Raw genomic sequence first — 57,142 nt, forward strand, 5'->3', positions numbered from 1 at the left:
GCCCGCCACTCCACTCGGGGTTTGCCCCGGGGTGTGCTCCCCCTCCCGCCCGGGCGCGGGGGGCCGGGGGGGGGGTCTTCTTTTTATTCACGCCCGGGGCCTCACCTTTTCGCCGGGGGCCCCCAAACCCCCCCCCCCACCCCCATGATCTCCGGTCTTCGTCGGGTGATCGGATGCCTGCACCGGCCATTGCTGCTCTGTACCGCGGCAATGGCCGGTCTGGTGTTTATGCGCCCCGGGGTAGCCGGTCTTTTCGCAGCGAATCTGCTGGCCGCCGTAATCGTTTCGATACGGCCAGGTGCGGATCGCCCGACCGTCCGGGCTGTTCGCGGCCGACCGGACCCAGTCGGCGGGACACCGGTCCTTCGCGGCGGATTCAGCGCAACCGTTCGGCGTCCCGGGCGAGTTCCACGAGCACCGCACTGAGACGGGCGAGCTCGTCGTTACCGGCGCCCTCGTCGATGGCGGTCGCCACATCTTCGGCCGCGCAGCGCGCCGCGAACCAGCGGTCCGCGAGGGCGGTGGCCTCGGCGGCACTGAGCACCACCGAATCGGCGGGGATACCAGTGCCCTTCACATTGTTGCGGTGCTCATAGGCGCGCTGACGGCAGGACTGCCGGCAATACCGGCGCCGCCGTCCCGCTTCCGTATCAACGATTTCCCGACCACACCACAGACAGGACTGCAACCGGCGCGACATGACCCGACACCCTAATAGGCCTTCGCACAGCAGCACACACCGCACACCGCGCGGAGTTCCCGCGCGGACGCCGTACAATTACAAGGCTCTCCCGAACTGGGAACGGATCGACCCTCGCGAACGTTGACAAGAACAGGGCGCAAGGCCGCAACCGGCACGAACCGCGGTTCGTGTGTGAGGGAACGGCTCGCAGACGTGACCCGAACGGTCGGCGGAAGGCAACGGCCGGCGACACGCGAACTCACGAGGTTCGCGTCAGCACAACCACAGGGGTCAACCCACCGGTTCGCCCCGGGCGGGTTCCGGTGCACCGCAGCGGATACGCCGAGAGGTGTTTCCGATCCGGTGATCCGGGACCGAACATCCGGGAACCTGCGGACCTGCGCGCGGTAACGCGCCGACAACACAGAGAGGACCTGTACAGATGGCAGATCGCGTACTCCGGGGCAGCCGGCTCGGAGCGGTGAGCTACGAAACCGACCGCGACCATGATCTGGCTCCCCGCCGGATCGCCCGGTACCGGACCGACAATGGTGAAGAATTCGATGTCCCGTTCGCCGACGAGGCCGAGATCCCGCCGACCTGGCTGTGCAAGAACGGTCAGGAAGGTGTGCTCCTCGAAGGCACCTCGCAGGAGGCCAAGAAGGTGAAGCCGCCGCGCACGCATTGGGACATGCTGCTGGAGCGGCGCAGTAAGGAAGAGCTCGAGGAGCTGCTGAAGGAGCGCCTGGAGCTGCTCAAGACCCGCCGCCGGGGCTGAGTCACAGCTCTTCGGGAGTCTTGGTTCGGGCCCATATCCCGGACACCGGCTGATAAGGCCGTACCCACCGGATGATCCGGTGGGTACGGCCTTTGTCGTTTTCGGCGGCGGCAACGCCGCGTGGGTTCAGCGGCTGGCCACCCGGCGGTAGCGCAGCAGTGCCAGCGGCATCGCGATCAGCAGGATCACCACCGAGCAGATCACGGCGTATTCGACACAGTGTTCGGCGGGCCATCCGGTCGGTGCCTCGAAGGTCGGCGGCGCACTGTTCTCGAACAACTTCCGGCCGGTGGCCGCGACCGCGGTGATCGGGTTCCATTCGGCGATGGTGCGCAGCGGCCCGGGCAGGGTCTCCGCTGAGATGAAGGCCGAGGAGATGAACGACAGCGGGAACAGCCAGATCAAGCCGGCGCTCTGCGCAACCTCCACATTCGGGGCGAGCAGGCCGGTGAGTGCGCCCACCCACGACATGGCGAACGCGAACAACAGAATCACTCCGTAGGCCAGTGCGGCATCGGCCAGACTGCCCTCGATGCTCCAGCCGACGATGTATCCGCAGACGGTCATCACCAGCAGGCTCAGCACACTCACCACGAGATCCGACAGCGTCCGGCCCATCAGCACCGCCAGCCGCGACATGGGCAGCGCGCGCATCCGGTCGATGATGCCCTTCTCGAGGTCACCGGCGAGGCCGACGGTGGTGAACGCGGCACTGAACGCGACCGTCTGCGCCATGATCCCGGCGATCAGGAATTCCCGGTATTCACCGCCGCCGAGGGAGGCGCCGAATACGTAGGCGAACAGGAAGACGAACATCAGCGGCTGCACGGTGGCGGTGACCAGCAGTGTCGGCACCCGCATGATGGTGAGCAGGTTGCGGTGCGCGACGATCGCGCTGTCGCGAATGATCCGCATCCGGGGCTCGGCCGATTTCGGGATCCGGTGCGAGGCGGGCGCGTGTTCGGTATCCGCGGTGTCCTCCTCGGTCCGGGCGGTGGTTTCGGTTTTCTCGACCGCCACTTCTGCGGTACTCACGACATGATCTCCTCGGGTACATCGCTGGTTTCCGGCTCGGTGTCCGGGGTCGCCGGGGTGCCGGTGAGGGACAGGAAAACGTCGTCGAGGCTGGGCCGGTGCACGCGGGCATCGACGGCCAGCACATCTGCGTCGTCCAGGCGGCGCAGCGCTTCGACCATGGTGCGGGAACCGTCGGCGACCACCACCGACACCTCGTCGACACTCGCCTCGTGCGCGGGTTCGCCGAGGCCGACATCGGCGAGTACCCGCAGCGCGGGCGCCGGATCCTGTCCGGGTGCCAGGGTGACGGTGAGGCGGTCCCCGCCGATCGAGGATTTGAGTTCGTCGGCCGAACCGCGGGCGATGACGCGGCCTTTGTCGATCACCGTGATCTTGTCGGCCAGCCGGTCGGCTTCCTCCAGATACTGGGTGGTCAGCAGGACGGTGGTGCCGTCGCGGACGAGATCACCGATCACCCGCCACATATCGGTGCGGGCCCGCGGATCCAGGCCGGTGGTCGGTTCGTCGAGCACCACCACCGGCGGGCGGGCGATCAGCGCGCCGGCCAGATCGAGGCGGCGGGTCATACCGCCGGAATAGGTTCCGGCGCGACGGTCGGCGGCATCCTCGAGCCCGAACTGCGCCAGCAGTTCCCGGGCCCGTTCGGTGGCGCTTTCGCGGCTCATACCGTAGAGCCGGGCGACCATGCGCAGATTCTCGTAGCCGGTGAGGTTGGCGTCGACGGCCGCGTACTGACCGGACAACCCGATCAGGCGGCGGGCGGCGGCCGGATCGTGCAGCACATCGACCCCCGCGACCCGCACCGTTCCGGCGTTGGGCCGCAACAGCGTGGTCACGATACGGACGGTGGTGGTTTTACCGGCACCGTTGGGTCCGAGCAGACCCATCACGGTGCCGGTGGGTATTTCGAGATCGACATCGTCCAAAACGCGGACCCGGCCGTAGTTCTTCACCAGGCCGGTGATCTGTACCGCGGGCTTCACTGAGCGTTCTCCTTCGTTTCGGTACCGGGCTGGGGGCGCGAACTCCTGCCCGCACGGTCAGGTGTGCAGGCGCGCGCGGAGGTGTTCGCGCAGTACGGGTCCGATCACCGCGAGGGATTGCGCCGTGGTCATCTCCGCGTGTGTGCATTCGATTTCGTGGGCCGTCACCGTGCCGGTGACGAATTCTTTCCACGCGCCGGGGTGCCGGTCGGGGGTCGCGCGGTTGACCGGATCGGTGGCGGCGGCAAAGAACAGCAGGTCGCCGTCGAAGACGCCGGGCCGGAACCCGTTGGCCTGCACCGTGCCGTCGGCGTAGCCGGCGTAGAGCCGTTCCAGATGTTCGAGGGTGAGCGCCGCGAACGGTCCCGGCCGTGAGCGCAGCAGTTCGGCGGCCTCGGCCAGGGTCGGTTCCGCACCGTCGACGACCAGGTCACCGCCGAATTCGCCGAGGATCTCGGTAATGGTCGGCATCGCCTGTCCGGCCAGATCGTCGGAGAGGCGGTAGCTGTCCAGCATGGTCAGCGATTCGACTTCTTCGCCGTCGGCTTGCAGCCGCACGGCGATCTCGTGCGCGATGAGACCGCCCAGCGACCAGCCGAGCAACTGGTACGGCCCGTGCGGCTGTACCGACCGGATATGGGTCAGATAGTTCTCGGCGACCTCGGCGATCGAGGAGAACCCGGGCTCGCCCGCCGCCTGGGGTGCCTGCAGTCCGTATACCGGCTGATCGGCGGGTAGTTCGGCGAGCAGCCCGGCGTAACACCAGGACAGCCCGATCGCGGGGTGGACGCAGAACAGCGGGGCGCGGCCCGATCCGGAATCGGGTCGCAGCGGCAGCAGCGGGACGAGCGCGAGATCCATCGCGTCGCTCGCGGTGCCGTCGCCGAGCCGCGCGGCCAGGGCTGCCGGGGTGGATTCGCCGAACAGCAGTTGCATCGGCAGGTCGAATCCGGCCTCGCGTGCCTGCGCGACCACCTTCGTGGCGAGCAGGGAATTACCACCCAATTCGAAGAACCCGTCCGCGGTGCCGACCCGTTCGACTTCGAGGACCTCGGCGAAGATTTCGCACAGGGTGGCTTCGATGGGGTTGGCGGGCGCCCGGTATCCCTCGACGGCGGAGAACACCGGTTCGGGCAGGGCCGCACGGTCGAGTTTGCCCACCGGGGTCAGCGGCAGCCGGTCGATCAGCATGATCGACTGCGGGACCATGTAGTTGGGCACGTATTCGGACAGGTGTGCGGTCAGTTCGGCCGCGGTGGTGTCCGGCGCTGCCTTCACATACGACACCAGCGCGGTGGCGCCCGCCGGAGTGCGATGCCCGGCGGTATGCGAGAACTCCACCGCCGGATGCCGGCTCAGGGCCGCGTCGATCTCACCGAGTTCGATCCGGAATCCGCGGATCTTCACCTGGTGGTCGGTCCGGCCGACGTATTCGATATCGCCGGGGCCGCCGGCGGCACCTGTCCGGATCCGGACCAGATCGCCGGTGCGGTACATTCGTTCGCCCGGCTTCCCGTAGGGGTTGGCGACGAACCGCTGCGCGGTGAGACCGGGGCGGTCGTGGTAGCCGCGGGCCAGCGCGCCGCCCGCGAGATACAGCTCACCAGTCACGCCGAGCGGGGCCGGCCGCAGCCGGGAATCCAGCACCATCGCGGCCACTCCGCGGATCGGTTCCCCGATCGGGATCGGCCCTGCCGGGACCAGGGGCTGCGAAACCACGGTGACGATGGTGGTCTCGGTGGGGCCGTAGACATTGTGCAGGTTACGACCCGGCGCCCAGCGGGCCACGACCTCGGCGGGCAGCGCCTCACCGCCCACCAGCACATGCTGGAAATCGGTGATACCGGCCGGATCCACCGTGGCGAGGGCGGCGGTGGTGATGAACGCGTGGGTGATGCGTTCGGCGATCAGCACCCGGGCCAGTTCCGTGCCGCCGACCACACCGGGCGGAGTCAGCACAAGGGTGGCACCGCCGCCGAGCGCGAACAGCAGATCCAGCATGGCGGCGTCGAAACTCGGCGTCGCGAAATGCAGGATACGGCTGTCGGGCCGGACGTCGAACCGCTGCGCGGTTTCCGCCGCGAAGTTCGACAGGCCGCGATGGGTGACGACCACGCCCTTCGGTGTACCGGTGGATCCGGAGGTGTAGATGACGTAGGCCGGGTTGTCCATCCGCAGCGGGCCGTTTCGTTCCGCATCGGTGATCGGTGCGCTGGATGCGTCCAGCACTTCTTCCCGGAAATCGGGATCGTCGAGGGCCAGCCACTGGACCTCACCCACCAGTTGCGGCCGGTACTCGGCGAGCGTGAGCCCCAGTGCGGCAACGGAATCGGTGAGCATATGGCTGATCCGGGCGGCCGGATAGCCGGGGTCGACGGGAACGAAGGCCGCGCCGGTCTTGGTCACCGCCAGTACCGTCGCCACCGATTCCACCGTGCGCGGAATACCCAGCGCCACCAGGGTTTCCGGGCCGACACCGTATCCGATGAGGACCCGTGCGAGCCGGTTGCTCCAGCGGTCGAGCGCGTCGTAGGTGACCTCCACGCCCGCGGCGGCCAGAGCGACGGCTTGCCGGTCGGCCGATGCCGCCGCCGCGAATACCTCCGGCAGCGTAACCGGCTGGTCGGGGTCCGCGCGGCGCAGCGGGGCCAGCGCCGACCATTCCGCCGGTTCCAGCAATTCCAGATCGCCGATGATCACGGACGGGTCGGCTGCGATCGCGGCGAGCAGCCGGACCAGCCGGCGGCCGAGCCGGGCCGCGGTCGGCTCGTCGAACAGGTCCGCGCTGTAGTTCACCGCGACGGCGATACCGTCCGGCGACCGATCCTCGGCCCGGCATTCGGTGAGCGTGAACTGGAGGTCGAATTTCGCGATACCGGCATCGATATCCATCGCCTCGATACTCAACCCCGGCAATTCCAGTGCCCGTACCGGTTCGTCGCGGACCGACAGCATCACCTGGAACAGCGGATGATGCGATTGCGACCGCACCGGGTTCAGTACCTCGACGAGCCGTTCGAACGGCAACTCGGCGTGGGCGAAGGCGTCGAGATCGGCCTCCCGCACCGTCTCGAGCAGTTCGGTGAACTGCCGGCCGGAATCGACCGGTGTCCGCAGCACCAGGGTGTTGACGAACATCCCGATCATCCGGTCGAGCTCGGGATGGCCGCGCCCCGCGACCGGGGAACCGACGGCGATATCGCCGGATCCGGTGAGGCGGTGCAGCAGTACCGCCAGCGCGGCGTGCAGCACCATGAACACGCTCACGTTGTGGCGGGCCGCGAGATCGCGCAGATCCCGGTGCGCGCGGGCGTCGAGCCGTTCCTCCACGGTGCCGCCGCGGTAGGACGGGACCGGCGGACGGGGCCGGTCGGCGGGGACGGCGAGGAGTTCGGGCAATCCGTCGAGCGCGTTGCGCCAGTACCCGAGCTGCCCGCTGATCACCGAGTTCGGATCGTCCTCGTCGCCGAGCAGCTCCCGCTGCCACAGCGTGTAGTCGATGTACTGCAGCTGCTCGGTATCGGGGCGCGGCTCGGCACCGAGCCGCACCGTCCGGTACGCCTCGGCCACACCGGCGGCGAGCGGTTCCAGCGACCAGCCGTCCATCGCGATGTGATGGACCACGAGGACCAGGATGTGATCGTCCGGGGCGACGACGAACAACCCGGCCCGCAAGGGGATCTGGGTGGACAGATCGAATCCCGGTGCGATGAACCGCTCGATATCGGGACGCGGGTCGCCTTCGGTCACCGGGGTCTGCAGGGCGACCGCGGCGCCGGGCAGATCACGGACCACCTGGGTGGGTTCCCCGTCGATCTCCGGGAACACCGTGCGCAGGGTTTCGTGCTGCTCCTGGACCGTGTGCAGGGCGGTCGCCAGCGCTGTCCGGTCGAGCGGGCCGCGCAATCGCAGCACCACCGGAACGTTGTAGGCACCGGGGGTCGCCGCCGGATCGGCACCACCGAACCGGTTGAGGAACCACAGCCGCTGCTGAGCCGGGGACAGCGGAATCCGTGCGGGGCGTTCCCGGCGTTCCAGCGCGGGCCCGCCCGCACCGGAGTTCTCGCCGTCCAGCCGGGCGGCCAGTTCGGCGACGGTGGGCGCGGTGAAGACCGAACGCACCGCCAGCCGCACCCCGGTGGCCGCTTCCAGGCGCCCGACCAGCTGGGTCGCCAGCAGCGAGTTGCCGCCGATCTCGAAGAAGTTATCGCCGGTATCGGTCACCGGGGCATCCACCAGATCGCCCATCACCGACGCGACCAGGCGTTCGGTGGCGGTCTGCGGAGCCCGCCCGGCGGATCCGGTGGGCAGCGCCTGCGGTTCGGGAAGCGCGGCGATATCCAGTTTGCCGACCGGGGTCAGCGGGATCTCGTCCAGCAGCGTGAACGCGGTGGGCACCATATGCCGGGGCAGCCGCTGCGCCAGATACTCGCGCAACTCCTCGGGTTCGGGCCTGCGGTCGGCGTCGGCCGGCTGCACGTAGGCGACCAGCCGATCCACTCCGGCGACGCGGCGCACTTCGGTATGGGCGAAATGCACCGCGGGATGTGCGGTGAGCGCGCCGGTGATCTCCCCGAGTTCGATCCGGAACCCGCGCATTTTGACCTGGTTGTCGCTTCGGCCCAGATAGCGCAGATCACCCTCGGTGGTCCAGCGGACCACATCGCCGGTTCGGTACATCCGGGCACCGGCGGGACCGTACGGGTCGGCGACGAAACGTCCCGCGGTCAGGCCGAACCGCTCGTGATAGCCCTGGGCCAGCCCGGGTCCGCCGAGATACAGCTCGCCGGGAACACCGGTGGGAACAGGACGCAAGCGTTCGTCGAGGACCACCGCGCGCACCCCGCGGATCAGCGAGGCCAGACCGGCGGGGCGGTCCGGCGCCACCGGGGTGACCGACACCACGACGGTGGTTTCGGTGGGCCCGTAGGCGTTGAACATCCGCCGGCCCGGCGCCCAGCGCGCCACCAGTTCGGGGCCGACATGTTCGCCGCCCACCATCAGGCCGCGCAGCCGCGGCAGCGGCCACCGGTCCGGATCGATGGTGGCGAGGGCGGCCGGGGTGATGAAGGTGTGCGTCACCTCGCTGCGGGTCATGAGTTCGGCCAGTTCGTCGCCGCCGTACACCTCGGGCGGGACGATCACCATGGCGGCACCGGGACCGATGGCGAGCAGCAGGTCCAGCACCGCGGCATCGAAACTCGGCGACGAGAAATGCAGGGTCCGCGCACCGGGGGTGATGGCCAGCCGGTCGCGGAATTCGTCGGCGAGATCGGCCAGCGAACCGTGGGTGGCAGTGACGCCCTTAGGTTTACCTGTGGAACCGGAGGTGTAGATCAGGTACGCCGGATCGGTGACCCGCACCGGGCGGACCCGGTCGGCATCGGTGACCGGATCGGCCGGAACACCGGTTTCGCGCCGCCCGGCCGGAGTATCGAGCAGCAGCCAATCGATATGGTCACCACCGGCGGCGCGCAGCGTGTCCGCATGCCCGGCGCGGCTGATACCGACGGTGCACCCGGAATCGGCGAGCATATGCGCGACTCGTTCGACGGGATAGTTCGGATCCACCGGAACGAACGCGGCCCCGGATTTGGCGATGGCCAGCATGGCGGTGACCGAATCGGCGGAGCGGGTGAGCCCGAGCGCGACCCGGTCTCCCGCGCCCAGACCACGCCCGATCAGCGCCCGCGCCAGCCGGTTGGCCCGGCGATCCAGTTCGGCGTAGGTGAGGACGGTGTCCTCGGCGTAGAGCGCCGGGCGCGCGCTGTGCGCGAGGACGGTCGAGGCGAACAGACCCGCCAGGGTGCGCGGGATACCGGGAACCGGGCCGCGGGCGGGGCTGTAGGTAGCGCGTTCGGAATCGGTGCGTGTATCGATATCGCCCACCGCGATATCGGGTCGCGCGGCGACGGTGGCCAGGACGCGCAGAAACCGATCGGCCAGGGTGTGCACCGTGGCTTCGTCGAACAGTTCGTCGGCGTAGACGAATTCGAGTTCACCGGCGTCGAGGTCACCGGCCCGGAGTTCGAGATCGAACTTGGCGCGGGCGATATCGAGCGCGGCCGCATCCACCGCGAGACCGGGCAGTTCCAGCGTCGGCACCGGGGTGTCCTGCACGGTCAGCGCGACCTGGAACAGCGGATGCCGGCCGGTGGCGCGCGGATCGTTACCCAGGGCCGACACCACCTGTTCGAACGGGATATCGGCATGGGCCAGGGCGGCGAGTTCGGTATCCCGGTCGGCCCGCAGCAGATCGGTGAAAGACCGGGCCGGGTCGACGTCGGAACGCAGCACCAGGGTGTTGACGAACATACCGACCAGCTCATCGAGCCGCCGATCGGTACGCCCGGCGACCGGAGTGCCGATGGCGATATCGCGGCCGCCGGTCACCGAACGCAGCAGCACGGCGAGCGCCGACCGCAGCAGCATGAACGGGCTCACCCCCTGGGCGCGCGCCAGTTCCGCGAGCGCCGGCCGCATCGGCGCCGGGATCGTGTATCGCACGGTCCCCGCGGTCTGCTGCGGTTCGGCCGGACGGGGCCGGGTGTAGGGCAGGGGCAGTTCCTCGGGCAGTCCGGCGAGCTGTTCACGCCAGTAGCCGAGTTGCCGGGCGGCGAGACTGTCCGGGTCGGTGGCGGCGCCGAGATGTTCGCGCTGCCAGAGCCCGAAATCGGCGTACTGCACCTCGAGTGGGCTCCACTCGGGCGCGGAACCGGCACACCGGGCCTGGTAGGCGAGGGCGAGGTCGCGGGTGAGTGGTGCCAGCGACCAGCCGTCCGCGGCGATATGGTGCACCACCACACCGAGCCGGTACCGCCGCGCACCGGTGCGCAGCAGGATCGCGCGCAGCGGGGTGCCGGTGGTGAGATCGAAACCGGTCGTCGCCGCCTCGTGCAGCGCCGCGGCGGCACCGGCCGGATCGGTATCACGGACTTCCAGCGCGGGAAGCGCCCACGTGACGGGCAGGATCCGTTGCTGGGCACCGTTTCCGTCGTCGGGATAGGCGGTGCGCAGGACCTCGTGCCGTTCGACGATATCGCTCAGGGCCGAACGCAACGCCGCCACCTCGAGGTCGCCGTCGATATCGAGGACGAAAGCGATGTTGTAGGCGCTGGATTCGGGGGCGAAGCGGTTCAGGAACCACAACCGCTGCTGTGGCAGCGACAACGGGATGCGGTCGGGCCGCGGATCCCGGGCGGTCAGCGGCACCCGGACCGTCACCGGAGTGCGGGTGACGTGCTCGGCCAGCGCCGCCACCGTCGGTGCCTCGAATACGGTCCGCACCGGCAGGTCCACACCGAAACGGTCGTACAGACCGCCCACCAGCCGGGTGGCCAGCAGCGAATTACCGCCGAGATCGAAGAAACCGTCCTCCACGCCGGTGACCTCGCGGCCAAGCACCTCGGCGAACGCCTCGGCGACCCGCCGTTCGAGATCGGTGGCCGGCGGCCGGGAGTTCGCGGTCGCGCTTGCGAAGACCGGTTCCGGTAGCGCCTTGCGGTCGAGCTTGCCGGAGGGTGCGGTGGGGAATTCCGGCAGCACGGTGACGGCGTCGGGGACCATATAGCCGGGCAGCCGGCCGCGGACCGTGGCCCGCACCCCGGCCGGGTCGATACCGGCGTCGGCGACGATATAGGCGGCGAGACGTTGCCGCCCCTGCGGATCCGTATGCACCATGGTCAGCGCGCGGCGCACCCTGGGATGGGTGCGCAGGGCATGGTCGATCTCGGACAGTTCGATCCGGAAGCCACGCAGTTTCACCTGATCGTCCGCGCGCCCCAGGAACCGCAGCCGGCCGGACCGGTCGGCCACGACCAGATCACCGGTGCGGTACATGCGTTCGCCGCGGCGGCCGTACGGGTTGGCCGGGAACCGGGCGGCGGTGAGCGCGTGCCGCCCGTGATATCCGCGGGCCACGCCCGGCCCGGACAGGTACAGCTCGCCGGGCGTGCCCGGCGGTACCGGCCGCAACCGAGAGTCGAGAATGAAAAGCCGCATCCCCCGCACCGGATGGCCGAGCGGTACCGGCCGGCCGGGCCGCATGGGCCCGGACATGGTGGCGGCGACGGTGGCCTCGGACGGACCGTACATATTGTGCATGCGGTACCGGTCGGCCCAGGTGGCCACCAGTTCGGGCCCGCAGGCCTCACCGCCCACCATGACCGTTTGCAGCCGGTCCAGACCGGCCGGGTCGACGGTGGCCAGCGCGGCGGGCGTGACGAACGCGTGGGTGATGCGTTCGACCTGCAGGAAGGTGGCGAGTTCGCTGCCGCCGTAGATATGCGGGGGCGCGATCACGACCGTCGCCCCGCAGGAGAAGCCGAGCAGCAGTTCCAGTACCGACGCGTCGAAACTGGGCGAGGAGAAGTGCAGTGTGCGCGCGGCCGGGGTGACCCCGAACAGGTAGCACTGCTCCGCGGCGAACGAGGCCAGTCCGCCGTGGGTGACGACCACCGCCTTCGGGGTGCCGGTGGATCCGGAGGTGTAGATCAGATAGGCGGGGTGGATGGTGCGCACCGGCCGGATCCGGTCCGCGTCGGTCACCGGCGCGCAGGACATTGCCGCGCACGCGGATTCCAGCGCCGGATCACCGAGCACCAGCCACGGCCGGACAGCGCCGGGGCGCTCCGGCAGCACCTCGAGCTGATCCGGGCTCGTAACCCCCAGCAGCGCACCGGAATCGGTGAGCATATGCGCGATCCGGTCGCGCGGATATCCGGGATCGACCGGTACGTACGCTGCCCCGGTCTTGGCGACGGCCCAGATCGCGGTGATCGCGTCCAGACCGCGCGGCAGTGCGAGCGCGACCACGGCTTCCGGACCGGCCCCGTACGCGATCAGCAACCGGGCCAGGCGGTTCGCCCGCTCGTCCAGTTCCCGGTAGGTCGTATCGCGGCCCCGGAAACGCACCGCGATACCGTCCGGATCACGGACCGCGGACCGGCCGAGAAGTTCGGCCAGCGATACCGGCGGTTCGGCCGGACCACCCGCCAGCGGTACGAGATTGCCGTATTCGCGCCGGTCCAGCACATCGATATCGCCGACCGGGCGCCGCGGTGCGGCCACCGCGGCATCGAGGACCGCGACGAACCGCCGCGCGATCGACTGTACGGTCCGCTCGTCGAACACATCGGTGGCATAGCCGATTTCGGCGTGCAGTTCACCGCCGGAGTTGTCGTCGTGCACCTCGAGCTGGAGGTCGAACTTCGCGATCCCGGCATCCAGCGCCATGATCTCGGTCCGCACCCCGGGCAGGTTCAGGTCGATCTCACCGGCGTTGTCGTAGGACAGCATCACCTGAAACAGCGGATGGCGTGCACCCGAGCGTTCCGGATTCACCACCTCCACGAGCCGCTCGAACGGCACATCGGCGTTGGCGAAGGCATTGAGATCGGTTTCCCGCACGATATCGAGCATCCGGTCGAAATCACCGGACGGATCGACCTCGGTGCGCAGGACCAGGGTGTTGACGAACATCCCGACCAGCTCGTCCAGCGCGGGATCGCTGCGACCCGCGATCGGGGTGCCGATGACGATATCGGTACTGCCGCAGATCCGGGACAGCAGTGTCGCCAGTGCGGCATGCACCACCATGAACATGCTGGCACCGCGGCTGGCCGCCAGTTCCGCCGCCGCACCGCGGGTGCCGGCCGGGATGGTGAACGCGACCCGCCCGCCCTCGGTGGACCGGTGCGCGGGACGCGGCCGGTCGAGCGGGAGGTCGAGCTGATCCGGCAGGCCGGCGAGTTCGGCGCGCCAATGGGTGATCTGCCGGCTCAGCGCGCTGGCCGGATCGGATTCCTCACCGAGCAACTCCCGCTGCCACAACGCGAAATCGGCGTACTGCACGGGCAGCGGTGTCCACCCGGGCGCCATGCCCGCGGCCCGGGCGGTGACCGCGACGGTGAGGTCGCGGACCAGCGGCGCCACCGACCAGCCGTCGCCGCAGATATGGTGCAGCACCAGCACCAGCACATGGCAATCGGTGTCGACGGCGTACAGCGCGACCCGGAACGGGAATTCGGTACGCAGGTCGAACGGCCGCGTCACGAATTCGGCGGCGAGCTCGCGGACTCCGTCGGCCGCGACCTCCACCGGCTCGAGTGTCAGCGGTACCTCCGCGAGCGGATGCACCAACTGCTGCGGGCCCTCCCCCAGATCGGGGAAGGTGGTGCGCAGGCTTTCGTGCCGTTCGAGCACATCACGCAGACCGGCGCGCAGCACATCGATATCGAGGTTGCCGTCCAGCTGCACGGCCAGCGGCATGTTGTAGGCGGCGGCGTGTTCGGCGAACCGGTTGAGGATCCACAGCCGCTGCTGCGCCGGGGAGAGCGGAATCCGTTCGGGGCGTGCCACCGGAACGAGCCGCGGGGAAGTGAGATCCGGTTCGTGCACGGTGAACCGGTCGGTTAGCGCGGCGATACTTCCGGCTTCGAACAGGTCGCGGATCGTCAGGGCGGTCCCGAGCGCAGTGTTGATCCGCGCCACCGCCCGCGCGGCCACCAACGAGTTGCCACCCAATTCGAAGAAGCCGTCCTCGATACCGACCTCGGGCACACCGAGCAGTTCGGCGAAGATCGCGGCCAGTACCTCTTCGACCTCCGTGCGCGGCGCGGTCCGCACCCGGTCGCCGGTGGGTCCGGGCGCCGGCAGTGCGGACCGATCGATCTTGCCGTTGCTGTTGAGCGGTAGTTCGGGTAGCGCGGTCACCGTCGCGGGGACCATATAACCCGGAAGCGTGCGTGCCAGCCGGGCCCGCAGCTCAGCGGTATCGAGCTCCTCATCACCGCGGACCACCACATAGGCGGCCAGCTGGTCACCCGCCGGGGTCGCGTGCGCGATGCAGACTGCGCGCGCGATCCGCTCGTCGTCCAGCAGTGCCGCCTCGATTTCGCCGAGCTCGATCCGCAGCCCGCGGATCTTCACCTGGAAATCGGTGCGGCCCAGGTATTCCAGGACGCCGTGGCGCGTATCCCCCAGCTGCCAGCGCGCCAGATCGCCGGTCCGGTACATCCGCTCGCCGGTATGGAACGGGTCGGCGACGAACCGTTCGGCAGTCAACGGGGCCTGCCCGAGATATCCACGCGCCAGCTGCACGCCGGACAGATACAGCTCGCCCACCGCACCGGGAGCTACCGGGCGCAGCGCATGGTCGAGCACATAGGTCCGGGTGTTCCACACCGGTGCACCGATCGGCACGGTCACCGGATCCGGCGGGCACTCCCAATAGGTCACATCGACCGCGGCCTCGGTGGGGCCGTACAGGTTGTGCAGCTGCGGTACGGGCAGCGCCGCCCGGAAATCACGAACCGTGGCGGGCGGCAACGCTTCCCCGCTGCAGAAGACACGCCGCAGCGTGACACAGTCGCCCACCTCGGTATCGGTGACGAAGACCGAGAGCATGGACGGTACGAAATGTGCCGTGGTGACCTGTTCTTCGCGGATGAGCCGGGCCAGATAGGCCGGGTCACGATGGCCGTCGGGCCGGGCCACCACCAGCCGGGCTCCGGTCTGCAACGGCCAGAAGAATTCCCAGACCGAGACGTCGAAGGTCGCCGGGGTCTTCTGCAACACCGCGTCGGTGTGATCGAGCGGATATTCGTGCTGCATCCAGCTCAGCCGGTTCACGATCGCGCGGTGGGTGACGCCGACGCCTTTCGGGGTGCCGGTGGACCCGGAGGTGTAGAGCAGATACGCGAGGTGATCGCCGCGCAGCGGTACGGTCCGCTCGCTGTCGGTGATCGGCGCCGGGTCCCATTCGGACAGGTCGACCGTATCGACGGTGATCGCCGCGATGGTGCCGGGCAGGGCCAGACCGTCGCGGGCGGCGGCCAGCAGGGCGACGGGCCGGGCCCGATGGACGATCTGTTCCAGCCGCTGGACCGGATGTTCGGGATCCAGCGGCAGATAGGCGGCGCCCGACTTGATCACGGCGTACATCGCGACCACCAGATCGAGGCTGCGGCGCAGACACAGGGCCACTACCTGTTCCGGTCCTGCTCCTTGCGCGATCAGCAGGCGCGCCAGCCGGTTCGCGCGGGCGTCGAGTTCCCGGTAGGTGAGCGCCGTGCCCTCGAATCGCACGGCCTCGGCATCCGGGGTGCGCGCCGCGCGATCGGCGAAAATACTTGCCAGCGTGGCGGGTTCCACCTCGGCGGCGGTGTCGTTCCAGGTGTGCAGGACCTGCCGGTGCTCGGTCTCGGTGAGCGCGGTCAGCTCCCGCACGGGGGTGTCACGCGCACTACTGAGGAAGCGATCCAGGAAATCCAGGTAGCGCCGGCGATGGGCGGCGACTTCGGCCGCGCTGTAGAGCTGCGGATTGGCCTCGAAATCGAGATGGATGCCGTCACCGTCACTGTTGTAGAGGTTGACCGAAAGGTCCTCGACCGGCCCCGTCGCCAGAACATGCACGGAAACGTCGAGGTCGGCGAACCGCAGCGGCCGGGCGAAGAGCATGATGTTGATCATCGGACCGAAGAACCCGCGGGTATCACGGTCGTATCCGCAATCGCGGCGGATATCGTCGTGCCGGTAGCGCTGATGGCGTAGCGCCCCGGTGATCTGGCCACCCACGGCACGCACCACATCGTCGAGGGTGGTGGCGGGGCCGAACCGGATTCGCAGCGGCACCACATTCGATACGACGCCCGCCGAACGGCGCAGCGATACCGTGGTGCGCGCCGATACCGGCAGGCTCAGCACCACATCGTTCTGCCCGGTCATCGCCCGCACATAGCAGGCCATCGCGGCGGCGAACAGCACCGGATTCGAGGAATCGCGCTGTTCGGCGGCAGCGACGACCGCGGCCTCCGTATCCTCGCTCAGGACACCCGTTGCCAGCCGGCGGCCCGCGATCGCCGTGGCCGGCGCGTTGGTCACGGTGGACAGGCTGACGACTTCGCCGGCCCCGTCGAGCACCTCTTTCCAGTACGCGCCGTCGGCGGCGCGGCGCTGCGAGTTCCGGTAGTCGATCTCGCCGGCGTACAGCTCGGCCAGCGGCGTCGCCCGCGAAACCGCCGGTTCGCGGCCCTCCGCGTAGGCGGTGTAGATCTCGGAGGTGCGGATCAGCGCGTTCATCGCGCCGTAGCCGTCGAGCACGATGTGGTGGACGCGGGAGTACCAGATGTAATCGCGCTCCCCCGTACGCAGAACGGCGTTGAAGACCAGCGGATCGCGGTCGATATCGATCGGCGTGCGGGTATCGTCGTGCATCCAGCGCAACGCCGCGGCATGCGGGTCGGGCTCGTCACGCAGGTCCAGCCGGGCCCAGCCGGGCCGCGACGTGGGGTCGACCACCTGATGCGGTACACCGTCCACCTGCACGATGCGCTGCAGCCCCACTTCGGTTTCCACACCGAAGCGTTCGATCGCGTACAGCAGCAGGCCCGGGTCCAGATCACCGTGGAACTCCACATATTCGGCGATGATGAGAGGGATTTCCGGCTGAATCCGCTGGGCGTACCACATTGCGGTCTGTGCCGGTGTGAGCGGAAAGGGTGCGGCCGAAAGCTCTGCCGACGAACCGTTATCGACCCCGGTGGCCGACGATCTCATCAATCACTCCGTTCTACAGCTCGACACTCCCCGAACAGCCCACGGCCGGCCGATACCGGTCGTGGGTGTGATTCACGACTGGTTATTCGGAGCGTCACCTTGAATGGATTGGCAGTCGAAACCGAATGGTTACCTGGAGCCGGAACAGCCTTCGGACGACGATGTCCGAATTCCGGCGCAGTCCTACACTTCCAGGCGGAATTCCGCCTCACTTCTTACCCGGCGGCCCGGGCGTTGCCTAGATACTACGCACTGCGAGCGGGTCTGTTTACCCTCTGCCGACAAAAAATAAACCGGTCACTTGCGGTTACTGCATCGATGGTCGGCGAAGATCCGGCAAACCTGCCTTCGTGGGCGGCGAACAGGTCCATCGCTCAGGCGCGAACGGCGGTCTCCAGCCCGTTCACACTTCGCCGACCCACCCGCCGGCGGACCAGTTCGGCCACCACACCCGCCACTGTCACGAGCACAACGGCCAGTTCCGGCCACGGCCCGAGAGCTGTCGCCGGAGTGGTCGAGGTACGCAGCGGAACCTCCGCGACCAGCGCTTCCGGCACGAACAACGCGCTTTCCTGCCGAACGCTTCCGTCGGCGGCGATGATCGCACTGACGCCCGAGGTCGCCGCGACAACCAGGGACCGCCCGTGCTCCACCGCCCGCACCCTGGACATCGCAAGTTGCTGGTAGGTCATTTCACTGTCACCGAAAGTCGCATTATTCGTCGGCACTGCCAGCAATTGCGCGCCGGACTGCAGCGAATCCCGGAAAGCCCGGTCGAAAGCAACCTCGTAACAGGTTGCTATCCCGATTTCCGTACCTGAAGCCCGAATTGTTCCGTCACCGTGACCCGGCACGAAGTAACCGGCCCGGTCCGCATAGTCGGAAAAGAGCCGGAAGAAACCGCGCATCGGCAGGTATTCGCCGAAAGGCTGTACTATTTTTTTGTCGTGCCGCTCCCCCGGTCCGCCCTCTGCGGTCCAGACCATTACCGAATTCGTTGTGGTGCGGTCGCCGTTCACCAGTACCGCGCCCACCAAAATCGGCGCCGAGATGCGGCGCGCGGCTTCGGAGATCAGCGCGGCGGCGTCGGGATTGCGTAACGGGTCGATATCCGAGGAGTTTTCGGGCCACACGACCACATCCGGGGCCGGAAACCGACCGGCCGCCACCTCATCGGCGAGCTGTTCGGTCCGCCGGACGTGGTTGTCGAGGACCGCCCGGCGCTGGGCGTTGAAATCCAGGCCCAGGCGCGGCACGCTGCCCTGGATCGCCGCCACCGTCAGGGTGCTGTCCCCCGCCATCGGCGCCGGCAACGCCGCGCGCAGGCCGAGACCGGCCACGGGGAGCAGCAGGCAGCCCAGTGCGGCGGCGATCGGGGCCGCCCGGCGCCCGCGCGCCACCGCTTCGGAGGTTGCTTTCGGCTCATGGTCACCGAGGAGTTCGTGACGGACCGCCCACAGGACTGCCGCGGCGCACGTGCCGCTGAGCGCGACGGCGAAACTCACCAGCGGCGCCCCACCGAGCATCGCCAGCGGCAGAAACCATCCGTCGGCCTGACCGAATGCCAGGCGACCCCACGGGAACCCGCCGAACGGGAAACTCGACCTACCCCATTCCGTCGCGGTCCAGGCCAGCGCGACCCACACCGGCCAGCCGGGCAACCGGCCGAGCAGCCGGGCCAGTACCCCGAACAACCCCACATACACCGCGCACGCGGTCGACAGCGCGATCCACGGCACCGGGCCCACGTAGATACCGGTCCACGGCAGCAACGGGAGAAAGAACCCGAGACCGGCGAGGAAGCCGTAGCCGAAACCGGACCGCAACCCGGTCCCGCTCCGCAGCACCAGCGTCAGCACCGCGATCCCCACAGGTGCGAGGAACCACCACGGCCGCGGCGGGAAGCTGCCGAACAGCAGCAGTCCCGACACCACCGCGGCGAGCGAGCGCATCACCGCGGGATAGCGGCCGAGCCGGCCGGAGTACCTGCCCAGCCGCTCGGACCACCTGTTCGCTGTCCTGACACCCTGTTCCACACCTACATCCTGTCGTTTCCTCGATCCGGTGCCGTTCCCGCCCCACCACCGGGCGATCCACCGGGACGGCACCGCCGCTTGTCACCGTCACCGAGCGCTCCGCCGGAGATCATCCCGGCTCTGCTTGCGGACGGACCGCGGACATCGGTGACGAGCGGTAATGGGGGCGGGCCGCCGTGGTCCCCGGCCCGATTCGGCCGTGACCTCCTCGACCACCGCCAGCAGACCTCGGGCACATGCCAGCCGAGCGCCGCACCGATCCTGCCAATTATCCGGCAGCTGACAGGCGCCTCGGCGGCGGCCGGGTCCCGCGGCGAGCGTGCGGCCTCCTACTCCGCTGCTCGGAGGAGCCCTGCGGCAATCCGGTTTCGGCTCGTTCCGGGATGACACAGACAGTGGTGGAGCTCGTCGATCAGAGCGTGCCGGGCGTGAACAGAACGACGGCCGAGATACGCGGTGCGGCCACCAGCGCGTACAACCGGCGCCGACACGTCGGCCGGTGAAAGGCCGGCCGGATGAGCATTTGCGATGGGTGCGTCCTGACCGGCGGACCACGCAGCGACTACTCGCACACACCGCGATCAGCCGAACACGCCCCTGGGCCTCGGGTCACCCGGTGTAGATGGTCGTGCCCTCGTGCACGGTCCGCACGCAGCGGGGCAGGTCGGCGCCGGGGGTGAGCGGCGGCAGGCCCGGGACCCGGGAGCGGGGATCGGTGGACCAGCGCTGCACGGAATCCGCGGGTGCGGTGACCACGAGCTCGTCGGCTTCCCAGACCGCATACGAGGCGGGTGCACCCGGTACCAGCGTGCCGGCGACACCGTCACGGACTCCTCCTGCCCGCCATGCACCTCGGGTGGCCGCGGCGAAGGCAGCCCGGGGCGAGAGGCCGTGCCCGGGGGTGCGGTGATGCACGGCCGCCCGGATGGCGGCCCACGGGTCCAATGCCGTGACCGGGGCATCGGAGCCGATGGCCAGCGACACTCCGGCCGCGGCCATGGCGGCGAACGGGTTCAGCGCCGCCGCCCGGGTGACGCCCAGGCGTTCGGCGTACATACCGTCGGTCCCGCCCCATTCGCGGTCGAACACGGGTTGCACGCTGGCGATGACGCCCCAGCTGGAAAGGGCCTCGATCTGCGCACTGTCGAGCAGTTCGGCATGTTCGATGCGATGCCCGCGGGCCGCGACGGCGGGACCACCGAGGTCCGCGACGACCTGCCCGATTCCGGCGACGACCGCGTCCATGGCGGCATCACCGATCGCATGGAACCCGGCCTGCACACCGGCTTCGGTGCAGGCGCGCACATGGTCGGCGATCTGCGCGGCATCCAGGTAGGAGACGCCGGTTCCGGGCGCGTCCGAGTAGGGGTCGCGTAACCACGCGGTATGCGAGCCCAGCGAACCGTCGACGAAAAGGTCCCCGGCCAAACCGTGCGCGCCGAGATCGTGCAGCAGGTCCCGCGCCTCGCCGGCGGTGCGGACCGCCTGCCCCCAGTACGCCCGTACCTGGACGCCGTGCTCGAAGGCGAGCAGTTCGCGCAGATCGGTTTCTCCTTCTATATCGGGGCCGGCGCATTCGTGCACCGCGACCACCCCGCGTGCGGCCGCGATATCCAGCGCGGTCCGCCGCGCCGCATCCCGCTGCTCCCGGGTGAGCAGGGACCGGGCTGCCGCCCGGACCAGATGGTGGGCGTCCGCACGGACCGGTTCACCGGCCCGGTACCCGGCCGCGTCCCCCAGCCCCGGGACCGTATCGAGCAGCGCCGAGGAAGCCACTGCCGAATGACCGTCGATCCGCGCCAGATACACCGGGCGACCACGCGGCACGGCGGCATCTATATCGGCAACGGTCGGCGGGCGGCCTTCCGGCCAGCGCGTTTCATCCCAGCCGTCGGCCAGGATCACCCCGTCGGGCCGGGCCGCGGCGAACGCCGCCACCAGTTCCAGACACTGCGCCAGCGAGTTCGCTTCGGACAGGTCGAGCCCCGACCGCTGCAGTCCGTACGCGGTGGTGTGCAGGTGTGGCTCGACGAATGCCGGGGTCACCAGCGCGCCGTCGAGGTCGATCACCTCGGCCTCGGGGTGCAGGGCCCGCCCCACATGATCGGCGCCCAGCCACACCACCACCCCGTCGGTGACCGCGAGCGCCGTGGCATCGGGTGCGCTCGCACTGTAGATCCGACCTCCGACCAGCAGCTGCGTACTCACGGTGGACCAGTCTGCCGCACCCGCCCGCGCACACTGCGACCGGTCGTGCCCGGCGGCCGGCGGTCCGGCCAATTACCCTGCGTACATGACCAACACCCTCGGTGCGGTCGGCACCGCCGACTATGTTCTGCTCACCACCTTTCGCAAGGACGGCACTCCGGTACCGACCCCGCTGTGGGCAGTCGCCGAGGAAGGCAAGCTCTACGTCTGGACCGTCACCGATTCGTGGAAGGTCAAACGACTGCGCCGCAACGCCGAGGTCACGCTGCAGCCCTGTGATTACAAGGGGAAACCGCACGGCGAGGTGCTGCACGGCACCGGCCGCATCCTCGACGCGTCCGGCAGCGAGCATGTGCGCAAGTTGATCCGCCGCAAATACCGGTTCTCCGGTCCGCTGGTCGTGCTGGGCAGCACGCTGCGCCGCGGTAAGACGGGCACAGTCGGCATAGAGCTGACCGTGCGGGCTGATTCATCCACCGAGTAGCCGACCGGGACTCGGCTCATCGCCGGCCCGGGCCCGATCGGGCCGCCTTCTGTCACTGAAGCGGCCGCCGGGTCCGGGCCCCGGTCTTACAGTCGCACCACTTCAGTAGACGCGCCGACGATTATTTCGGCTGTGAATGCCGCAGCCGGTTGTCGTGAACGACTCGGCCCGGCGCCGCGAAGTCTCGACGACTTCGAAGCGACATGAGTGCAGGAGGGACCGGGGCGGTCGCCGTCCTTCCTTCCGGGCTCGCGACATTCACCGGCGTGCTCGGGCTCACCGGAGTGCAGCGCGGCGTCTGCCCAACGGAGCAATCACTTGTCCTATTCCGAAGGGCGCAGGTGTTCACCGCCCACAGGGCCCAGCCAGGCGGCGAGATCGTCGGCGGCGGCGAGTTCGGTGGCGAGTTCCGCTCGCTCGGATTCGGTCAGCGACAGTGCCGCCAGATCGGCGCGTCGCGCGTCGGCCTTTGCCGGGTTTTCCAGCGCCACAGCCAGTTCGGCGAGCGCCGCGTACGCCCGGGCCCGGTCGGTGCGGCTCGCGTCGGCCCCGTGGCGGCGCAGCCCGGCCTCGAGTGCCCGTTCCGCGGCTTTGTCGTCGTCCTTGAAATCCCGCAGGATACGGGCATTGTCGAGCACTTTCGCGAGTCCGGAAAGCTCGGCCGAGCCGCCGTATTCGACATCCTCCGCTCCGTCCACCTGAATGTAGGTGACCCAGTTGCCGTCCGGGTCGACCGTGCTGAACCGGGTCTGGCCCGGACGGAATCGGGTGATCCGCCCGGCCCCCTTGGCCGGCACCTTGCCGTATCGCTTCCGTAGTGCCGCGGTGAAATCGCGGTGCCGGCCCGCGACATCGTCGACCATGATCAGGCAGGTGGCGGTTTCCTGGGCCTGCCGTTCGTGCCCACTGGCCGGCGGCGCGTAGTAGTGGATCTCGCAGTCGTGCGCGCGCAATGCTCCATAGACATAGGGCTTGTGCTGTTCGTGCGTGACCGTGTACCCGAGCGTGCGCCAGAACTCGAGGGTGCGAGTCAGATCGTGGGTGGACAGTACGGGGACCGCGGTATCGCCCATGAGAACCCTCCAATACTCAATTTTGACTACCCAAAGTTAGTCGCAGCCACCCCGGTCGTCAAATTTGACTACCGTACTGTTCCGGTGATGGAAGGAGTCCGATGTCGGCGGTACGGCTACTGGTCCTCGGAGTGACACGGCGGCAACAGCCGACCCACGGTTACGCGGTCCGCCGCGAACTGCTGTCCTGGCGCGCGGACACCTGGACCAACGTGCAGCCCGGCTCCATCTATCACGCGGTCAAACAGCTCACCCAAGAAGGCAAACTCCGCACCCTCGGCACCGAAGGCGGCAGCCGCGGCCCGGGACGGACCCTGTTCGAGCTGACCCCCGAGGGCGAAACCGAATTCTTCGAACGCCTCGACACCGCGCTCACCAGTGTCGATATGGAGGAACTCGGCGCCGGCATCGCGTTCATGGATGCACTCCCTCGTGCCCAGGTGGTCGCCAAACTCGAAGAACAACGCACCCGCAGCGAAGCCGTCCGCAGAGACCTACTCGCCATGATCGCCGACTACCCCGGGCGCCACGAACCCCCGCACTTCCCCGACCTCTTGGAACTGTGGAGCGGAGTCTTCGACAATCTCACGGGCTGGACCTCGGGCGTCCTCGACCGTCTGGAACGCGGCGAGTATGTGCTGTCCGACGAGAAACCCCCACACACCGAGCCCTGAGCGGTCAGACCGGTCCGGGCGCGCGCTCCGGCGGGTACAGGAGGAATGGATTGAGCCCCGGCGGATACGAGGTAATTCCCGAGCCGGCAGCTGCGGCTATCGAGTCGACGATATTGACGAGTGGCATCTCGGACTACCTGCCGCTGATTCATCGCCTGCGGGAGGCCGAAGTACGGCATGAGGCCCCATGGGTACTGGATCTCCGGCCTCCGGGCCCACCTATCGCGTCGGTTCCTGTTCGCGACGGCCCACTACCGCTGGAAGCATCGGTGTTCTCGAACAGCGTCTATCGGGGGGACATACTGATTTGGGTGGCCGGCGGGCGTCTTTCGGGATTGGAATACGCCTGGATCACCGAAGCACCGCCGAGCCGCTGGCCGCAACCCCACGAGATCCGAATAACGCGCTGACGAGCCGGCCGACGGCCGGTCAGCTGCGCGGGCCGGGATCGACACCGTCGGCGGAGACCACGCGCTTCTCCAGCGCGATCGCCGAGCGCGGGGGTTCGTCGGTGTACCACTCGTCCACTACGACGCCGTCGACGATATCGGCGTCCACGACCGTCATCGACTGCCGCGGCATGGTCGCGGCGAGCTTGGCGACCCGGCGGGCGGCCAGGGCGGCGAGGACCGGACGGAACAGTGCTCGGGTGGGCGGGAGCAGCATGAGCAAACCCACCACCGAGCTGATCAGGCCGGGGACGAACATGAGAACACTGCCCAATGCCACCAGCGCACCGTCGGCGACCGCGGCGCCCGGGGTGATCTCCGCGCGGGAGGCGCGACGGAACTGTTCACCCACGCGCCGCCACTGGGAGCCGAGCAGCAGCATGCCCGCGGCGGAGCTGGCGATGAGCAGCAGGATCGCCGGGACCGCGCCGAGCCAGGAGACGGCGGCGGCGAAAACAGCGATCTCGACGACGAGATAGACGATGAAGCCGAGGGCAGGCAGGCGCGAGTCAGGCCCGGAGGCGGTAGCGGAGCGTGACCACGCAGGGCCCTCGCGCCTGCCGGATGGATACTGCATGGGCGAACCTTTCGGTCGGACTACTCGTACAACGCACGAGATGTCCGTTTTGCTCCCGGACCGGTCAACCGCCGGGCCGGACCAGCCCGGTTTCGTAGGCCAGCACAACCGCCTGGACGCGGTCACGCAGGTCGAGTTTGGTCAGCACCCGACCGACATGGGTTTTGACCGTCGCCTCGGAGAGGAACAACCGGCCCGCGATCTCGGCGTTCGATCGGCCCGCGGCGATTTCTTCCAGCACTTCCCGTTCCCGCGCGGTGAGGATATCCAGCACGGAAGGGTCGCGGGACGGGGCGGGCTGTTCGGCGATCAGGCGGTCGAGCAGGCGTTTGGTGACCTTCGGTGAAACCACCGCGTCCCCGGCCGCGACGCTGCGGATGGCGGAGATCAGGTCCTCGGGCGGGGTGTCCTTCAGCAGGAACCCGCTCGCCCCGGCGCGCAGCGCGCCCAACGCGTGTTCGTCGAGGTCGAAGGTCGTCATCACCAGCACCCGGGTGCCGTGCCCGGCCTCGAGGATCCGGCCGGTGGCGGTGACACCGTCGACCACCGGCATCCGGACATCCATCAGCACGATATCGGGTTTCAGTTCGGCGGCCTGGCTGATGGCGGTGGCGCCGTTCTCGGCCTCACCGACCACTTCCAGATCGGGGTGGGCGCCGAGCACCATCTTCAGGCCGACACGCATCAGTTCCTGGTCGTCGACGACGAGCACGGTAATCGGCACGGACACCAATGTAGTGGGGACAGCCCGTTATTCCGTATCCGGTGCGGGCAGCGGGATCCGGGCATACACCCGCCAGGCACCCTCCGGTGTCCGGCCAGCTTCCAGACTGCCGCCGAGCACCGCCATCCGTTCCCGCATACCTGCCAAACCCAGGCCGCTGCCCTGGATCCGGGTCTCCGGGTGCACCGGCACCCCACCGGAATCGGTGACCTCGATTTCGACGTCGCCGGTGTGCCGGTGCACCCGGACCCACGCCTTCGGATGGGCACCGGCGTGCCGGAGGGTGTTGGTCAGCGCTTCCTGCACGATGCGGTGCACACCCAGTCCGACCTCGGGAGCGAGATCGTCCAGTTCACCGGACAGTTCCAGTTCGACGGCCAGGCCCGCGTCGCGCATGAGCTGCGCCACTTTGGCCAGGCCCGCCGTGCCGTGCTGCGGTACCTGGTCGGATGCGTGTTCGGTGCGCAGCAACGCGACGGTGCGGCGCAGCTCACGCAGCGCCTCGCGCCCGGTGCCGGCAATGGTGACCAGGGCCTGTTCGGTGGTGTCCGGGGCGGTGCGCAGCGCATAGCGGGCACCGTCGGCCTGGACGATCATCACGCTCACCGCGTGCGCGACCACATCGTGCAGCTCGCGGGCGATCCGGGTGCGCTCGGCCGAGACCGCGTCGTGTGCGCGGCGCTCCCGCTCGGATTCGGCGACGGCGTGCCGGGCCGCCACTTCGGCGTCGTAGGCGCGCCGCGCCCCCGCGAACTCGGCCAGCACCCAGCAGAAGGCGAAGTAGATTACGACGAACGCCAGATCGCTGAGTTTGAACCCGGTCACCACCGCCATGCCGTAGGCGGTATCGGCGACCAGTGCCAGCGCGTACCAGAAACCTTCGCGGCGCCCCACATACGCCACGAGCGTGTACAGCATGATCCCGTGCCCGAGCAGCGCGGCGTGCAGGGTGGGGTCACCGACGATGAAGCCGATGGTGCTGGTGCAGAACGACAGCACCATGAAGGTCACCGCCATCGCCCGCGGATAGACCCGGCGCAGGGCGATCGGCAAAGGGAGCAGCACCGAGAACACCAGGAATGCCGCCGGATTCGCACTCTCGCGGGCGATCATCAGATCGAAGATCAGCAGGAGCAGTGCGAGTGCGGAATCGGCGACGACAGGTTTGTCTCGAAGCCACAAACTGAATCGGCGCACAAGCCCAGCCTAGAGCCGGGAAGCGGACAGGTTGCCGCAGCTACGTCCCGCACCTTGCCGGCCAGATCACCTGTTGCGCGATCGTGCCTGGCGATCTTGCGGCGCAGCTGCGTAGCTTCACGGTTGATCTGTGCCGAACTCACTACTGGAAGGCTTGATCATGAGTGCGATACTCGATTTCCTGGCCTGGTCGAACTGGCACATCTTCACGCTGTCGGCGTGGTAGCCCGGGGTAGCCTCGGCCCGGGCTGGTCCGCGCGCATTCCCGGTGACCCGGCTGTATATCCTCGCTTGTCGTGCACTCACCGTCTCCGCTGGTCGTAATCCTTTTTGCCGCCGATAGCCCGTTCGCATGACGGAGGTCACCGACTGGGTGGTGCTGTTGTCCGCGGCGACGGCGGCCGGCTGGGTCGATGCGGTGGTGGGTGGTGGGGGCCTGATCGTGCTGCCGATGTTGCTGCTGGTGGCGCCCGGGATCGCGCCGCAGACCGCGCTGGGGACCAACAAACTCGCCGCGGTGGCCGGTACGGCGACCGCGGCGGTCACCTTCGCACGGAAGGTTCCGCTGCAGTGGCGACTGCTGGTTCCGGCCGCGGCGCTGGCGGCGGTCACCGCGGCGGCGGGCGCGGCAGCGGTCTCCCTGATCGATCGCGATCTGTTCATTCCGATCGTGCTGGTGGTGCTGGTGGGGGTGGCGATTTTCGTCACGGCCCGGCCGTCGATCGGTATCACCTTGGCGACCCATCCGCCGTCTCGCCGCAAGGCGATACTGGTGATCGCGCTGGCCGCCGGCCTGATCGGCGCCTACGACGGCCTGCTCGGCCCGGGCACGGGCACCTTTCTCATCATCACGTTCGCGACCCTGCTGGGTACCGAGTTCGTGCGGGCCGCCGCGATGGCCAAGGTGATCAACTGCGGGTCGAATATCGGTGCCCTGCTCTTCTTCGGGTTCACCGGCCACGTGCTGTGGGCACTGGGTGCGGCCATGGCCGTGGCCAATATCGCGGGGGCGGTGGTGGGGTCGCGGATGGCGCTGGCCCGGGGTGCGGAATTCGTGCGGGTGGTGCTGCTGGTGGTCGTGGTGGCGATGGTGATCCGGCTGGGCTGGCAGCAGTTCGGCTGAGCCCCGCATTCCCGGCCGGTCATCCCGTCATACGGCGCCGCGGACCCCCTGGCCCGAAACGTCCTGATGCCCGTGGGATCCCGCCGCATCGGCGACCACCCCTGTCACCCGCTTCGCGATCCGGGCTACCAGGGTGCGCGGCCGCCGCGGCATCAGATGCGCGGCCGCGAAGTTCTGGCGGCCGAGAACGATATACCCCTTGTTACGCGCCAGCGCCCGCAACGAGGACTGCACGACTTCGGATGTCGTGCCCATCGAGCCGGTGACCGCAGCATCGCGGGTTGTTGACGAGCACGTCGATCGAGATACCTCGCGCGGCAAGTTCGGTCACGACCTGTTCGTCGGCCCCGGGTTCGGTCAGATCCTGGACCACCACCTCCACCGCGTCGCCGTGGCTGCCGCGCGACCACTGCGCGCCGATGCCGAACGCACCGTGCGCACCATCCTCGACGCCGCCGAACGCGTCCTCGGCCAGAACCCGAACGCGACGTTGGAGCAGATCGCCGAGGCAGCCGGGGTCGCGCGAACCACCGTGCACCGCCGATTCGCCGGCCGCGACGAACTCATCCGCACCATGGCGATCGAAGCGTGGCGGCGGATGGACGCAGCCGTCGATGCGGCCCGCCCGCACACCGCCCCACCGCTGGCGGCGCTGCACCAGGCCACCGCCAATATCATCGCGATCAAACACGGTGCCGCGTACGCCCGGACGGACACCGGCGCCGACAATCCCGGTGCCGTTTCGCTTCGGTTCGAATCCTTTCGCAGTCGAGGACGCTCTTATGCTTATGAGAGTCCGACCGAAACGAAGCAGCGCGATATTCCGCGCGCCCCGCTCACCGGCCGCTTCGGCAGATCGTCGAGGAGGTGGGGGCGTGGACCGTGGCTGGGCCGGTGAACAGCTTGTCCGAGCGGCCCAGCGCGGCGATCCGGAAGCGATCTCGGCGATCGTGCACGGGGCCCATCCGCATGTACGGCGGTTCGCACAGCATCTGTGCGCGTCGCCGGCCGATGCCGAGGACGCCGCGCAGGAGGCCTTGATCACGTTGTATCGCAAGATCGGCACCCTGAATGCCACGGCGGCTCTCGCGTCGTGGATGTTCCGCATCGTTCGCAACGAATGCCTGCGTCGCGCCCGATACGTGTTCGACGGTGGGCCGCATATCGTGGACGCCGCCGCGGAGATCGTCGCCTCCGCCGAGGACGAGGTCCTGCGCCGCCTCGACGCCGACCGGCTCACACAGGCGATCAGCGCCCTGCCGGATCTCCAGCGCCGAGTCCTGATCATGCGCGATGTGCTCGGCTACCCCGGACGTGCGACAGCCGATGCCCTCGGACTGAGCACCGCCGCAATGAAATCGCAGTTGCATCGCGCACGCGCCGCGATCCGGCACGACCTGCGCCCTACTCAGTGAACCGAAGGGAAGTTCCCATGCTCATCTCCGGATCCCCCGCACCCGACCTCGAACTCGAAGACACCACCGGGCAGGCCTGGCGGTTGTCCCGGCACCGCGGCGTGCACAACGTTCTCCTGTATTTCATGCGGTCCACATCGTGCCCTCTCTGCAACCGGCACGTTCGCGATCTCGTTGCTCAGCAAGACAGGTTCGACGACAGCAATATCCATGTCGCTGTTGTGGTGCCCGAGGGCCGCGGTCCGGGTCTGGAATGGAAGACCGAGCGTGGTATCCCGTTCCCCGTCTTGTCCGGCGCAGCGGCCGGCCCTCACGAATCGATCGGACTCACTCGTAAAGTCTTCGGTTCGATCCAGCAGTCCGGCACCGTCCTCGTCGACGTCGACGGCATCGTCCGGCACGCTCACGGTGCCACCCTGCCCCTCAACAGTTACGGCAAGAAAGGCCTCGCCGCCGCCATCGATTCCTTGCGCAGCCGCACGATGATGTGACGATCGAGCAGTCGCCGGGAATGTTCCGCGGTTGGGTAAGTTGGTCGGGGTGAACATGGCGACGTCCACCGAACCCGGCGGGCACACTTCCGGGCACGATATCGATCCCGAATTCGCGGATCTACCGCTACGGAGTCTGACCGATGCGGCGCTGTCCGCGGCCCGCGCGGCGGGTGCCGAGCATGCGGATCTGCGGGTGCACCGGCTGTGTACACAGTCGATCCGGTTGCGGGACGGCCGGGTGGAGGCGTTGACCGATACCGTGGAACTGGGTTTCGCGGTACGGGTCATCGTGGACGGCACCTGGGGTTTCGCCTCGCATGCGGTCTTGACTCCGGAGACCGCCGCGGAGGTCGCGCGGTCCGCGGTGACCGTCGCGACGAGCCTGCGGGCGCTGAACCGGGAGCGGGTCGCCCTGGCGGACGAACCCCGCTACGACAATGCGCGCTGGGTCTCGGCCTACGAAATCGATCCCTTCACGATCCCGGCCGCCGACAAAGTAGCCCTGCTGCAGGACTATTCGGGCCGTTTATCGGCCGCCGACGGCGTCGATCACGTCACCGCGACCCTGTTGCAGGTGAAGGAACAGACCTACTACGCCGACACCGCGGGTTCGGCGGTCATCCAGCAGCGGGTGCGCCTGCAACCTCAGCTGGAGGCGATCACGGTCGATACCGCGTCCGGCGCGTTCGAGACCATGCGGACGCTGGCGCCGCCGGTCGGGCGCGGCTGGGAATATGTCACCGGCGCGGACGGTGTGTGGGATTGGCATACGGAGCTGAGCCGGATCCCGGAGTGGCTGGCCGAGAAGGTGAAGGCCCCGACCGTGACGCCGGGCCCGACCGATTTGGTGATCGACCCCACCAATCTGTGGCTGACCATTCACGAATCCATCGGGCACGCCACCGAATACGATCGCGCCATCGGCTATGAGTCCGCTTATGCCGGCACCTCGTTCGCGACGCCGGATCTCCTCGGCACACTGCAGTACGGAACGCCGGTGATGCATGTCACCGCCGACCGGGTGCAGCGGCACGGTCTGGCATCCGTCGGCTACGACGACGACGGGGTGGCCGGGCAGCGCTGGGATCTGGTGCGCGACGGCGTCCTGGTGGGATATCAGCTCGATCGCGTGTTCGCTCCCCGCCTCGGTTTGGCGCGGTCCAACGGCTGTTCCTACGCCGATTCCCCGCATCATGTGCCGATCCAGCGGATGGCGAATGTGTCCCTGCAACCGGACCCGCAGCGCGACACCACTACGCAGGAACTGATTTCGCGGGTCACCGACGGTATCTACATCGTGGGCGATAAGAGCTGGTCGATCGATATGCAGCGCTACAACTTCCAGTTCACCGGCCAGCGGTTCTTCCGGATCCGCAACGGCGAACTGGACGGACAGCTCCGCGATGTGGCCTATCAGGCCACCACCACGGATTTCTGGGGTTCGATGGAGGCGGTCGGTGGCCCGTCGACCTGGCAGCTGGGTGGCGCATTCAACTGCGGTAAAGCGCAACCGGGGCAGGTGGCGGCCGTCAGTCACGGCTGCCCGTCGGTTCTGGTGCGCGGCGTGAATGTGCTCAATACGCGGACGGAGGCGGGGCAATGACGGCACTGACGGGTGCGGGGGTGCTGCCCGCGAACGCGGTGGTCGAGCGGGCGCTCGGGTTGTCGCGGGCCGACGAGGCGATGGTGATCGTCACCGACGAAGCCGAGGCGTCGTTGCGCTGGGCCGGTAATTCCATGACCACCAACGGCACTTCGGTGGCGCGGCGCTGGTCGGTGATCTCGGTACTGCGCGACGGTCCGCGGTCGGCGCGGGTGGGCAGTGTGGCTTCCACCAGCGTGGATCCCGCCGATATCGAGGCGGTGGTGCGGGCGAGCGAAGACGCCGCCGCGGCCGCCGAACCCGCCCGCGACGCCATGCCGCTGCTCGACGCGCAGGGTTCGGCCCCGGACTGGGAGCAGCCGGGCGCGGGCACCGGTATCGAAGTATTCTCCGGTCTGGCCGCCGATCTGGCCGCCGGGTTCGACGGCGCCGACCGGCTCTACGGTTTCGCGCATCATCAGGTGCACACCACCTGGCTCGGCACCTCCACCGGTATCCGCCGCCGCTACACCCAGCCCACCGGGTCGGTGGAGATCAACGGGAAACGCGGCGACGGCGCGGATCTGGCCAGCGCCTGGGTGGGCGCCGGGACCACGGATTTCCGTGATGTGGACACTCCCGGCCTGCTCGGCGAACTGTCTCGGCGACTCGACTGGTCGGCGCGGCGGGTGCAGCTGCCGGCGGGGCGGTACGAAACCCTGCTGCCACCGTCGGCGGTCGCCGATCTGCTGATCTATATGTACTGGTCGATGGAGGGCCGCGGCGCGCACGAGGGCCATACGGCGTTCGCCGCCCCGGGTGGTACACGAATCGGGGAGAGACTCACCGATATCCCGTTGACCCTCAGCTCCGACCCCGCCGCGCCCGGCCTCGAATGCCTGCCGTTCGTGGCCACCCAGGCGTCCTCGGAAACGGTGTCGGTCTTCGACAACGGGATGGCCGCGCAGCGCGCCGACTGGCTCCGCGACGGCGCGATCGCCGATCTGGTGTATCCGCGCGCCACCGCCGCCGACTACGCCACCTCCCCCACGGTTCCGGTGCAGAATCTGCTGCTCACCGGCGGTTCGGCGGCGAGCCTCGACGAGATGATCGCCCGCACCGAACGCGGTCTGCTGCTCACCACGCTCTGGTACATCCGCGAAGTCGACCCCACCACCCTGCTACTCACCGGGCTCACCCGCGACGGGGTGTATCTGGTGGAGGACGGGGAGGTGACCGCGGCGGTGAACAATTTCCGCTTCAACGAGAGCCCGCTGGATCTGCTGCGCCGGGCCACCGAAGCCGGGGCGACCGAGCAGACACTGCCCCGCGAATGGAAGGACTGGTTCACCCGGACGGCCATGCCGCCACTGCGTATCCCGGATTTCCACATGTCCTCGGTGAGCCAGGCGACCTGAGTTCCTCGGATCGAGTCGCTCGACTTCGATCACGACCGCTCCGCAGACGAGGGAACGGCCTGCCGAGGGCAGCGGACCGGCAGCGCCACAGCGACCGGTTACCTCTCGGCGCGCGGATCACAGCTCGAACCGATCGTGCGCGCCCCGGGGCGCACGAGCCGATCGGCGTGATGGTCGGCCCGCGAGGTCGGTCCGGCGGTCCTGGCGCCCCTGCCTCGGCGTTCATCGGCATACCGATGATTTCGCGGTGGGCGTGCAGTCGCCGCGCCCGATCAATCGGCGAGGGTGAGCACCTGCGGCCCGTCCGGGGTGATCGCGATGGTGTGCTCGGAATGCGCGGTGCGTGATCCGTCCGCCGAGCGGATGGTCCAGCCGTCGGGGTCGGTGACGATCCGGTCGGTGGTTTTCGCGAACCACGGTTCGATCGCGATGGTCAGCCCGGGTTTCAACGGGAATCCGCGGCCCGCCCGGCCGTGGTTGGCGACGTGCGGGTCCTCGTGCATGGTGCGCCCGAGTCCGTGACCACCGAATTCGGTGTTCACCGGATAGCCGTGGGAGCGGGCGACGGCGGAGATCGCGGCCGAGATATCGCCGATCCGCTTACCGGGCTGCGCTGCCTCGATCGCCGCCGCAAGGGCTTCTTCGGTGGCCTGGACCAGGCGCTGATCCTCGGGGTCGGGTGTGCCGACGATGACGGTGGTGGCGGCGTCGGCCACCCACCCGTCGATACTCACCGCCAGGTCCATGGTCAGCACATCGCCGTCGCGCAGTGCGTAGTCGAACGGCAACCCGTGCAGGACGGCATCGTTGACCGACAGGCACACCGTATTGCGGAACGGCCCACGCCCGAACGACGGCGAATAGTCCCAGTAGCAGGATTGCGCGCCCCGCTCCCGGATCCTATCCCGCACAATCCTTTCCAGCTCGAGTAGATTCACCCCGATCGCTGCCTTCGCACGCAGTTCGGCCAGGGTCTGCCCCACGAATTCCCCCGTCACCCGCATCTGCTCGATCTCCTCGGGCGTTTTCAGCTCCACCATCACAACCTCCATCGATCACCGGTATTTCAATACCAACCCTTGCGGTACTTTAATACCACTTCTAAGCTGAGGTCCATGGTCCGCCTCCCCCTGACCCCCGCCCAGATCGAAGCCGGCCGCCGCCTCGGTGTCCGGATCCGGACCGCCCGCGCCGACCGCGACCTCGGCGAGGTCGCCCGCTCCGCCGGCATCTCCCCGGAAACTCTGCGCAAAATCGAAACCGGCCGCCTGCCCTCCCCCAGTTTCGGCACGGTGGTCTCGCTGAGCCGGGCCCTGCAACTACCGCTCGACGAGCTCGCCGGAATCTGGACCGCAGACAAACTCGCCGAATCCGCCTGATCGATTCCGAAGAGGCGGCGGGCAGCCTCAGCCCATCCGAAAAGCCCGCCGGTAGGCGCCGGGAGTGGTGCCGACCTGGGCGCGGAAGCGGCGGCGCAGGTTGACCGCCGAGGCGAGCCCGACACGGACAGCTATCGCCTCCACCGGGAGATCGGTTTCCTCGAGCAGTGTGCGAGCCTCGACAACCCGGCGCGCCAGCAGCCACGCGCCCGGGCTGATACCCAGCCGGTCGGCGAAGCGCCGGGCCAGGGTTCGCTGCGAAACACTCAGATATGACGCCATATCACCGACCGACAGTGACGACCCCAGCCGTTCACCGGCCCATTCGAGGAGCCCGTCGAGCGCATCCCCGGGCGGTGGCGGCGGTGCGTACTGCGCCTGGCCGCCTTCACGATGCGGCGGCATCACCATATGCCGTGCGAGAAGAGCGGCATGCGCGGCACCGTGGTCCTTCCGGACGAGATGCAAACACAGGTCGATCCCCGCGCCGGCCCCCGCGCTGGTGGCGATATCGCCGTGGTCGACGTAGAGCACATCCGGCTCCACCCGGATTCGCGGGAATTCCTGCGCGAGTTGCGCGGCCCGCGCCCAGTGCGTGGTAGCCGACCGCCCGTCCAGCAGCCCGGTGCGGGCCAGCGCGAACACTCCGGAGCAGATCGTCACCAGCCGTGCCCCACGGGCGTGCGCCCGCACCAGCGCGCGTCGCACCGGTGCGGACAGCGGCGCCTCGACCGGAGACCACCCGGGGATGAGCACGGTATCGGCATGGGCGAGTGCGCCCAGGCCCCGGTCGACCGATATCGCATATCCGGCCGTCGTCGGCACCTGCCCGGGGACTTCCGTGCAGACCTCGAACTCGTAGTACTGCGGCACCCCCTCCCGGACGGTCCCGAACACTTCCACGGCGCAGCCGAGTTCGAACGTCGACTGCACCGGCCGCACCAAGGCCACCACACGATGCATGGCAGAAAAGTACCCCATAGTGTCATTCGGGACACTTTCCGTGCTCCGACTCCCGCGGCACTGTGGACCCTATGCACTCCGAGATCCTCACCCAGCCCGGCTACACGTCATCGGCCGTGACCGATGCCCCGGTGCGTGAACTGTTCCCCGGAATCCGGCAGCGACCACTGTGGCGCGGACCGTCCGACGCCCACGCTCAGGTACTGGAAATGGACCCCGGCACGTCCTGGCCGCACCGCGATATCCACGAGCCCGGCCCCGAAGAGGTCTACGTGGTCGCGGGCACGTTCAACGACGGCGCCCGCGATTATCCGGCGGGCACTTTCCTGCATGCCCCCGCCGGATCGTGGCATGTACCGGCCACCACGACCGGCTGCACACTGTTCGTCTTCTACCCGGAGGGCTAGACCGCGACCACACCCCGGCCGCCCGTCACCTTCCCGCCCGCACCACCAGTGCGCATTCCCTGAGTTCCCTCAGGCGACGGTGAGTACATCGTCGAGCGTCACCAGCGACAGATTGCGTTCTCGGATGATGTCCACCAGTTGCCCGTAGCAGCGGGTGACGGGCGCGAAGTTGGCGTGCCCGATGACGATCGTCTGCGGATTGAAGTATTTACGCGCGCATTCGACCAGATATTGCTCGGTGATGAGCCCGGAATCCGACAGCGACCCGTACCACATCACCGGCACGGTATAGCCGAGGTCGGCGGCGATCCGGTCCACGGTCGCATTGTGCCGGCCGAACGGCGGCCGATAGTAGGGGCTTCCGTCGATACCGAATGTGTTGCGCAGGAAGAGTTTGCATCGGGACAATTCGTCGGCCACCGCCGATTCGGACAGCGCGGTCAGATCGGCGTGATCCCAGGTGTGGTTGGCCAGCTGGATCTGCCCGGATTCCACCAGCGGGCGGAGTTCGTCGCGATGCGCTGTCCACGCCGGGTAATAGGCCGTAACGAAAAAGGTGAACCGCGCCCCGGTGTCTTTCGCGAAATCGATGTACGCGCCGACGACTTCCTCGCTCGCGCCGTCGTCCACGGTGAGCGCCATACAACTCCCCGGTCCCGGCAGCGCCGTAATGGTGGCGGGCGGTATGGCCGTCTTCGGCCCACCGGGCGGGCCCGGAAGCAACGCCGGACGAACCGGCGCCTGCCCGGCCGCCTCCGGCGCATCCGGGACCTCCGCGGCCGCGGGATCACCCTGCGCCGCACTGCATCCGGTCAGCGCCATCGCCGTCCCCGCAGCTAGCATCGACAACATAGACCGCCTGTCCATCGCCACCCCGATCACATCGCATCGCGCTACCGAGAAGACCTACCGACCTGCTGATATGCGATCGGCACTCTACCGGCGCAGGCAGTGAATCCCGCGAATCGCCACGCAGGTGAGGCCGTCTGCGCGCGGCCTCCACCGGGCACTTACCCAGGTCGCTCAGGCGGCAGATCGGGCCGACAGCCGGAGCCGGGCCAGCACGGCCCGATGATCCGAACCGGGAATGGTGAAGGTTTCTATATGGTCGGTGGTTCCCTCCGCCACCAGGATGTGATCGATACCGATCACCGGGCCCCAGGATCGGCCGTTCGGATAGGTGAGCATCCTGCCCGCGCCTGCTTGTTCGGCCGCGGCAGCGAAACGGCCGCTCACGAGCTTGCGGAAGGCAGCGTGATCGCTGGTGGCATTGAAATCGGCGCCGACGACCGCCGGTCCGTCAGTGGCCTCCAGAATGGTTGCGGCAGCAGCTAATTCCTTCAGCCACACCCTGTGGTCGATATTCGGGGGCAGCGGATGGAACGCGAAAATCGTGACCGGACCGAGTGCGGGATGAGTGAGCGTGGCAGACAGGTTGGCCATGACGAATTCCTGGTGGCGGACCGTATCCGACAGCGGGAACCGGCTGTAGATACCGGTTCCGCCGCCCCCGAGGCCCGGGTCGAGGTAGTGGTACGGGAGCAGTGAGTCGATACCTGAAGTCGTCAGCCTCGAGACCGAATCCGGGGTGAGTTCGTCGACCGTGAGGACATCGACCTGCTGTTCCCGGACGGCCGCGACGACCGCACCGGTATCGGCACCGCCGAACAGCAGGTTCGTCTGCAGGACTGTCAGTTCGGTCCCGGTGGCGGCGTTGCTGTCCGGCACGTACAGCGGGACCTGCGTCCACAGCACACCGGTCAGCACGATTCCGGCCGCGACGGCGCTGCGCCAGCCTCGGGCGAACAGGAACAACAGCAGCGCCGCCAATGCACCGAGCATCAGGTAGGTCGCCCCGGACGCGAGCAGGATGAACTCGCGCCGCTGCCAGCCGCCCAGGTAGAGCACGATACCGGCCAGCGCGGCGAGCAGCGCACACCACCCCGCGCCGAGCAGTATCCGGCGGAACACCCCATGCCTCATACCGGTCAACCTATCCGCTGCGGTTGTGAAATCCTTTCCGCGGTCTTACGCCCGCCTCAGCAGCCGGGAAACGCCCGCCGAGGTACCTCTGAGGTAGCGGGTCAGGTCAGGAGCCCTACTGCTGGGACGATCAGGGACGTGGACACCGCCATCGAGATCGTGTTTCCGATGAAGGGGTGGAAATCGGCCGGGAGACGCTGGGATATCGGCCGGGCGATCACCGGGCAGAGCAGGGCGCCCGCCGCTGCACCGAGCGCGATCGAAAGCATGCTGCCGTTGTAGGCCAGCACGGTCGCAGGAGCAACCGAGACGACCGAGATGTAGGTCGGGGCCCAGCCTCCGCCCCGGTACAGGTGCCGCCAGACGATGATCCCGATCGTCGAGGTCAATGCCTGCGCGAACAGGATATGTGGCAGCAGTTCGGTTCCGTAGCTCGGGAACATCGGGTTCAGGAGTACCGCGAGCACGACGCCCAGGATGACGCCGAGGCTGGCGAGTTCGTTGGCGTAGAACTGGGTTTCGGTGAAATCGGTGAGTACTCGCCGGATCATCCACACTGCGTCGGTCCGGACCGTGGGCGAACGTCCGGGAACGTCGGCGACATCGGCCGGTCCCTGGTCGTCGTCGGTCTGGGCCTGTGGAACCGGGCGTTTCATCCATGGCAGATACCGGCTCACGACGAATGCCATTGCGGCCCCGATGGACATCGCGGCGGTGTTCGCCACGACATCGGGAAGGCCGGGCGGCCCGGTGACGAATTCGATGAGGAGCATCGCGACGGGCGTGGTGAGGACGCCGAGGAGGGCGCCGGTGAAGAACACCGGCCAGCCGCGTCCGTAGACGAGCACCACCGATGTCGCTACACAGACGAAGGGGACGAACGTTGGTTGCCAGCCTTCGTCGAGTAGCCAACCGAAAGCCACGTTCGACAACAACAGGCTCAGTGCGGCCGAGCCCAGGATCCATGGCCACAAGCCGCTGCCGTAGGAGATCGGCGTTCCCGCCCAGCGTTTGCACCGGGCACCGGCCCACCACGCGATAGCGGCGCCGAGCAGCAATCCGAGCGAGGCGGTCCAGGATTTGTAGAACTGCGGTTCGGTGATATCGCCCAGGAACCACTGGATCCTGGCCACAGGATCGTTGGGCAGGCTGGTCAGCCATTCGGCGTAACTGGGGCCACCGGTGCCCAGATGAGGGGAAATCGCGGAGAGCGCGACGGCAAGGAGCCCGAAGGCGCCGACCATCGCTGCTCCGCCGAGGAGAAGGCCGGGAAGCGCCAGTTCTCGGCGTGGCGACGGCGCAGGCACCGGCGCGGCAGTCGTTCGCTGCAGGTCTGAGGCGGTCATGGGTAGCTCTTCGAATGCCGTCGCCTAGCGAGCAGCGGGCTTTCCGCCGGTGTAACCCAGCAGGGTGTCGTACAGGTCGGTCCTGCGGTCTCGGGGAAGATCGTTGAGCTCGTTCCAGACGACAGCGGAACGGGACTCGACGATGTCGAGGTCCGCGTAGAGAATGGTTTCCGACTCCGCGTCGGCGATGGCGCCGGCCGGCCAGCCGTTGACACCGGTGATCAACGAACAGCCCAGGAACTTCCCGCCACGTTCCTCGCCGACTCGATTGGCTGCGACGATCGGGACATTGTTGACATGTGAGGCGGACATCGTGAGGTACGAGGCCATGCAGCGGCCGGCGTCGTCGAACAATGGCGGTGGGGTGAACACCCAGTTGTTGACCGAACAGATGACGTCGGCGCCCTGCGCAACGAGGATTCGGGCGACCTCGGGGAACCAGATGTCCCAGCAGATCAGCAGCCCGATCCGCCCGATCTTCGTATCGAAGACCGGGTAGGAATCACCCGGGGTGAAGATCAGCTTCTCGCGGTTCCACAGGTGTGTCTTGCGGTACTTGCCGATGAAACCGTCGGGGCCGATCAATACCGCGGTGTCGTACATCGCGACACCGTCGAGTTCGGCGACCCCGGCGACTATGTAGGCGTTGTGCTTACGCGCAGCATCGATCCAGGCCGCACACGCCGGGCCGGCCGGGACGGGCTCGGCGTGGGCATACGCCTCCTCGCGGGTATCGAACGAGTACCCGGTGCCGGCCAGCTCCGGCAGTACGATCAGCCGGGCGCCGTTCGCCGCCGCGTCCGCGATCAGTCGCAGGGTCTCGGCAATGTTGTTGTCCTTGTTGTCCAGTCCGACCTGGGGATCGAACTGGATGGCGGCGGCGCGGATCGCGCTGACGGCGGGGCGGGTCGGTGAACGCATGAACTCTCCTTGCAGGTGAATGGAATGGGGTCAGCTGCCACCGAGGGAGGCGGCGGCCTCGGTCCGGACATCTGTGTAGCGCTCGGGTTCCGCAGCGAAGGCCCGGGCAATGGCGGTCGAGTCGGCGCCGGCGGCGAGCAGGGCGGCAAGGAGGACGCGCGCCTGACTCGGCCGGAGCAGGCCGGTCGGCACAGCCCCCGCGGCGACCAGATCGGCGGCCCCACCGCCGCCTCCGTAGACGGGCCGGATGGGACCCGCGGATACCCGAGACGACAGCAACACGGGGATTCCTGCGCGCACATGGTCGGCGACAGCATCGGCGACGTCCGCGTTCGCATTGCCGTATCCGGTGGCCTGCAAAACGATGCCGTGCGCACCGGCACGTACATGGGCGTCGATCGCTGTGCGATCGGCGCCGGGGTAGATCGCGACGATGTCCACCCGCAGGCCGGAGAGCGAAACCGGCGTGCTCAGCGCCGTCCGCGCGCGCCGGAGCTTGGTATGCACTCGGACGGTGCCGTCGACCACGGTTCCCACGGGACCGTGATCCAGGTCCGAGAATGCCGCGGTCGCGCTGTTGTGCACCTTGCGAGTACCGCGTGCCGCGTGGACGATCCCGTCGAAGGCCACGAGCACTCCGAGGCCGCGCGCGTCCATCGATGCGGCGACCGCGACGGCGTCACCGAGATTGCGGGGACCGTCTCCGGCCGGATCGTCGAAGCTGCGTTGCGCGCCGGTGAAAACGACCGGCCGTGGGTCGGCGTGGAAGCAATCGACGAGCATCGCCGTCTCCTCCATGGTGTCCGTCCCGTGGGTGACCACGATCCCGCAGGTCGTGGGGTCCGCCAACGCTGCTCCGACTTCGGCGTTCACACGGTCCATATCTGCAAACGTCATGGCATAGCTGTTGACCGTCATCGCCTCGACCACGCGGGTCTCGACCCCGGCGTGTGACGGTGAGACGGCCAGCAGGGCAGCCCCCGATGTCGTGGCAGCCTTGACGCCACGCTCGTCGGCAGTGCTGGCGATCGTGCCGCCCGTGGTGATCACAACAACTGTTCGCATTTTGCCCAATCGTTTGCGCCAAACGTTTGTGCTAATATACCCAGCAACATGGATCACGGCAATGCCCGGGTATTGCGGTGGCCGTTCTCGGTAGTCAGATCAGTTCCGGAAGGTGGTGTTCGGTTGCAATCCGGCGCGCAGGAGCTCCCCCACTTGGACGATTCCGGACGACCGACTCTCCGGACAGTCGCCGAGTTGGCCGGCGTGCATGTGTCGACCGCGTCGCGCGCCTTATCGCCCAGTCTGCGGCCCGGAGTCCGGGTGGCGTCCGAGGAAACGATGCGCCGTATCCGCCGTATCGCGGACGAACTCGGCTTTGCACGCAACCCGCATGCCGCGGGACTTCGCACCAGTAGAAGCAACCTCGCCGGCGTGCTCGTCCCGAAACTGACCGATATCGTGCTGGCCACGATCTACGAGGGCATCGACGATGCCGCCCGCAGGCTCGGCTTCCAGACCTTCGTGGCCAACACCCTCGACCGCGACCGCGAGCGGCAGGCCGGGGTCGAGATGTTTCTTGCCCGGCGCGTGGACGGGCTGATCCTCGGGGACGCGCGAGTCGAGGACTCACTCCTCGACTCGCTGTCCGATCGTCAGATCCCATTCGTGTTGGTGAGCCGCCACTCCGGGGCTCATCCCGCCGTCACGTGTGACGACTACGAAGGTGGTCGCATCGCGGCGCAGCATCTGCTGGGGCTGGGGCATCGGGATGTCGCGATCATCGCCGGTGAGAATTACGCGAGTACAGCCGTCGATCGAGTCGCGGGATTCGTCGAGACCTTCAGCGCGGCAGGCCATCCGATTCCGGCGGGCCGGATTGCCCAGTCGGCTTTCGATGTCGGCGGCGGACGTGAGGCAGCTCAGCGGGTCCTGGCAGAGTCACCCCGCCCGACCGCAATCTTCGCCGTCAACGATTTCGCGGCGATCGGTGCGCTCGGAGCAATCCGCGCCGCGGGACTCGGCGCCGGACGCGATATCGCGATCGTCGGATACAACGACACCCCGTTGGCCGGTGAACTTCCGATTCCGTTGACCTCGGTCCGGTCGCCGATGCAGCGGATGGGCCAGGAAGCCATGGAGATGCTCGTGCAGCAGATCAATGGCGGCCCTGTCGAGTCCAGGCGCCTGACTCCCACGCTCTCGGTCAGGGAGAGCACGGATCCCGCCACCGGTGACGCGCCCGGCTCTTGACTTTCCACCCGTAACCACAAACATTCGCTGAAGGGAATCCGTGACGACTACATATGCGGTAGCACCGTGGGCTCTGGCCCGCTCATGGCTGCTCATTCCTGCGACGGATCCGAAGGCACTGACACGAGCGTCCGCGTCTGCCGCCGACATCGTCGTCATCGATATCGAGGACGGGATTCCCGAGGGGCGCAAGAAGATGGCTCGCGAGGTCGCCGGCTCCTGGCTCGAGAACGGTCGCGCATGGGTTCGGGTGAACAGTCGGTCGACCGAATTCTGGGAGCAGGATCTGGCAGGTCTGCAGCGTGCCCCGGGCCTCGAGGGCGTCATGCTGGCCAAGACCGAATCGGCCGGCCAGATCACCGACACTGTCGCTGCGCTCGGGCGTGAACTCCCCGTTATTGCCCTGGTCGAATCCGCTCGCGGCCTCGCGTATGCGCCGGAAATCGCCGAAACGCACGGCGTGGTACGAATCGCCTTCGGCAGCGGCGACTTCCGCAGGGACACCGGATCCGGCGACAGCGCCATCGCATTGGCATTCGCCCGTTCGCAGCTGGTTGTGGCCAGCAGGGTCGCCGGTATCGCCGCGCCCATCGACGGACCATGCATATCCGACGATCACGGACAGCTCCAGGTCGCCGCGCGTCTCACCGCGGACATGGGTATGACCGGAAAGCTGTGCCTGCACGAACGTCAGGCAGAAGTGGCCAACCGAACGCTGAGTCCGGATGCCGACGAGGTCGCCTGGGCGACGGCCGTCGTCGCCGAACTCGGCGCCGACGGTAGCGGAATTCAGGATGGCAGCGACCGTCCGGCGCTGGCCCGGGCACATCGGATCCTCGAGGTCGACCACGCACTCGAATACCTCGGATGGAAGCATCAGTACATCGATCCAACGCGTTGATCGGGTGCGGAGCCCCCGCACAGCACCCAACCGTGCCCTCCCCTCCTCCCGCTGACCGGGGCCCCGAGGACAGTACTGCCGAATGCCGGCGGGGCGCTGCTGGGTTACTGTACGAACCGTGAGACCGCTGCCGCCGGGGACCGTATTCGCCGGTTACCATATCGAGCGGTTGCTCGGGGCGGGCGGCATGGGGAGCGTCTACGCGGCTCGGCATCCACGTTTGCCGCTCACGGTCGCACTCAAATTGCTGCACCCTTCGTTCACCGCGGATCCGGGTTTCCGCGCACGTTCGAACGTGAGGCCGAGATCGCGGCGCGACTGGATCATCCCCATGTGGTGGCCGTGCACGATCGGGGCAGTTCCGACGGCGTCCTGTGGATCGCGATGCAGTACGTCGCCGGTACCGATGCGGGCCGGGCGGTCCGCGACGGAGCGCTGCCCATCGGCCGGGCCCTGCGCATCGCGGCGGGTACGGCCGATGCCCTGGATCATGCGCATGCCACCGGGTTGGTGCACCGTGATGTGAAATTAGCGAATATTCTGCTGCGCGCCGCCGATATCTCCGCGTTTCCGCACGGCACTCTGCAGGAGCATGTCCTGCTCGGCGATTTCGGGATCGCCAAGGCTGTCGCCGAATCCACCGCATTGACGGAGACGGGCGCACTGGTGGCGACCGTCCGTTACGCCGCGCCGGAGGTGCTGTCCGGGGTGCCCGCGGGTCCGGCGTCGGACCAGTATTCGCTCGCGTGCACCCTGTTCCATCTGCTCACCGGCCGGCCACCGTTCGACGCCGACAACACCGGCACCCTGGTGACCGCGCACCTGATTCACCCGCCACCCCGCAGTAGCGCGATACGTGCCGGACTGCCTCGGCCTTGGACGATGTGTTCGCGATCGCTCTTGCCAAGCAACCGCACGACCGGTTCCCCTCGTGCGGCGCCATGGTCGCGGCCGCCCGATCGGTTCTCGAGGCTGCCGAACGGGACCGGTCGAATACCGCGGTCACGGTCCCGGCGATGCCCGGGAGTACCCACTACCCGACCTCCACGGCGGTGACCGAATTCCGGCCGCGGCGTCAGCGTTCCGGCCGGAAATGGCTCCTGGTTCTCCCGTTGATCCTGGCGCTGATCGGCGTGAGCACCGGCGTCTTGTACGCGCTGAACACGGGTTCGGCCGGTACACCCGCACCTGATATGTCGCCGTCCTAGCCGGCCACTGCTGCCGCGGCGTCCGGGACGCCCGCACCCGAGCAGCAACCCACCGACACCGCGGTGACCTACGAGGTGACCGGTGATGCGGATGCCACGGTGCTGAGTTACGTCGACGCCAAGGGCCAGGCGCAGCAGATCCTCAACGCGGAGGTGCCGTGGAGCCTCACGTTCCAGGCATATTCGTCCGTCGTTCTGGCGCATGTCAGTGTGATCACCAAGGGTAATGAGGCCGGCTGCCGGATCACGGTGAACGGCGAGGTGAAAGATGAGAAGACCGCGACCGGACAGTACTCGGCGGCCCGGTGCGCGGCCGGACCCCGGCACCGCTCGGTCCGGCGCCGGCCGAGGGCCAGGCCGATATCACGTACGAATTGGTTTCCGACGTGAGTTGAGTTCGGTGTCCTATACCGACGGCAATACATTTCAGCGGCTGCAGAACGTCCCCGCACCGTGGCAGACGACCGTGAAGAACGGCGATCTGCCCCAGGTGAATTTGATTGCCATGACGAAGGGGGCCGAGGTCACCTGCCGTATCAAAGTCGACGGCGCGGTCCGGGCCGAGAACGTGGCGCGCGGAACGAACGCGATAGTCACCTGCCAGGGCTGGCTGGCCGGCGGCTGAACAGCACGGTGAGGTGCGCGAGGCAGCGTTCCAAGGTCGTTGTTCGACGGTGGCCCGGCGGCCGGTAGAACGATCACCGCCCGACTTTCGAGGAGTTGCGCGGTGATCGTGATCCCGGCCGGTCACAGTGGCCGGTGGCCGCGGTGGCGACGAGCCCGGCAGCCGACTGCGCTCAGTCCGATACGGCCACCGGTTCGCGATGATCGGCAGGCACCGGACGCGAGCGCAGCAGGATCAGGCCCAATAGCGCGGCCGCGAGACTGAACCCGGCACTCACCCACGCGCCCACCGAGACCGCATCGGTGAAGGCCGATTTCGCGACGTCGGCGTAGCCGAGTTCGAAGGCGGCGCCGATGGACTCCCGCGCTGCCGCCGGGGCCCCGGCCGGCATCCGATCGGTGAACACACCGGCCAGCACGCTGCCCAGGATCGCGATACTGAGGGCCATACCCACCTGCTGCAGTGTGTCGTTGAGCGCCGAGCCCACGCCCGCGTGCCGCAGCGGAATGGTGTTCATGATGGCGGTGTAGGCGGCCGGCCCGGCCAGGCCGCCGCCGATACCCATGACCAGCATGCTCACCAGTACCCACAGATACCCGTCGCCGATGGCGAGGACGGTGAACGCCACGGCCATCACAGCCAGACCGGAGACGATGAGGGTTTTGTTCGGCAGGTTCTTGCCCAGGGTGGCGCCGACACCGTTGAACACCGCCCCGGCGAGGGCATACGGCAGCAGCGCCAGCCCCGCCTTCATGGGCCCGTAGCCGAGGACGAATTGCAGGTACTGGGTGAGCATCAGCATCACCGCGCCCATCCCGAACACCATCAGCAGCACCGTGGCGCAGGTGCCGGTGAAATCCCGGTTGGCGAACAGGCCCAGCGGCAGCATCGGATGTTCCTGCCGCCGCTCCCACAGCACGAACGCGACCGTCGACGCGATCGCGAGCGCCAGGCCCGCGATATTCCACTCGCGCTCGATGATCAGGTAGACCGTGGACCCCAGGGCGACCACCGACAGCACCACGCCCACCAGGTCGATGGGGCGTTGTTCGCCGGTGGTTTCGGGCATGAGGGCCAGGGCGGCCACGATGGCCAGGACGGCCACCGGGATATTGAGCAGGAACACCGATCCCCACCAGTAGTGCTCCAGTAGCAGACCGCCCAGGACGGGTCCGGCGACGATACCGAGGATCGACACGGTGGACCAGGCGGCCAGGGCCATCCGGCGTTCGGTCTCGTCGAAGGTGGTCATCAGAATGGACAGCGTCGAGGGCATGAGCAGCGCCCCGCCGAGGCCCATCACCGCGCGGGCGGCCACCAGCTGCCACGGCTCGGTGGCCACCACCGCCGCCAGCGACCCCACCGCCAGCACGACCAGACCGAGGATCAGCATCCGCCGGCGCCCGAACCGGTCCGAGAGGCTCCCGGCGGTGAGCAGCAGGCCGGCGAAGACCAGGACGTAGGAGTCGAGGATCCACTGGATATCGGCGGGGGTGGCATCCAGCTCACGGATCAGTGAGGGGATCGCGATATTGAGCACGGTGCTGTCGATCATGAGCACCAGCAGGGATAGGCACAGCGCCGCGAGGATCAGCCACCGGCGCGGGTCTCGTACAGTGTTCGATTCCACTCGCACACTGTACGACCAGATCGAACATTGTGCGAGCGGGGCTAGGATCGACTTGTGGCCAAGAAGTTCGACTCCGTATGGACCCGCGCATCCCGGCAACCTCGGTCGTCGGGCCTGACCAGGGATCAGATCGTGCAGGCAGCGATCGCGCTGCTGGACGAAGAAGGCCTCGAGGCGTTGAGCATGCGCAAACTCGGCGCACGCCTCGGCGCGGGCGCCACCAGCCTGTACTGGCATGTGGCGAACAAGGACGAGCTGCTCGAGCTCGCACTCGACGAGTTCTGGGGCCTGGCCGGCGAGGGAGGCGGGCTGGACAAGCCGGGCGACCTGCGCGAATCGCTCACCACCTACGCCTACAACCTGCGGGCCGTCCTACTCGCCCACCCGTGGGCGGCCGCCCTCATCGGCCGGCTCCCGAGTTTCGGGCCCCGGGCATTCCGGCTCGGCGAACAACTGCGCCGGATATTTCACGAGGCCGGTTTCCGTGAGCTGGATGTGTATCTCGCGGGCGGCACGGTGAACAGTTACGTTCTCGGCCAGGTCGTTCCGATCATCGCCATGGAGAAGGCGCATGCCGGCCCGGTTCGGGGCGCCGATGTGCTGGAAACCCTGGACGAGCTGGCCGCGGACTATCCGGAAATGCGCGCCGACTACCACACCGTGATGCCCGAGGATTCGACGATCGGTCAGGCAGTCGGCTTCGACTTCGGGCTGGTCTGCGTGCTGGACGGGCTGGAAAACCGGCTGCGTACGCAACCGGACGTCGATACGGTGTCCCGCGAAGCCGGCACCACCGGACCGGCGTGAGACTGTTCCGGACCGTCACCGCAGAAAGGATCCCGTGCGCACCGACGACGATTTCGTTGCCCACGTCGCCGACCGCCTGGCCGCCCTGCCGGGGGTTGTCGCCGTTTCGCTGGGCGGTTCCCGGGCCCAGGGCACCCACGGACCGGACAGCGACTGGGATTTCGCGCTCTACTACCGCGACAATTTCGACCCGGCCGCCCTACGAGCCGTCGGCTGGCCCGGCGAGGTCTCCGATATCGGGGCCTGGGGTGGGGTCTTCAACGGCGGCGCCTGGCTGACGATCGACGGCCGCGCCGTCGATGTGCACTACCGCGATCTCACGGTGATCGAGCACGAACTCGCCGAAGCCGAACAGGGCCGGTTCCGCTGGGAGCCGCTGGCGTTCCATCTGGCGGGCATTCCCAGTTACCTGGTGGTGGGCGAACTCGCCGTATCCCGGGTGTTACGGGGTGAGCTGCCGAAACCGGCGTTTCCGGAGGTGATGCGTACGGTGGCGCCGCCGATCTGGCGGCGGCAGGCCGATCTCGGCCTGCGCTACGCCCGCTCTGCGCATGCGCCGCACGGTCGCGTCACCGAAACCGCCGGCGCGCTGGCCACCGCGGCGATGCAGACGGCACATGCGATCTTGGCGGCCCGCGGCGAATGGGTGACCAACGAGAAACGCCTGCTCGAACGCGCGGGCCTGCGCGAGATGGACACGATCATCACTCGGTTGAGCCCGGACCCGGCGGTGCTGGCAGAGCAGATCGACACCGCACGGCAGATATTGGAAGCCGCCGGCGCGTAGGTCACGGTGCGGTCTCTCCAAGATCGAACATCACAGCTTCGGTACCAATGGTCTCCCGGCTTGGGCACAGCGGCGTGTCGCCCCTAGGCTCGCGGAGGACCGAGAACCCGGAGAAGGATGAAGATGAAGAAGATCGTCGTGACCGCCGCCGCGGTCGTCCTGCCCCTCGTTTTCGCGGGTCCGGCCGTTTCCGAACCCACCCCGATGGAGCCGGGCCCTCCCGCCGCAGTACTCGCCGAACCGGCCGCCAGCGGCCCTCTGGGCACAACCTTCCCGATTCGTACCGGTGGCGATATGACGGTGACGGTGCGTCCGTCCGAGGCCGAGGTCGCGCCACGTACCGAGGGCGGTTCGGTCCTCGTCTTCGATGTCGGCGCCGAACAGACCGCCGGTAAACCCTATTTCCTGCCGACCCTGGACCTGCGGCTGATCACCACGAACGGCGATATGGTCTATCCGCTCACGGGTGTCCCCGGCGAATATCCCGGCGGGTTCGTGGAACCGGGACAGCCGCGCAGCGGGCTGGTCGCCTTCGAGCTCACCGGTGGGCAGCAGCCCGAGGAAATCGTTTTCGCCACCAACGACGATTTCGTCCAGGGCGCCTGGACCCTCTGACGGTCTGTCACGACGAGGCATCGTCAAGATCGAGTACTACGCCTTCGGCAAGATCACGGTCAGCGGGTTCGGTCCCCGCCGGACCGGGCATACCCTCGCTGTAGGCCGGCGCGCACGCGTATGAGCGATCATGCGTGAGCGGATGGCCTTGCGGTATCAGCGTTTCCAGGTGTCGCGACGAGCCGGCCGGTTCGCGCGTCGGCCCGGAAATCAAGCAACCAGTGCCAGGTAGCGACCGAAACCGCCGAAGGATGCACCATGAGAAAGCTCATCGCCGCATTCGCCATCACCCTCCCCGCCTTGTCGGGAGCCCCGGCCGTGGCCGCTCCCGACCCCGTCGAACCACCACCACCGCAGGTAGAGGTCCGCGCCGAGCAGCCCACGGAAGCGGTGCCGCTGGGTACACCTGTCCAGGTCCAGAGCATGGGCCCTATGGCGATCACCGTGCGAGCAACCGACCAGACCATGCCGCCCCGGATGAACGACGCGAGGGTAGTCGTGTACGAGGTCGAGGTCGAAGCCCAGGCCGACATGGCCGCTATCGGCCCGTACGACCTGAACTTGGCCACCACCGGCGGCGAGAACCTCGGCACCCTCTCCGATATCCCGGGTGGGTTGCAGTTCGGGGTGCTGGATTCCGGCGAAATGCGGCGCGGACTGGTCGCCTTCGAACTACCCGACGGACAGGAACCCGTGGCAATAGTCTTCGCAACCGGTAACGGCTACATCCAGGGAACCTGGGCAGCGTAAGTCTGCGTCCCGCGTGGGCCGGCCGCCGCTGCAGGCCGGCCCGCGATCACTCCAATTCGCCCTCGGCCTCGAGGTAGACCTGACGCAACCGGTCCAACGTTTCGGCTTCCGGCTCGGCCCACATCTTCCGTTCGGCGGCCTCGAGCAGGCGTTCGGCGATACCGTGCAGCGCCCACGGATTGGACTGCTCCATGAACTTGCGGTTCGTTTCGTCGAAAACGTAGCTGTCGGCGAGCTTCTCGTACATCCAGTCGGCGACCACGTCGGTGGTGGCGTCGTAACCGAACAGATAGTCCACCGTGGCCGCCATCTCGAACGCGCCCTTGTAACCGTGGCGGCGCATGGCCTCGAGCCAGCGGGGGTTCACCACGCGGGCACGGAACACCCGGGTCGTTTCCTCCGACAGGGTGCGGGTGCGCACCGAATCCGGACGGGTGCTGTCGCCGATATAGGCCTCGGGGTTCTTCCCGGTCAGCGCCCGTACCGTCGCGACCATTCCGCCGTGGTACTGGAAATAGTCGTCGGAATCGGCGATATCGTGCTCGCGGGTATCGGTGTTCTTCGCGGCCACCGTGATCCGCCGGTAGGCGGTGCGCATATCATCGGCCGCGGGGGCACCGTCGAGGTCGCGGCCGTAGGCGTAGCCGCCCCAGGTGGTGTAGACCTGCGCGAGATCGTCGTCGGTACGCCAGCTCTTGGAATCGATGAGCTGCAGCAGGCCCGCGCCGTAGGTGCCCGGTTTCGAACCGAAGATCCGGGTGGTGGCGCGGCGTTCGTCACCGTGCCCGGCCAGGTCCGAGAGCATATGGGCGCGCACATAGTTCGATTCCGCGGGTTCGTCGAGCGCGGCGACCAGGCGGACGGCGTCGTCGAGCAGGGCCAGCACATGTGGGAAGGCGTCGCGGAAGAAGCCGCTGATCCGCACGGTGACGTCGATCCGCGGCCGCCCCAGTTCCGCGAGGCCGACGACCTCGAGCGAGGTGACGCGGCGGCTCGCCTCGTCCCAGACCGGGCGCACCCCGAGCAGTGCCAGGACCTCGGCGATATCGTCGCCGGAGGTACGCATCGCCGAGGTGCCCCAGACCGAAAGCCCCACCGAACGCGGGTATTCGCCGTGATCGGCCAAGTAGCGCTCCAGCAGTGAATCCGCCATCGCCCGCCCGGTTTCCCACGCCAGCCGCGACGGCACCGCCTTCGGGTCCACCGAATAGAAGTTCCGGCCGGTGGGCAGGACATTGATCAGCCCGCGCAGCGGCGAACCGCTGGGGCCGGCGGGAATGAAACCACCGTTGAGCGCGTGCAGGACACGGTCGATCTCGACCTCGGTCCCGCGCAGCCGTGGCACGACTTCCGTCGCGGCGAACCGCAGCACGGAAGCGACAGCCTCCCGATCGCCACCGGCTTCACCGAAAAGGTCACCGGAGAACCGTTCGACGAGTTCGTCCACGGCCCCGGGTGACCATTGCGCGGCCTGCAGAGCCACCAGTAGTTCCCGGGCCCGCGATTCCACGGCATCGACCCGTTCCCGGGCTTCGTCGCCGGATTCGCTGAGCCCCAGCGCTTCCCGCAGCCCGGGCACCGACATCTCGCCGCCCCACAGCTGCCGGGCGCGCAACATGGCGAGCACCAGATCGACCTCGCTCGCCCCGGCCGGCGCGCGGCCCAGGATATGCAGGCCGTCACGGATCTGCACATCCTTGATCTCACACAGCCAGCCGTCGACGTGCAGCAGCATATCGTCGAAGACCTCTTCGTCCGGACGTTCGGCCAGCCCCAGATCGTGGTCCATTTTCGCGGCCCGCATCAGGGTCCAGATCTGCTGCCGGATGGCGGGCAGTTTCGCCGGGTCGAGCGCGGAGATATTGGCATGCTCGTCGAGCAGTTGTTCGAGCCGGGCGATATCGCCGTAGCTCTCCGCCCGCGCCATCGGCGGAATCAGATGGTCCACCAGAGTGGCATGCGCACGGCGCTTGGCCTGCGTGCCCTCCCCCGGATCGTTCACCAGGAACGGGTAGATCAGCGGCAGATCACCGAGCGCGGCGTCGGTGCCGCACGCGGCCGACATCCCCAGCGTTTTACCCGGTAGCCATTCCAGGTTGCCGTGTTTACCGATATGCACCATCGCGTCGGCACCGAAACCGCCCGAGGCGATATCGGTGGACAACCAGCGGTAGGCGGCGAGGTAGTGGTGGCTGGGCGGGAGGTCGGGGTCGTGGTAGATGGCCACCGGGTTCTCCCCGAACCCGCGCGGCGGCTGCACCATCAGCACGATATTGCCGAACCGCAGGGCCGCGATGACGATTTCGCCGCGCGGGTCGGCGGAGGTGTCCACATAGAGTTCGCCCGGCGGCGGCCCCCACGCCTCCACCACGGCCTCGCGCAGTTCGGCGGGCAAGGTCTCGAACCACGCGGTGTACACCTGCGCGCCGATCCGGATGGGGTTGCCCTCCAACTGTTCGGCGGTGAGCCAGTCGGGGTCCTGGCCACCGGCGGCGATCAGGGCATGCATGAGCGCATCGCCGTCGCCCTCTTCCAGGCCGGGCACCGCACCGGCCGCGCCGAGATCATATCCGGCCGCGCGGAGCTCACCCAGCAGGGCGATGGCGCTGGCCGGAGTGTCCAGGCCGACGGCGTTGCCGATCCGGGCGTGTTTCGTCGGGTAGGCGGAGAGCATGAGCGCCAGCCGTTTCCGTTCGGCCGGGATGTGCCGCAGCCGGGCGTGCCGGACCGCGATCCCCGCGACCCGTGCGGCACGTTCCGGATCGGGTACGTAGGTGGACAATCCGTCGGCGTCGAACTCCTTGAAGGAGAACGGGACGGTGATGATGCGTCCGTCGAATTCCGGCACCGCGACCTGCGTCGCGACATCCAGCGGGGACAGGCCGTCGTCGTTGGCTTCCCATTGGGCGCGGCCGCCGGTCAGGCACAGACCTTGCAGGATCGGTACATCCAGTTCGGCGAGCGCACCGATATCCCAGGCTTCATCGTCGCCACCCGCCGAGGCAGTGGCCGGTTTGGTGCCGCCCGCCGCCAGCACCGTGACCACCAGCGCGTCGGCCTGCCGGAGGGTGTCGAGAAGTTCCGGTTCCGCGGTGCGCAGCGAGGCACAGTAGAGCGGCAGCGGTACCGCGCCGGCGTCCTCGATCGCGGTGCACAGGGCATCGATATAGCCGGTGTTCCCCGCCAGATGCTGGGCGCGGTAATAGACGACGCCGACCGTCGGTTTTCCCGCCACCGGCTCCGGATCCCGCGCGTCGCGTTCGAGCCGGCCCCAGCTGGGCAGCTGTACCGGCGGTTCGAATCCGTGCCCGGTGAGCAGGACGGTGTCGGACAGGAAGTTGTGCAACTGCCGCAGGTTCTGCGGGCCGCCGGCCGCCAGATAGTTGTGGGCATCGGAGGCCACCCCCACCGGGACGGTGGAGCATTCCATGAGTTCGGCGTCGGGCGCCATCTCCCCGCCCAGGGCCACGACGGGAAGTCCGCTGTCGCGCAGTGCGGCCAGTCCGTCCTCCCAGGCTCGTTTGCCGCCGAGAATGCGCACGATCACCAGTTCCACGCCGTCGAGGAGGCCGGGCAGATCGTCCACCAGCAGGCGGGCCGGATTTCCCCACCGGTAGTCGGCGCCGCTCGCGCGTGCGCTGAGCAGATCGGTGTCGGAGGTGGACAGCAGCAGAATCACAAGGGTGACCTTCCTGGGGTGACGCGCCCGTCGGGGTTCGGTGTGCTCGCCGGAGAGGGTCTGGCTGTGTCAGTGGCGCGACCGCACCGGAGTTCCACCGGTTTCCTCGTCACCCGTCGAGCGCTCGCATGGTATCGCGACGGCCGGCTCGGCCCGTCGGCACACCGGAGAGGGGGAGCTCATCGTCGAGCCGGGTGCCGGCGGCAGTTCCCGGAACTCGGTAGCCCAGACAGCCGATGACTGAGTTGCCAAAAGATAGCTGATAAGCGGGCAGCGAATTTAGAGGAATTCGTTGCGGGAAAATTGGACGCTTGCTATGTTGCCTGGGTCACCATCGGCCGCACCGGCCGTGACCGCCCTCACGGCGTGCAGTCCACGACGGAGAGGGCGCTTCAACCCTCCGAAGGAGATTCACCATGGGTTCGTTGAGCGATATGCTCACGGCACTGATTCCGGCTCTCGGATCGGCCGTGGCGGGCGACGGTCTCTTCGAAGTGTTCCTGGGTTCACTCGAAGCCATCATCGCATAATTCGCGATTGAGCAAACCATTCATTCATCGGAATTCCGGCCGGAATTCCGCACTCCAGTGATACAAGGAGAAACACGTGGGATCCCTCTTTGAAATTCTGGGCATGGGCACCGCCAGCGCCGGCGGGCTCGGCACCAACCTGGTGAACGCCCTGATCACCCTGAGCGGTGGCACGCCCGCCCCCGGCAAGTAGATCCGGGATCAGACGAGGGGTCCATCCGATACCACGGATGGACCCCTCCGCCATGAGCCATGGCTTACCCCTTGTATTCCGAGCCGGCAGGCGCGTTCCGCGGTCGGGGCCGAGCCGGACAATACCCCTGAGGCGCATATGACTTCACTCCTGCGGGGCCCTCGGCGGGCGCTTGTTCTGCTCACGTCGGCCGCCCTCCTCACACTCGGCACCGTGGCGACCACGACCGCCGATCCCGGCGCGTCCATCGTCTCCCGCACCCCCGGCACCGGGCGTTCGCTCGATATCACGGTGCACTCCCCGTCCATGCAGCGCGATATCGCCCTGCAGGTGCTTCGCCCGGCCGATACCCGGACGCCCGCGCCCACCCTCTATCTGCTCAACGGTGCAGGTGGCGGCGAGGACGCCGCAAGCTGGTCCGCACAAACCGATGTGGCCGGCTTCTTCGCGGACAAGCATGTGAATGTCGTGATTCCGCTGGAAGGCGCGTTCAGTTATTACACCGACTGGCAGCAGCCCGATAGCGGGCTGGCGGAAAAGCTCGGGAACAACGGCCGCAATATGTGGGCGACCTTCCTCACCGAGGAGCTGCCACCGGTTGTCGACGCCGCATTCGGCACCACCGGCGCCAATGCCATAGCCGGTATCTCCATGGCCGCTACCTCGGTTCTCGACCTCACCATCCGCGCCCCCGAGCTGTATCGCGCCGCGGCCGCTTACAGTGGCTGCGCGATGACCAGCGATCCGCTGGGGCAGGCCTTCGTCACGCTGGTCGTCAGCCTCGGCGGCGCCGATTCCGAGAACATGTGGGGCCCGGTCGGTGGTCCGGGCTGGCAGGAACACGATCCCTACCTGCAGGCGCACCGGCTCCCCGATATCCCGATGTACATCTCCAGCGGCAGCGGATTACCCGGCCGCCATGACACGGCGACGAGCCCGCGGCTGCACGGGGACCAGAAGATGCTGTGGAACCAGCTGCTGGTCGGCGGCGGGATCGAGGCCGCGGCCGACTACTGCACCCGCGCACTCCAGCAGCGCACGCACGAGCTGGGCCGCACCGATATCGTCTTCGACCTGCGACCGTCCGGCACTCATTCCTGGGGGTACTGGGAGGACGACCTGCATCGTTCCTGGCCACTGCTGGGCGCGGCGCTGGGTGCCTGATTCCGGATCGGCGGGGGCACCATCCGGAAGCGGCATCCCTCCTCAGTCGAGGGCGTCGACCAGGTCGCGGAACGATTGCACCAGCAGTTCCCGGTAACGCTCGGGGTCGGGCATCATCGCCGAATCCACGTGGAAGGTGATCACCAGTTCGTCGCCCTGCGAGGAGACGAGATGGCGCAGGCCGTCGCCGTCCAGCACCGGCAGCACCCCGAACGCGCGGAGCAGCGGTGCACCACGGAAGGTCAAACCGTCGCCGGTCGGCGGAACGTTGCTGATCGTGGTGTTGCTCAGCGGAATCGCCTCTGCTCCGGCGAACGATCGCTGGGCGCGGGCCCAGCCGGCCAGCCGCAACAACCAGGCCGGCGAGGTCTCCACCCGCGCGGCATACCGCAGAACCGCCGGATCGATGTTGCGGCGACGTTCCCGGCGCACCGATTCCCGGATCGCCGCAAGTCTCGCCGCCGGGTCCGGGACGCCGGTGTGCAGATCGACGGCCATCTGACTGAGTCGGTTCGCCGAATCCCATTCCGCGATACCGCGCATCGAGATCGGCACCATGGCGGCCAGCGAATCCGGCGGAGTCTCCTGCTTCTCGCCGAGGTAGGCGGCCAGCGCTCCGGACACGACGGTCAACATCACATCGTTGACCGTCGTACGCTCCGTACAGCGGGCACAGGCGGCTTTGACCTCGGACAACGCCAGCGTCACCTGATCGACCGTACGGCCGGGACCGGCCGCGCGATTGAACCGGGTGGCGGGCCGGGTGGGCAGCGGTTCGTCCAGCAGCCCGGCCGCGGCCCGGGCACGTACCTCCGTCCGGGCCGCGGCGGCGCGACGCAGGCCGGCCGCGAAACAGCCCAGGCGGTAGGGGAACAGTAGTGCGGCACGTATCCCCACGACCGCCGGCCGCCAGGGCGCGCTGCCCGGCACGGCCGGGGACGTCCGTCCACTGAACAGTTGCGCTTCCAGCTCCCGGGTCGCCACCCCGTCACCGGCGCTGTGGTGGAACTTCAGCACGAGGATCGTCGCCGGCCCGGGCGCGCCCGGTACCCCGTGGACTCGATCGAAGAAATGGAACTGCCACGGCGGACGGTCGAGATCCACTCGTGCGACGGTTATTTCACCGAGCCGGGCACGGACCGTATCCCAGTCCGCACCGGCCGGTTCGACATGCACATGTTCGGCGATATCGACGGCCGGATCGGGAACCCAATAGGGCAGGTCCAGGTCGAACGGCACCCGGCGCAGCCTGCGCCGGAACAGCGGCGCGAGCCCTGCCCGCTCCTGTGCCCAGCGCACTGCCGCGGCGGTATCGAGCAATTCCGCACCGCGGCTATCGAATACGTAGGCCGCGACGATGGTGGAGGGATGCCGGTCGGTTTCGTCGTAATAGAAGACGGCATCCCGCGGCGCCAGCTGTTCCGTGATCGCTGAGGTTTTCGTCGTGCTCGCGCCGACCGCGCTGTCGATTCCTGCGCTCATACCCGTTCCTACGGACCGATTTCGTGGTGAAAAGAATGCCTGCGGAAAAGCGGGCAGACCGATCGACACTATCGCGATTCCGCCTGGAGTGAGGCCGAACAGAAATATTGTGGAGCAGCAAGATTTCATAGCAGGGAAACGGTGGGCAACACCCACCACCGCACAGGTCGGAATTCCCGCGGGAATCCCCTTTTCCTATCCCGGTTTCAGGACCGAACGGGACCGGATCAATCCCCCCGCGGACCCGCCTCCGCCTCGACCACACGCTTCCCGCACCTCCCCGGAAGCAGTCGGCCCACACGCGGACCGGCCTCACCGCGGACCGGTGCCGCGGGAGCCGGCGAGTGTCCGGGACACTGCGTCGGACACCGATCGGATAGTTGCCGAATATTAGCTGCTATTCGGACGTTTGCGCGTCTCAACTCCACTGGAGCCGAACTGTCCGGCAGCTCACCGAAGAAGACGGCCGGGCAGTGGCGGTTCCCCCCGGACACCCCGTACCGACCTCGTATCCTGGTCCGGATATGTCACGTACCACCGCCGACTCCTGCCCCGGCGTCCTCCGGCTGCACGAGGCCGCCGACGGACCGCTCGCGCGGATCCGCGTACCCGGCGGCCACCTGACACCCGCGCAGGTTCAGACGCTGGCGGAGGCGGCGAACCGGCTCGGCGACGGAAGTATCGAACTGACCTCCCGGGGCAACGTGCAGCTCCGGCAGATAGGCGACGCCGGCACGCTCGCGCACCTCCTGGACAGCGCAGGACTGCTGCCGAGCCGGACCCATGAGCGGGTCCGCAATATCATCGCCTCCCCGCTGTCCGGGCGTATCGGCCCGCACCCCGACATCCGGCCGCTGGTGAGTGCGCTCGATGCCCGTCTGCTCGCCGCCCCGCGATTGGCCGGCCTCCCCGGCCGAGTGCTGTTCACGGTGGACGACGGCCGCGGCGATGTGAGCAGCCTGCGGCCCGATATCGGGATACACGGTCTCGGCGACGATCGTTTCGCACTGGTGCTCGCCGGCCG

At 68.1% G+C, this 57,142-nt stretch carries 43 protein-coding genes and 1 pseudogene; 23 read left to right on the forward strand and 21 right to left on the reverse strand.

From position 1 onward, the window contains the following. Positions 1-376: 376 nt before the first annotated feature. Positions 377-700, reverse strand: a complete 324-nt coding sequence (locus tag QH196_RS10960; protein ID WP_062978423.1) for a hypothetical protein — start codon at positions 698-700, stop codon at positions 377-379. 424 nt (positions 701-1,124) lie between these two features. Here QH196_RS10960 and QH196_RS10965 point away from each other — a divergent pair, with 424 nt between their 5' ends. Then, positions 1,125-1,460 carry an RNA polymerase-binding protein RbpA gene (locus QH196_RS10965; RefSeq protein WP_033241797.1) on the forward strand — a complete coding sequence of 112 codons (336 nt, stop codon included), beginning with the start codon at positions 1,125-1,127 and terminating at the stop codon, positions 1,458-1,460. Positions 1,461-1,586: 126 nt separating this feature from the next. Here QH196_RS10965 and QH196_RS10970 read toward each other — a convergent pair whose 3' ends face one another. The 5 genes from QH196_RS10970 to QH196_RS10990 form a co-directional block, all read right to left on the reverse strand. Beyond that, positions 1,587-2,369, reverse strand: a complete 783-nt coding sequence (locus QH196_RS10970; protein WP_280415693.1) for an ABC transporter permease — start codon at positions 2,367-2,369, stop codon at positions 1,587-1,589. Between the two features lie 122 nt (positions 2,370-2,491). Then, positions 2,492-3,481, reverse strand: a complete 990-nt coding sequence (locus tag QH196_RS10975; protein WP_280415657.1) for an ATP-binding cassette domain-containing protein — start codon at positions 3,479-3,481, stop codon at positions 2,492-2,494. A 57-nt stretch (positions 3,482-3,538) separates the two neighbouring features. Then, positions 3,539-17,038, reverse strand: a complete 13,500-nt coding sequence (locus tag QH196_RS10980; protein ID WP_280415658.1) for a non-ribosomal peptide synthetase — start codon at positions 17,036-17,038, stop codon at positions 3,539-3,541. A 374-nt stretch (positions 17,039-17,412) separates the two neighbouring features. Continuing rightward, entirely contained in the window at positions 17,413-18,990 is a 1,578-nt protein-coding gene (gene lnt / locus QH196_RS10985) for an apolipoprotein N-acyltransferase (RefSeq protein ID WP_280415694.1), read from the reverse strand. A 693-nt stretch (positions 18,991-19,683) separates the two neighbouring features. After that, on the reverse strand, positions 19,684-21,282 hold the full coding sequence (locus QH196_RS10990; RefSeq protein WP_280415659.1) for an amidohydrolase: 1,599 nt from the start codon (positions 21,280-21,282) through the stop codon (positions 19,684-19,686). A gap of 85 nt (positions 21,283-21,367) precedes the next feature. Between QH196_RS10990 and QH196_RS10995 the strand changes: the two genes are divergently transcribed. Next, on the forward strand, positions 21,368-21,766 hold the full coding sequence (locus QH196_RS10995; RefSeq protein WP_033242382.1) for a PPOX class F420-dependent oxidoreductase: 399 nt from the start codon (positions 21,368-21,370) through the stop codon (positions 21,764-21,766). Between the two features lie 323 nt (positions 21,767-22,089). Here the strand turns inward: QH196_RS10995 and QH196_RS11000 are convergent, their stop codons facing one another. Continuing rightward, entirely contained in the window at positions 22,090-22,839 is a 750-nt protein-coding gene (locus QH196_RS11000) for a glyoxalase (RefSeq protein WP_280415660.1), read from the reverse strand. A 101-nt stretch (positions 22,840-22,940) separates the two neighbouring features. On the opposite strand from QH196_RS11000, the gene QH196_RS11005 reads away from it, so the two are divergent. After that, entirely contained in the window at positions 22,941-23,513 is a 573-nt protein-coding gene (locus QH196_RS11005) for a PadR family transcriptional regulator (protein WP_280415661.1), read from the forward strand. 429 nt (positions 23,514-23,942) lie between these two features. Here the strand turns inward: QH196_RS11005 and QH196_RS11010 are convergent, their stop codons facing one another. The 3 genes from QH196_RS11010 to QH196_RS11020 all read right to left on the reverse strand — a co-directional run bounded on the left by QH196_RS11010 (position 23,943) and on the right by QH196_RS11020 (position 26,460). Continuing rightward, entirely contained in the window at positions 23,943-24,464 is a 522-nt protein-coding gene (locus QH196_RS11010) for an FxsA family protein (RefSeq protein WP_280415695.1), read from the reverse strand. Between the two features lie 139 nt (positions 24,465-24,603). Continuing rightward, positions 24,604-25,263, reverse strand: a complete 660-nt coding sequence (locus QH196_RS11015) for a response regulator transcription factor (RefSeq protein ID WP_280415662.1) — start codon at positions 25,261-25,263, stop codon at positions 24,604-24,606. Positions 25,264-25,290: 27 nt separating this feature from the next. Next, on the reverse strand, positions 25,291-26,460 hold the full coding sequence (locus QH196_RS11020; RefSeq protein WP_280415663.1) for a sensor histidine kinase: 1,170 nt from the start codon (positions 26,458-26,460) through the stop codon (positions 25,291-25,293). A 352-nt stretch (positions 26,461-26,812) separates the two neighbouring features. Here QH196_RS11020 and QH196_RS11025 point away from each other — a divergent pair, with 352 nt between their 5' ends. Continuing rightward, complete coding sequence (locus tag QH196_RS11025; RefSeq protein WP_280415664.1) at positions 26,813-27,583, forward strand: TSUP family transporter; 771 nt, start codon at positions 26,813-26,815, stop codon at positions 27,581-27,583. 27 nt (positions 27,584-27,610) lie between these two features. Here the strand turns inward: QH196_RS11025 and QH196_RS11030 are convergent, their stop codons facing one another. Then, entirely contained in the window at positions 27,611-27,838 is a 228-nt protein-coding gene (locus tag QH196_RS11030) for a hypothetical protein (protein ID WP_280415665.1), read from the reverse strand. 7 nt (positions 27,839-27,845) lie between these two features. Here QH196_RS11030 and QH196_RS11035 point away from each other — a divergent pair, with 7 nt between their 5' ends. Genes QH196_RS11035 through QH196_RS11055 form a run of 5 tightly spaced genes read left to right on the forward strand, consistent with a single transcriptional unit; the run spans position 27,846 to position 32,492 of the window. Next, positions 27,846-28,481: a TetR/AcrR family transcriptional regulator gene (locus QH196_RS11035; RefSeq protein ID WP_280415666.1), complete on the forward strand. Its 636-nt coding sequence runs from the start codon at positions 27,846-27,848 to the stop codon at positions 28,479-28,481. After that, on the forward strand, positions 28,459-28,998 hold the full coding sequence (locus QH196_RS11040) for an RNA polymerase sigma factor (protein WP_280415667.1): 540 nt from the start codon (positions 28,459-28,461) through the stop codon (positions 28,996-28,998). The genes QH196_RS11035 and QH196_RS11040 overlap by 23 nt, the downstream gene beginning before the upstream one ends. 17 nt (positions 28,999-29,015) lie before the next feature. After that, positions 29,016-29,489, forward strand: a complete 474-nt coding sequence (locus tag QH196_RS11045; RefSeq protein ID WP_280415668.1) for a peroxiredoxin family protein — start codon at positions 29,016-29,018, stop codon at positions 29,487-29,489. A gap of 55 nt (positions 29,490-29,544) precedes the next feature. After that, a complete protein-coding gene (locus QH196_RS11050; protein ID WP_280415696.1) occupies positions 29,545-31,095 on the forward strand; it encodes a TldD/PmbA family protein in 1,551 nt (516 codons plus the stop codon). Positions 31,096-31,115: 20 nt separating this feature from the next. Beyond that, positions 31,116-32,492, forward strand: coding sequence for a metallopeptidase TldD-related protein (locus QH196_RS11055; protein ID WP_432279471.1), 1,377 nt, complete (start codon positions 31,116-31,118; stop codon positions 32,490-32,492). 272 nt (positions 32,493-32,764) lie between these two features. Here QH196_RS11055 and map read toward each other — a convergent pair whose 3' ends face one another. Beyond that, on the reverse strand, positions 32,765-33,532 hold the full coding sequence (gene map / locus QH196_RS11060; RefSeq protein WP_280415670.1) for a type I methionyl aminopeptidase: 768 nt from the start codon (positions 33,530-33,532) through the stop codon (positions 32,765-32,767). 75 nt (positions 33,533-33,607) lie between these two features. Here map and QH196_RS11065 point away from each other — a divergent pair, with 75 nt between their 5' ends. Beyond that, complete coding sequence (locus tag QH196_RS11065; protein ID WP_280415671.1) at positions 33,608-33,871, forward strand: helix-turn-helix transcriptional regulator; 264 nt, start codon at positions 33,608-33,610, stop codon at positions 33,869-33,871. Positions 33,872-33,898: 27 nt separating this feature from the next. On the opposite strand, the gene QH196_RS11070 is transcribed toward QH196_RS11065, so the two are convergent. Continuing rightward, positions 33,899-34,834 (reverse strand): helix-turn-helix domain-containing protein, encoded by a 936-nt coding sequence (locus QH196_RS11070; protein WP_280415672.1) that lies wholly within the window; start codon positions 34,832-34,834, stop codon positions 33,899-33,901. A 71-nt stretch (positions 34,835-34,905) separates the two neighbouring features. Here QH196_RS11070 and QH196_RS11075 point away from each other — a divergent pair, with 71 nt between their 5' ends. Next, complete coding sequence (locus tag QH196_RS11075) at positions 34,906-35,241, forward strand: cupin domain-containing protein (RefSeq protein ID WP_280415673.1); 336 nt, start codon at positions 34,906-34,908, stop codon at positions 35,239-35,241. 69 nt (positions 35,242-35,310) lie between these two features. Here QH196_RS11075 and QH196_RS11080 read toward each other — a convergent pair whose 3' ends face one another. From QH196_RS11080 to QH196_RS11100, 5 genes are all read right to left on the reverse strand, one after another. Further along, on the reverse strand, positions 35,311-36,093 hold the full coding sequence (locus QH196_RS11080; RefSeq protein WP_280415674.1) for a polysaccharide deacetylase family protein: 783 nt from the start codon (positions 36,091-36,093) through the stop codon (positions 35,311-35,313). 171 nt (positions 36,094-36,264) lie between these two features. Continuing rightward, positions 36,265-37,224 carry an endonuclease/exonuclease/phosphatase family protein gene (locus QH196_RS11085; protein WP_280415675.1) on the reverse strand — a complete coding sequence of 320 codons (960 nt, stop codon included), beginning with the start codon at positions 37,222-37,224 and terminating at the stop codon, positions 36,265-36,267. A 101-nt stretch (positions 37,225-37,325) separates the two neighbouring features. Next, the gene (locus QH196_RS11090; RefSeq protein ID WP_280415676.1) at positions 37,326-38,570 is read right to left on the reverse strand and encodes a hypothetical protein; all 1,245 of its coding nucleotides are present in this window, start codon (positions 38,568-38,570) and stop codon (positions 37,326-37,328) included. Between the two features lie 24 nt (positions 38,571-38,594). Further along, the gene (locus QH196_RS11095) at positions 38,595-39,491 is read right to left on the reverse strand and encodes a nitrilase family protein (RefSeq protein WP_280415677.1); all 897 of its coding nucleotides are present in this window, start codon (positions 39,489-39,491) and stop codon (positions 38,595-38,597) included. 30 nt (positions 39,492-39,521) lie between these two features. Then, complete coding sequence (locus tag QH196_RS11100; RefSeq protein ID WP_280415678.1) at positions 39,522-40,556, reverse strand: asparaginase; 1,035 nt, start codon at positions 40,554-40,556, stop codon at positions 39,522-39,524. Positions 40,557-40,709: 153 nt separating this feature from the next. Between QH196_RS11100 and QH196_RS11105 the strand changes: the two genes are divergently transcribed. From QH196_RS11105 to QH196_RS11130, 6 genes are all read left to right on the forward strand, one after another. Continuing rightward, positions 40,710-41,747: a LacI family DNA-binding transcriptional regulator gene (locus tag QH196_RS11105; protein WP_280415679.1), complete on the forward strand. Its 1,038-nt coding sequence runs from the start codon at positions 40,710-40,712 to the stop codon at positions 41,745-41,747. Positions 41,748-41,787: 40 nt separating this feature from the next. Further along, positions 41,788-42,648, forward strand: a complete 861-nt coding sequence (locus QH196_RS11110) for an HpcH/HpaI aldolase/citrate lyase family protein (RefSeq protein ID WP_280415680.1) — start codon at positions 41,788-41,790, stop codon at positions 42,646-42,648. A gap of 333 nt (positions 42,649-42,981) precedes the next feature. After that, on the forward strand, positions 42,982-43,704 hold the full coding sequence (locus tag QH196_RS11115; protein ID WP_280415681.1) for a serine/threonine-protein kinase: 723 nt from the start codon (positions 42,982-42,984) through the stop codon (positions 43,702-43,704). Further along, positions 43,665-43,856 carry a hypothetical protein gene (locus QH196_RS11120; RefSeq protein ID WP_280415682.1) on the forward strand — a complete coding sequence of 64 codons (192 nt, stop codon included), beginning with the start codon at positions 43,665-43,667 and terminating at the stop codon, positions 43,854-43,856. Before QH196_RS11115 ends, QH196_RS11120 begins: the two co-directional genes overlap by 40 nt. 63 nt (positions 43,857-43,919) lie before the next feature. After that, positions 43,920-44,246, forward strand: coding sequence for an MmpS family transport accessory protein (locus QH196_RS11125; protein ID WP_280415683.1), 327 nt, complete (start codon positions 43,920-43,922; stop codon positions 44,244-44,246). A gap of 10 nt (positions 44,247-44,256) precedes the next feature. Further along, positions 44,257-44,481, forward strand: a complete 225-nt coding sequence (locus QH196_RS11130; protein WP_280415684.1) for an MmpS family transport accessory protein — start codon at positions 44,257-44,259, stop codon at positions 44,479-44,481. Positions 44,482-44,653: 172 nt separating this feature from the next. On the opposite strand, the gene QH196_RS11135 is transcribed toward QH196_RS11130, so the two are convergent. Next, positions 44,654-46,111, reverse strand: coding sequence for an MFS transporter (locus QH196_RS11135; protein WP_280415685.1), 1,458 nt, complete (start codon positions 46,109-46,111; stop codon positions 44,654-44,656). 54 nt (positions 46,112-46,165) lie between these two features. On the opposite strand from QH196_RS11135, the gene QH196_RS11140 reads away from it, so the two are divergent. The 4 genes from QH196_RS11140 (at position 46,166) to QH196_RS11155 (ending at position 49,070) form a co-directional block, all read left to right on the forward strand. Further along, the gene (locus QH196_RS11140; RefSeq protein WP_280415686.1) at positions 46,166-46,918 is read left to right on the forward strand and encodes a TetR/AcrR family transcriptional regulator; all 753 of its coding nucleotides are present in this window, start codon (positions 46,166-46,168) and stop codon (positions 46,916-46,918) included. A 34-nt stretch (positions 46,919-46,952) separates the two neighbouring features. Then, complete coding sequence (locus QH196_RS11145; RefSeq protein WP_280415687.1) at positions 46,953-47,705, forward strand: nucleotidyltransferase domain-containing protein; 753 nt, start codon at positions 46,953-46,955, stop codon at positions 47,703-47,705. A gap of 123 nt (positions 47,706-47,828) precedes the next feature. After that, the gene (locus QH196_RS11150; RefSeq protein WP_280415688.1) at positions 47,829-48,320 is read left to right on the forward strand and encodes a hypothetical protein; all 492 of its coding nucleotides are present in this window, start codon (positions 47,829-47,831) and stop codon (positions 48,318-48,320) included. A 258-nt stretch (positions 48,321-48,578) separates the two neighbouring features. Next, entirely contained in the window at positions 48,579-49,070 is a 492-nt protein-coding gene (locus tag QH196_RS11155; RefSeq protein ID WP_280415689.1) for a hypothetical protein, read from the forward strand. Positions 49,071-49,116: 46 nt separating this feature from the next. Here the strand turns inward: QH196_RS11155 and cobN are convergent, their stop codons facing one another. Further along, positions 49,117-52,749, reverse strand: a complete 3,633-nt coding sequence (cobN, locus tag QH196_RS11160; RefSeq protein ID WP_280415690.1) for a cobaltochelatase subunit CobN — start codon at positions 52,747-52,749, stop codon at positions 49,117-49,119. A gap of 861 nt (positions 52,750-53,610) precedes the next feature. Here cobN and QH196_RS11165 point away from each other — a divergent pair. Beyond that, on the forward strand, positions 53,611-54,636 hold the full coding sequence (locus QH196_RS11165) for an alpha/beta hydrolase (RefSeq protein ID WP_280415691.1): 1,026 nt from the start codon (positions 53,611-53,613) through the stop codon (positions 54,634-54,636). A gap of 42 nt (positions 54,637-54,678) precedes the next feature. Here QH196_RS11165 and QH196_RS11170 read toward each other — a convergent pair whose 3' ends face one another. Then, on the reverse strand, positions 54,679-56,118 hold the full coding sequence (locus QH196_RS11170; RefSeq protein ID WP_280415692.1) for a wax ester/triacylglycerol synthase family O-acyltransferase: 1,440 nt from the start codon (positions 56,116-56,118) through the stop codon (positions 54,679-54,681). A 524-nt stretch (positions 56,119-56,642) separates the two neighbouring features. On the opposite strand from QH196_RS11170, the pseudogene QH196_RS11175 reads away from it, so the two are divergent. Further along, positions 56,643-57,142 (forward strand): annotated as a pseudogene (locus tag QH196_RS11175) (precorrin-3B synthase); the annotation flags it as partial.

This window comes from Nocardia carnea (assembly GCF_029868325.1).
Classification (GTDB): domain Bacteria; phylum Actinomycetota; class Actinomycetes; order Mycobacteriales; family Mycobacteriaceae; genus Nocardia; species Nocardia carnea_C.

Excerpts from the sequence above, each read along its gene's own strand:
- QH196_RS10960 (WP_062978423.1), bottom strand. The coding sequence starts at position 700 with ATGTCGCGCCGGTTGCAGTCCTGTCTGTGGTGTGGTCGGGAAATCGTT.
- QH196_RS10965 (WP_033241797.1), top strand. The coding sequence starts at position 1,125 with ATGGCAGATCGCGTACTCCGGGGCAGCCGGCTCGGAGCGGTGAGCTAC.
- QH196_RS10980 (WP_280415658.1), bottom strand. The coding sequence starts at position 17,038 with ATGAGATCGTCGGCCACCGGGGTCGATAACGGTTCGTCGGCAGAGCTT.
- lnt (WP_280415694.1), bottom strand. The coding sequence starts at position 18,990 with ATGCGCTCGCTCGCCGCGGTGGTGTCGGGACTGCTGCTGTTCGGCAGC.
- QH196_RS10995 (WP_033242382.1), top strand. The coding sequence starts at position 21,368 with ATGACCAACACCCTCGGTGCGGTCGGCACCGCCGACTATGTTCTGCTC.
- QH196_RS11000 (WP_280415660.1), bottom strand. The coding sequence starts at position 22,839 with ATGGGCGATACCGCGGTCCCCGTACTGTCCACCCACGATCTGACTCGC.
- QH196_RS11005 (WP_280415661.1), top strand. The coding sequence starts at position 22,941 with ATGTCGGCGGTACGGCTACTGGTCCTCGGAGTGACACGGCGGCAACAG.
- QH196_RS11025 (WP_280415664.1), top strand. The coding sequence starts at position 26,813 with ATGACGGAGGTCACCGACTGGGTGGTGCTGTTGTCCGCGGCGACGGCG.
- QH196_RS11030 (WP_280415665.1), bottom strand. The coding sequence starts at position 27,838 with ATGGGCACGACATCCGAAGTCGTGCAGTCCTCGTTGCGGGCGCTGGCG.
- QH196_RS11045 (WP_280415668.1), top strand. The coding sequence starts at position 29,016 with ATGCTCATCTCCGGATCCCCCGCACCCGACCTCGAACTCGAAGACACC.
- QH196_RS11050 (WP_280415696.1), top strand. The coding sequence starts at position 29,545 with ATGGCGACGTCCACCGAACCCGGCGGGCACACTTCCGGGCACGATATC.
- map (WP_280415670.1), bottom strand. The coding sequence starts at position 33,532 with ATGGTGGAGCTGAAAACGCCCGAGGAGATCGAGCAGATGCGGGTGACG.
- QH196_RS11065 (WP_280415671.1), top strand. The coding sequence starts at position 33,608 with ATGGTCCGCCTCCCCCTGACCCCCGCCCAGATCGAAGCCGGCCGCCGC.
- QH196_RS11070 (WP_280415672.1), bottom strand. The coding sequence starts at position 34,834 with ATGCATCGTGTGGTGGCCTTGGTGCGGCCGGTGCAGTCGACGTTCGAA.
- QH196_RS11075 (WP_280415673.1), top strand. The coding sequence starts at position 34,906 with ATGCACTCCGAGATCCTCACCCAGCCCGGCTACACGTCATCGGCCGTG.
- QH196_RS11080 (WP_280415674.1), bottom strand. The coding sequence starts at position 36,093 with ATGTTGTCGATGCTAGCTGCGGGGACGGCGATGGCGCTGACCGGATGC.
- QH196_RS11085 (WP_280415675.1), bottom strand. The coding sequence starts at position 37,224 with ATGAGGCATGGGGTGTTCCGCCGGATACTGCTCGGCGCGGGGTGGTGT.
- QH196_RS11090 (WP_280415676.1), bottom strand. The coding sequence starts at position 38,570 with ATGACCGCCTCAGACCTGCAGCGAACGACTGCCGCGCCGGTGCCTGCG.
- QH196_RS11095 (WP_280415677.1), bottom strand. The coding sequence starts at position 39,491 with ATGCGTTCACCGACCCGCCCCGCCGTCAGCGCGATCCGCGCCGCCGCC.
- QH196_RS11100 (WP_280415678.1), bottom strand. The coding sequence starts at position 40,556 with ATGCGAACAGTTGTTGTGATCACCACGGGCGGCACGATCGCCAGCACT.
- QH196_RS11120 (WP_280415682.1), top strand. The coding sequence starts at position 43,665 with ATGCCCGGGAGTACCCACTACCCGACCTCCACGGCGGTGACCGAATTC.
- QH196_RS11150 (WP_280415688.1), top strand. The coding sequence starts at position 47,829 with ATGAAGAAGATCGTCGTGACCGCCGCCGCGGTCGTCCTGCCCCTCGTT.
- QH196_RS11155 (WP_280415689.1), top strand. The coding sequence starts at position 48,579 with ATGAGAAAGCTCATCGCCGCATTCGCCATCACCCTCCCCGCCTTGTCG.
- QH196_RS11165 (WP_280415691.1), top strand. The coding sequence starts at position 53,611 with ATGACTTCACTCCTGCGGGGCCCTCGGCGGGCGCTTGTTCTGCTCACG.
- QH196_RS11170 (WP_280415692.1), bottom strand. The coding sequence starts at position 56,118 with ATGAGCGCAGGAATCGACAGCGCGGTCGGCGCGAGCACGACGAAAACC.